The 48640-nt window shown below is 67.2% G+C and carries 31 protein-coding genes and 1 pseudogene; 11 read left to right on the top strand and 21 right to left on the bottom strand.

The features are described 5' to 3' along the window. The first annotated feature begins 903 nt into the window (after positions 1 to 903). Positions 904 to 2805, top strand: a complete 1902-nt coding sequence (locus LH400_RS21560; RefSeq protein WP_370638452.1) for a M23 family metallopeptidase — start codon at positions 904 to 906, stop codon at positions 2803 to 2805. A 211-nt stretch (positions 2806 to 3016) separates the two neighbouring features. Here the strand turns inward: LH400_RS21560 and LH400_RS26440 are convergent, their stop codons facing one another. From LH400_RS26440 to LH400_RS21545, 3 genes are all read right to left on the bottom strand, one after another. Next, positions 3017 to 3805: an extensin-like domain-containing protein gene (locus tag LH400_RS26440; protein WP_229155468.1), complete on the bottom strand. Its 789-nt coding sequence runs from the start codon at positions 3803 to 3805 to the stop codon at positions 3017 to 3019. Positions 3806 to 4305: 500 nt separating this feature from the next. Further along, complete coding sequence (locus tag LH400_RS21550; RefSeq protein ID WP_229155464.1) at positions 4306 to 5535, bottom strand: L,D-transpeptidase family protein; 1230 nt, start codon at positions 5533 to 5535, stop codon at positions 4306 to 4308. A gap of 378 nt (positions 5536 to 5913) precedes the next feature. After that, positions 5914 to 7461, bottom strand: a complete 1548-nt coding sequence (locus LH400_RS21545; RefSeq protein WP_229155462.1) for a L,D-transpeptidase family protein — start codon at positions 7459 to 7461, stop codon at positions 5914 to 5916. A 275-nt stretch (positions 7462 to 7736) separates the two neighbouring features. Here LH400_RS21545 and LH400_RS21540 point away from each other — a divergent pair, with 275 nt between their 5' ends. Both LH400_RS21540 and LH400_RS21535 read left to right on the top strand, forming a co-directional pair. After that, a complete protein-coding gene (locus LH400_RS21540; protein WP_229155458.1) occupies positions 7737 to 7982 on the top strand; it encodes a DUF3297 family protein in 246 nt (81 codons plus the stop codon). 215 nt (positions 7983 to 8197) lie between these two features. Next, positions 8198 to 9055, top strand: a complete 858-nt coding sequence (locus tag LH400_RS21535) for a DMT family transporter (RefSeq protein ID WP_229155457.1) — start codon at positions 8198 to 8200, stop codon at positions 9053 to 9055. Between the two features lie 13 nt (positions 9056 to 9068). On the opposite strand, the gene LH400_RS21530 is transcribed toward LH400_RS21535, so the two are convergent. The 3 genes from LH400_RS21530 to purD form a co-directional block, all read right to left on the bottom strand. Next, positions 9069 to 9227: a DUF3563 family protein gene (locus LH400_RS21530; RefSeq protein WP_229155456.1), complete on the bottom strand. Its 159-nt coding sequence runs from the start codon at positions 9225 to 9227 to the stop codon at positions 9069 to 9071. A gap of 258 nt (positions 9228 to 9485) precedes the next feature. Next, on the bottom strand, positions 9486 to 10478 hold the full coding sequence (locus tag LH400_RS21525) for a threo-3-hydroxy-L-aspartate ammonia-lyase (RefSeq protein ID WP_255618157.1): 993 nt from the start codon (positions 10476 to 10478) through the stop codon (positions 9486 to 9488). A 164-nt stretch (positions 10479 to 10642) separates the two neighbouring features. Further along, positions 10643 to 11914, bottom strand: coding sequence for a phosphoribosylamine--glycine ligase (gene purD, locus LH400_RS21520; RefSeq protein ID WP_229155483.1), 1272 nt, complete (start codon positions 11912 to 11914; stop codon positions 10643 to 10645). A 169-nt stretch (positions 11915 to 12083) separates the two neighbouring features. Between purD and ubiA the strand changes: the two genes are divergently transcribed. Further along, complete coding sequence (ubiA, locus tag LH400_RS21515; RefSeq protein WP_229155453.1) at positions 12084 to 13091, top strand: 4-hydroxybenzoate octaprenyltransferase; 1008 nt, start codon at positions 12084 to 12086, stop codon at positions 13089 to 13091. 604 nt (positions 13092 to 13695) lie between these two features. On the opposite strand, the gene LH400_RS21510 is transcribed toward ubiA, so the two are convergent. The 13 genes from LH400_RS21510 to LH400_RS21450 all read right to left on the bottom strand — a co-directional run bounded on the left by LH400_RS21510 (position 13696) and on the right by LH400_RS21450 (position 35398). Next, on the bottom strand, positions 13696 to 14271 hold the full coding sequence (locus LH400_RS21510; RefSeq protein WP_229155451.1) for a DUF6101 family protein: 576 nt from the start codon (positions 14269 to 14271) through the stop codon (positions 13696 to 13698). A 175-nt stretch (positions 14272 to 14446) separates the two neighbouring features. After that, complete coding sequence (locus LH400_RS21505) at positions 14447 to 15886, bottom strand: FAD-binding oxidoreductase (RefSeq protein ID WP_229155449.1); 1440 nt, start codon at positions 15884 to 15886, stop codon at positions 14447 to 14449. A gap of 65 nt (positions 15887 to 15951) precedes the next feature. After that, positions 15952 to 16920, bottom strand: a complete 969-nt coding sequence (locus LH400_RS21500; protein WP_229155447.1) for an L-threonylcarbamoyladenylate synthase — start codon at positions 16918 to 16920, stop codon at positions 15952 to 15954. A 214-nt stretch (positions 16921 to 17134) separates the two neighbouring features. After that, complete coding sequence (locus LH400_RS21495) at positions 17135 to 18664, bottom strand: glycoside hydrolase family 25 protein (RefSeq protein ID WP_229155445.1); 1530 nt, start codon at positions 18662 to 18664, stop codon at positions 17135 to 17137. Positions 18665 to 19314: 650 nt separating this feature from the next. After that, positions 19315 to 21888 carry a glycine--tRNA ligase subunit beta gene (glyS, locus tag LH400_RS21490; RefSeq protein WP_229155444.1) on the bottom strand — a complete coding sequence of 858 codons (2574 nt, stop codon included), beginning with the start codon at positions 21886 to 21888 and terminating at the stop codon, positions 19315 to 19317. Positions 21889 to 22542: 654 nt separating this feature from the next. Continuing rightward, complete coding sequence (gene clpB / locus LH400_RS21485; protein WP_229155442.1) at positions 22543 to 25164, bottom strand: ATP-dependent chaperone ClpB; 2622 nt, start codon at positions 25162 to 25164, stop codon at positions 22543 to 22545. A gap of 208 nt (positions 25165 to 25372) precedes the next feature. After that, positions 25373 to 26620, bottom strand: a complete 1248-nt coding sequence (locus tag LH400_RS21480; protein WP_229155440.1) for a cytochrome P450 — start codon at positions 26618 to 26620, stop codon at positions 25373 to 25375. Between the two features lie 12 nt (positions 26621 to 26632). After that, positions 26633 to 27907, bottom strand: a complete 1275-nt coding sequence (locus LH400_RS21475) for an alpha-hydroxy-acid oxidizing protein (protein WP_229155439.1) — start codon at positions 27905 to 27907, stop codon at positions 26633 to 26635. Between the two features lie 289 nt (positions 27908 to 28196). Continuing rightward, complete coding sequence (locus tag LH400_RS21470) at positions 28197 to 29294, bottom strand: DUF4167 domain-containing protein (RefSeq protein WP_229155481.1); 1098 nt, start codon at positions 29292 to 29294, stop codon at positions 28197 to 28199. Positions 29295 to 29547: 253 nt separating this feature from the next. Further along, positions 29548 to 30528, bottom strand: a complete 981-nt coding sequence (gene prmC / locus LH400_RS21465) for a peptide chain release factor N(5)-glutamine methyltransferase (RefSeq protein WP_229155437.1) — start codon at positions 30526 to 30528, stop codon at positions 29548 to 29550. Next, a complete protein-coding gene (gene prfA / locus LH400_RS21460) occupies positions 30521 to 31600 on the bottom strand; it encodes a peptide chain release factor 1 (RefSeq protein ID WP_229155436.1) in 1080 nt (359 codons plus the stop codon). Before prfA ends, prmC begins: the two co-directional genes overlap by 8 nt. A gap of 105 nt (positions 31601 to 31705) precedes the next feature. Then, the gene (gene ptsP, locus LH400_RS21455; RefSeq protein ID WP_229155479.1) at positions 31706 to 33967 is read right to left on the bottom strand and encodes a phosphoenolpyruvate--protein phosphotransferase; all 2262 of its coding nucleotides are present in this window, start codon (positions 33965 to 33967) and stop codon (positions 31706 to 31708) included. A gap of 177 nt (positions 33968 to 34144) precedes the next feature. Continuing rightward, on the bottom strand, positions 34145 to 35398 hold the full coding sequence (locus LH400_RS21450) for an aspartate kinase (RefSeq protein ID WP_229155434.1): 1254 nt from the start codon (positions 35396 to 35398) through the stop codon (positions 34145 to 34147). A 266-nt stretch (positions 35399 to 35664) separates the two neighbouring features. Between LH400_RS21450 and ubiG the strand changes: the two genes are divergently transcribed. Next, positions 35665 to 36411: a bifunctional 2-polyprenyl-6-hydroxyphenol methylase/3-demethylubiquinol 3-O-methyltransferase UbiG gene (ubiG, locus tag LH400_RS21445; RefSeq protein ID WP_229155432.1), complete on the top strand. Its 747-nt coding sequence runs from the start codon at positions 35665 to 35667 to the stop codon at positions 36409 to 36411. A 321-nt stretch (positions 36412 to 36732) separates the two neighbouring features. Here ubiG and LH400_RS21440 read toward each other — a convergent pair whose 3' ends face one another. Further along, the gene (locus LH400_RS21440) at positions 36733 to 38544 is read right to left on the bottom strand and encodes an aq_1923 C-terminal domain (protein ID WP_229155431.1); all 1812 of its coding nucleotides are present in this window, start codon (positions 38542 to 38544) and stop codon (positions 36733 to 36735) included. A gap of 197 nt (positions 38545 to 38741) precedes the next feature. On the opposite strand from LH400_RS21440, the gene ahcY reads away from it, so the two are divergent. The 6 genes from ahcY (at position 38742) to ilvD (ending at position 48315) form a co-directional block, all read left to right on the top strand. Then, positions 38742 to 40142, top strand: a complete 1401-nt coding sequence (gene ahcY, locus LH400_RS21435; RefSeq protein ID WP_229155429.1) for an adenosylhomocysteinase — start codon at positions 38742 to 38744, stop codon at positions 40140 to 40142. Positions 40143 to 40522: 380 nt separating this feature from the next. Continuing rightward, entirely contained in the window at positions 40523 to 42970 is a 2448-nt protein-coding gene (locus LH400_RS21430) for a PAS domain-containing sensor histidine kinase (RefSeq protein WP_229155428.1), read from the top strand. Continuing rightward, positions 42967 to 44562 carry a tRNA (adenosine(37)-N6)-threonylcarbamoyltransferase complex ATPase subunit type 1 TsaE gene (gene tsaE / locus LH400_RS21425; protein WP_229155427.1) on the top strand — a complete coding sequence of 532 codons (1596 nt, stop codon included), beginning with the start codon at positions 42967 to 42969 and terminating at the stop codon, positions 44560 to 44562. Before LH400_RS21430 ends, tsaE begins: the two co-directional genes overlap by 4 nt. Then, positions 44559 to 45302 carry a nucleotidyltransferase family protein gene (locus LH400_RS21420; RefSeq protein WP_229155420.1) on the top strand — a complete coding sequence of 248 codons (744 nt, stop codon included), beginning with the start codon at positions 44559 to 44561 and terminating at the stop codon, positions 45300 to 45302. The genes tsaE and LH400_RS21420 overlap by 4 nt, the downstream gene beginning before the upstream one ends. A gap of 99 nt (positions 45303 to 45401) precedes the next feature. Beyond that, positions 45402 to 46241, top strand: a complete 840-nt coding sequence (locus LH400_RS21415) for a DUF4339 domain-containing protein (protein WP_229155419.1) — start codon at positions 45402 to 45404, stop codon at positions 46239 to 46241. 238 nt (positions 46242 to 46479) lie between these two features. Then, positions 46480 to 48315, top strand: coding sequence for a dihydroxy-acid dehydratase (gene ilvD / locus LH400_RS21410; RefSeq protein WP_229155418.1), 1836 nt, complete (start codon positions 46480 to 46482; stop codon positions 48313 to 48315). Between the two features lie 237 nt (positions 48316 to 48552). Here the strand turns inward: ilvD and LH400_RS21405 are convergent. Beyond that, positions 48553 to 48640, bottom strand: a pseudogene (locus tag LH400_RS21405) (IS5/IS1182 family transposase); the annotation flags it as partial.

Here is a 48640-nt window from a genome sequence, read left to right as displayed (position 1 = left end):
TTTCTTCTCAATACCAACAATGTCAAAAAACACGCCGAAATCCTTCGGCGGTGGGGACTTTCAGAACGAATTCTTCCGTTCCCCTAGGAGGGCCGCTGCATGAGCAACACTCAAATGATACAAACGATAGCGGCGCAAAACCGAACCGGCCGAATTTTTCGTTCGAACCAGTTCCTCGGTGGGGCCGTCCGGCCCGCCCGGCGCCACCGCCGTCGTCGATGAGCGCCATATAGGAGATGGTCGGATCACCTGTCAACGGCCTTGTTCGCAAAAACTTCAAAAACTTCGATCGGCCCCGTCGCGACGCCCTGCGCAGCCTGCCCGCAACGCCAGCACAGCAGGGTTCGGGATGAGAGTGCCGATGGTCTTCTTGGAACGGCGCGACCAGTCGCCTCTCCTCTTACGCCTCACCCCGTCGAGGATCACGGGGCACACCCGTCCGTCACGAGGCACGTACGCCCCGGGGTGCGAGTGAGCCGCCCTTAAGGCGAACGGCTGAAGGCGCGGGACAATCTTATGCACGGCCGCGGACGCAGACGGCGGACAGTCTCGGGCAACGCGTACCGTCTCTTATGCAGTGTGCCACGCCATAGGGATGGGCGCCGGTCCCATCGAAAGGCTGAGCGCTGAGGCCGCCAGCCGGGCAGTTCCAGGCCACCTTACCGCCGGACCTGTGCGGCCTTGCCGGGCGTCGCGGCTTGAAGGATGCCGATCACGCCCGTATGGCACGTTGCAATCTTCTGTTAAGATCGGGGAGATGCGGTCGGGATTTCGCCACCTTGTCGGGGGACAGGGGGGAGACGATCGGGGAAGGGGATGCACCGTTTGCCGCAAGACAAGCCGGCCTTTGGAGACGAACCGCCACTGATAGCGGATCGCCGGCGCAGGCCGGATCGCCGCCAGGTGTCGGCCCGGTGGCTGGCGGGGACGCTTTTGACCGGCGTGACCTCGACTGCGCTGATGGGTATCGCGCTGTCGGCGGCGCTCGACGGGCATCAGGGCGCGGCGAGTCCCGCGGGCCTCGCCCTCGTCTTCGATCCCGACGACGATGCGGACACTCTCGCCAAGGGGCAAAGGGTGGTCGCCACGGCGATGCCGGTTGCCAGAAGCCGCCAGGTGCTAGAGCTCTCGACGGTCACGCGCGACGGCGACCGCGAGGTGATCCGCACCCTGCCCTTCGGCTATGTCAACATGCTGCTCGCCGCGCGCTATCCGGCCAATGCCGACTATCCGCGCTTCGATCCGCTGAAGATCTTCGCGAGGCCGAGTGCGGGCGAGACCGCGGACGAGAGCTCCAAGGACGACGACGGCGCGCAGGCCGCGTCCGCGGGCGCGGCGGAACCCGCCCAGATCTATGGTGCGCGGGTGGAATCGGAGGTGCGGCTGAAGGTCGGGCCCTTCGTCTTCGACAGCGCCTCCTACGAGCGGACCGAACCACTCGACGCGGCCCAGGCGGAAAGCCTGGTGCGCTCGGTCGAGCCGCGCCTGGGTAGTGGCGGCCCGGTCCAGGTGGCCTCGCTCTCCACCGTCGACCCCGGCCGCTTCAACCTGACCAGCGACGTCACCGAATACGAACCCGGCTCCGCCTTCCGGGTGATCGAGGAGAACGTCTCGCTCGCCGTATCGGACCCGACCGACGATCCGCTGCCGCGCTTCCACGAAGAGATTCTGCCCCTTCGCGAAAAGATGTCGGTCGCCGACATGCTCGCCCGCTCGGGCCATGAGGAAATCGGGCACGAGGACGCGGTCTCTGCCCTCGCCGAGCTTCTCGGAGACGACAAGCTCGCGGCGGGGGACGCGCTGCGTCTGGGAATCGAGACGAGGGACGGCAAGGACGAGATCGTCCGGCTTTCGGCCTATCGCGGCGACAAGCATCTCGGCACGGTGGCCGCCACGCAGGACGGCCCCTTCGAGCCGGCGGCGGCGCCCGAAATGGCCGATTCGGTCGCCGAAGCCTTCGGCGACAATCAGGACGAGGCACCGCTTCGCGCCGATATGCCCAGCGTCTACGATGGCATCTACCAGGCCGCCCTTTCCTATGGGCTCAACAGTCGGCTCTGCCAGCAGCTCGTGCGCATGCTGGCAAGCGATGTCGACCTCCAGGCTCGTCTCAGCCCGAGCGATCGGCTCGCCGTCTTCTACTCCATGGAGAAGGGGAAGGAGGAGGCGAGCGACGCTTCGGAGATCCTCTTTGCGGAAATCAGCTTCGGCGGGTCGGTCAAGCGCTTCTACCGCTACCGGCCGACGGGAACCGAGAGCGCCGACTATTTCGATGCCGACGGCAAGAGCGCCAAGCAGTTCCTGATGCGCAAGCCGGTGCCGAACGCCCGCTTCTCGTCCGGCTATTCGACCGGCCGCAAGCATCCCGTGCTCGGCTATGTCCGCCCGCACTGGGGCGTCGACTGGGCGGCCCCGCGCGGCACGCCGATTCTGGCGGCCGGCGACGGTGTCGTCGAAAAGGCCGGCTGGTCATCCGGCTATGGCCGCGAAACGGCGATCCGCCATTCCAATGGCTACGAAACCGTCTACGGCCATCAGAGCGCCATCGCCAAGGGGATCAAGCCGGGCACGCGTATCCGCCAGGGCCAAGTGATCGGCTATGTCGGCTCGACCGGCCTTTCGACCGGCAATCACCTGCACTTCGAGATCCTGGTGAACGGCACGCATGTCGACCCGATGCGGATCAAGCTGCCGTCGGGAATCGTGCTCGCCGGCGACGACCTTGCCAAGTTCAAGCGTGAGCGCGACCGGATCGACAAGCTTCTCGAGGAACGCGTCGAGAGCCCGCTGGTCGCCGACCGCTGACCCGCTTTTCCTTTCCCGGCGGGGCCCGGAGCATCGGGCGACAAATCGGCATCGCTCGATGCTCTCGATCTCCTTGGCAACGCGCCGGGTGGCCGAAAACCGGTTTCCACTTCTTCGCCCGGCGCTCTAAGCGGCCCGGCCGGCCGGAGCCGAGGGGCTGCCGTCATAGATGGCCGCCGGACATCGCGAATCACGAGTGGATCCGCCTGCCTCACTTGCAATAGGTCCCGCCACTGCGCCGCGCGGCGATGTCGAGATGGAAATGGCTGGCATGGTCGGCGTCCGTCCCCGGCCCGAGCACGGTCTTGAACGGGCCGCAGGCGCCGGAGCGGACGGCATGCTGGAACCGCGCCTTGGGCGTGTCCTCATCGCGCCCGACGACGGGGATGTCGGTGCCGTCGGACAGCTTGATCGAGCCGATGTCGACCGCGCTGCCGCGGGCATGCTCGGAGATCTTGTCCTGCGAAGACCGGGCCCGGCAGGTGTAGGTGCCTTCGAGGCGCATGGCCTTCGGCGGATTGTTGGGGAAGGCCGCGCGCGCTGCCGGCAGGATGCTGCCGGACGCCCACTCGTCGAGCGCGAGAGCGGTCCGGCAGAGGATCACCGTCTGCGGCTCGATCGCGATACCCGAACTCAGCCGCGAGATCGAAACAGGCCGCAGGACACCGCAAGCCCCCTCGGAAATGCTGGGCCCGACCGAGAATTCGGCGCCGCGGCTGGCAAGGACCGCCTCGCAGGCCTTAGCGTCGACGACCGCGGCGGCGGCGAGAACGTCCCCCTCCGGCGTCACGCGCTCCTCGGTCGCCCGCAGGGCCGCTGGCGTGTTGATGGTCGCACCAGCCGCAGCGCCTGATGCGGCGGTGCCGGGGCGCGGCGCGCCTTCTGCGGCATCACGGCGGTCGGGACGCGCCTCCGGCACCGGTCCGACCTGCGGCAGGTCTTCGTCGTCTTCGGCGGCGCGCGCCGCCGGTTCTTCGCCCGCATCATCGGTGCGAGCCACGGGCTCGCGCCCTGAGCGCGTTTCCTTCGGCTGCGATTCGCGCGGTTCTGATTCGCGCGGTTCTAAATCGTGCGCGTCCCCAGGGGCTTCGCGCGGCGCGGGCGTCGGTGGGACCGGCGTTGCCGCTTCCTGTTCGGGCCGCTCGGGTCCTTCCTCGGGGCTGCGAGCGCGATCATTCTCCGATTCCCCGGTTGTCGGCGATCGCGTCCGGTCAGCCCCGCGCTCATTTCCCTCCGTCTCACCGTCGACCGTTGCGTCCCCGCGCCTGTCCGGCCGGCTCGTCGGGACCGGCGGTTCGTCGGGGAGCAGACTTTGTGCATCGGGTGCCGCGCGGGCGAACCTGCGCCTGCGCGGGTGATGACGGTGGCGCGATTCCGCATGCGCCCGCTCCGGCCCCGACAGGAGCCGCGACAGGAAGCTTTCGGCATGCGCGCCGCCGCCCGCCGCAGGCAAGAGCAAGGCGGCGGCGAGGAGCGCGGCCGTCATGGATCGCACTCCGCTCACCCCTTGAACTCCACCGTGGTCTTCTGAGGCTCGACGAGCTTTGCGAGCGCCTCGGCGTCCCAATTGGTCAGCCGCACGCAGCCATGGCTGACGCTCTTGTCGATCAGCGCCGGATGGGCCGTCCCGTGGATTCCGTAGGTCGGCTTCGACAGGTCGATCCACATCGAACCGACCGGCCCGTTCGGTCCCGGAGGAAGCGTGAGTTCGCTCGTGTTCGAGCCCTGCGTGAAGTTCTTCTGCGGATCGTAGCTGTAGGTCGGGTCCGGCGCGACTCCAACGACCGTCACCGTCCCGGTCGGCGAAGGCGTATCCGCCGATCCGATCGTCGCCGGAGCGGATAGGACGATCGCGCCCGCTCCATCGAAGGCGGTGAGTTCGCCCTTCTGCTTGTCGACCACGACGCGCAGGACCTTGGCGGTTGCCGCCTTGCCGACCTCCGCGACCAGGATGACGTCGCCCGGCGTCTTGAAGTCGGTCTGCGAGTTGAGGGCCTTCAGCAGTTCCTCATCCATGTGGAACCGCTCGGCCAGCATCTCGACCGGACCATGGAAGCCGAGCCAGTCCATCTTGGCGAGTTCGGCATAGTCGTCCGGCAGCGAATCGATATAGCGCCCTTCGACGTCGTCCTTGGTGATTCGATAGGTCGTCATTGCACGGCCCTTATCGACCGTCAGCACGTTCCAGAGGTCGGCATCGGGCTCGCCGTCGACGGGAAGGCCGCGCATTTCCTCGTAGGACCGGATCGCCTTCTTGGTATTCTCGCCGAAATAGCCGTCGATGACGCCCGGCGAGGCATTCGCCCGGTCGAGCAGAACCTGAAGCCGGACCATGAAGGGGTCGGGCGCCTCCGGCTCGTCGGCCGATTCCAGACCCGCTTCGTCCGGCAGGTCGGTGGAATAGTCCGGCGTCGCCACCGCCTTGTCCGGTTCTCCGGTCACCTCGACCTTGGGCGCCGCCACGGAATTCTCCGCGCTCGTTGACGGCGATCCGTTCGACGTCGTTCCCGGCGCGGGAGCACCGCTTGCAGGGGCTTCTGTCGTATCAGGGATCGTCGGATCGGCCTCGGCCGTCGCGGCGACAGCTTCCGCATCGTGCCGGCGCGCCTGCCACTGCTGGAAGGTCGCGCTGTCGAGGGCTTCCTGCGTCAGCGGTGCGGGAGCCGCGGCGGATGGCGCCGCGGGCAGCACGGAAAGCGCACCGGCTGCCGCGAAGAAAAGAACTTTCATCAAATGCCCCATTTCCAAAGACCAGAAGCCTAGGAAACGGTCTGGGCGCCCGCTTGGCTCCCAGACCGCACGGTTTTCCCGTTTATGATGATGAAATCGTTAGTGGATCGGACCGAAGGGCGGGACCCGGTTCGGAAACCCGAGGCGATGATGAAGAGATGGAGGGATAAGCGATCCTTGTTCGCTGTCCGATGCTGCGGCGCCCATCTTCCGGGTCGGCTCCAACATCCGACGGTCACCCGTGACGCGAACCGAACCTCCTCATGCCAAGGCGGCCGCGGCGCATAACAGTCGCTCGATAATCTTTTGCGCCGCGGCGCCAGCCCCTTTTCGGGGCCGACGCCGACGACGGCAGAGCCCGGCAAGCGGGCCGAGCTGCTATTCCATGAACTCCACGGTGACCCCCGGCTTGACCATCTTGGCGAGTTCCGTGGCGTCCCAATTGGTGAGGCGCACGCAGCCATGGCTGTTGGTCTTGCCGATCTTGGAGGGCTCCGGCGTGCCGTGAATGCCGTAGGTCGGCTTCGACAACGCGATCCAGATCGAGCCGACCGGGCCGTTCGGACCGGCCGGAATGGTCAGGATCTTGTCGTTGGCGCCCTGCTTGAAGTTGATCTTCGGATTGTAGGTGTAGGTCGGGTCGAAGGCGATGCGGCTGACCTCGACCGTGCCGGTGGGCGACGGCGTGTCGGATGAGCCGATGGTCGCGGGATAGGCGGCGAGGAGCGTGCCGTCCGCGCCATAGGCGCGAACCTGCTCGCGCCCCTTGTCCGCGATGATCTTCGCGACCCCGCCCGATACGTTCGTGCCGACATTGGCGACCTTGATCCGGGTGCCCTGGCGATTGAAGTCCGCGCCGGGATTGATCTCCTTCAGATACTCCTCGTCCATGTGGAACTTCTCGGCGAGCTTTTCGGAGACCCGCTCGTAGCTGAGCGCCGGCAGTTGCGCCTTCTCGCCGTAGTCCGAGGGGATCGACGCCACATAGGGCCCGGCGACATCCTCGGCCGTGATCTCATATTCGACGATCGCCGGCCCGCCGGTCTCGTCGAGATTTTCCGCCAGCGCCTTGGAATCGCCCGTCGGCAGGTCGCGGCCGAACTTCTCGCGATAGGCGGCGACCGCCTTGTTCACATTGCCGCCCATGCGCCCGTCGATGACGCCCGGCGACATTCCCGCCCGGTCGAGCAGGATCTGCAGCGCCGCCACCTCGACCTTGACGTTCTTTCCCTTGGGCATCGCCACCTGGGGAGCAGGATCGGACTCCTGGATCGTCTGGCCTTCGGATTCGATGATCGACTCGCCCGGCTTGGGCAGGGCCGCATCGACGCCTTGCGGAGGCAGGTCGCCGCCGGCAGGGGTCCGGGTGGCAGGGATCTGGGTGGCAGGCGTTGCCTGCGGCAGTTCCGCCTCGCGCCGCGGATTGGCCGCCGGCGCGTCCGGCAGCGGCGAAGCCTCGATCGGGGCATTGTCCTGGCGACGGCCGCCGCCGAAATCGTCGAGATCATTGTAGTCGCTATAGGGATCGGCAGAGCGCGGCCGCCTGACATTCCGATAGCCGCGGTCGCCATAAGGATCCACCGCCCCGAGATCGGCCGGGCCTTCGAGCGTCACGCCCGGCGGCGGCGGAGCGTCGATGATCGCGCCGCGGCGTTCGTCGAAACGCTGCCGGCGCTCGCGGAACCGGTCGCGGCGCGAGCCCTCGATGCCGATGATTCGCCCGCTGGCGTCCAGGAAGACTCTCTGGCCGTACTGATCGACATAGACTTCGACGGCGCCGTCCGGACTGCCATAGGGCGCGTCGAACTGCGCGAGACGAACCGGCCCGGCCGGCGAACCGGCAGCGACCGTCTGTGCCTCTGCGGCGCAGAGCGGCAAGGCCATCGCCAGAAATCCCACGAACAGCCCTGCGATTGGTCTCTTCATCCTCGTCCTGCCTTCCTGCACTCGGCTCGATCGGCCCGCCAGACGACGCCGCCACGCGCGTGGCACGGCCGTCGTGATGAGCAATCGCCGATCCTCGACTAGATCATGCCACATGAACCGGACATGAAAATGGCCGGCACGGCGGTCTGGTTCGCAAGACAGTGAAAATGCGAGAGCAATTCGCGCTGGACTCGCCAGGGGTTATTCTTCCGGCTTGGCAGGGCGACCCGCCGGCTCTATGTCAGGCGCCACTTCCGCAGCGAGACGAAAGCACGATGTCCGACACCCTTCCCGACCGCCTTTCCTCCGATCCGACGAGCCCCCATTACGACGCCGACCTCCTGACGCGCGGCGTCGGCGTCCGCTTCAAGGGGGCGGAAAAGACCAATGTCGAGGAATATTGCGTCAGTGAAGGCTGGATCAGGGTCCAGGCCGGCAAGGCCAAGGATCGCAAGGGCAATCCGCTGACGATCAAGCTCTCCGGCCCGGTCGAGGTCTTCCTGAAAGAGGACGACGCATAGAGCCAGGCGGCAAAGGCGCGGCGCGCCGCTTCCTTCGCCCTATCTGCTCCGCGGCCTGCGGCAAGGCCAAACCGCCGCTCGATGCGCCGGATTGCCCGTGGTGGAGGGGAACGAGTCAACCCCTGTCCGCGGGCTTCCCGAGACCCAGGCGAAGGAACCGCTTCCTATGGCCGGAGCAATGGGTTACGGCCGGGCCGAAAGGCGGCCCAGCTGAAATGCGATCCCCAAGCTCTCTCCTTACCGGCATCCTGCTGACACTGTGTGCCGGCAGCATTTTCTCCGGCCAGGATGCCCTCGGCAAACATCTGACGAGCCTGGTTCCGGTGGTGGAGGTGATCTGGGGGCGCTACGTCTTTCAGACGCTGATCATGACCGCCTATCTCTCGGCGACCACGGGACGGCGATTCCTGAAGACCCGGCATCCCTTCCTGCAGGTGGCGCGCGGCTCGATGCTCCTGTCGGCGACGGCATGCATGTATTTCGCGCTGTCGCAGGTACCGCTCGCCGACGCGACCGCGGTGCTGTTCTTCGCGCCGATCCTCGTGACCGTCCTGTCGGTCGTCATTTTGAAGGAGCGCATCGGCATCCACCGGATCTCGGCGGTCGTCGCGGGCTTCCTCGGGATGCTGCTGGTCCTGCGCCCGGGCTTTGGAGACATCGACCCGGCGCTGTTCCTCGCCCTCGCCGCTTCGGCCTTCAACGCCTGCTATCTGATGCTGACGCGGCAGCTGTCCGGGCGGGAGGACGCCGCCTCGACCCAGTTCAACACGACGGCGACCGGCGCTGTCGTCCTGACGATCGTCGTCATCCCCTTCTGGCAGACGCCGGATCTTCCGACGCTGGGGCTCATGCTCGCGATCGGAACGGTCGGATCGCTCGGGCACTTCACGCTGGTGAATGCCTTCTCGCACGCCCCGGCCTCGCTCCTGTCGCCGTTTCTCTACGTGCAGGTGCTGACCGCAAGCCTTCTGAGCGTCGGCCTGTTCGGCGATCCGCTGAGCCCGACAATGCTGGTCGGCACCGCGATCCTGGTCGCGAGCGGGCTCTACATCTGGTGGCGGGAAAACCGCTGAGCGGTTGCGATCCTCAGAAAGGATAGCTGCGGGCGCGGAAGCGGCCGGAATCGACCTCGCGCTGGCGGCGCTCCAGATCGGCCATCGAAACGGAGCGTTCGAGATAGGCACGGACGCGTTCCTGCTCGCTGGTGGCGCCGACCGCGCTGCGGATGATGTCGGTGATCTTCATGGCTGTTCTCCTGTCTGCTTCACCAAACAAGCTAAGCACCATACTGCAGCGCAGCAATGCACTCTCATGCAAAGCTGCCATCGTCCCGATGCAAGGCAGCGGCCCTCGCCGGAAAGGGATCGTTTAAGAATTCGTGCGCGAGACCGCCCGCCGGGGCGTCCGTCGCCGCGGGAACGAAGGTGCGTCATCGAGATGTCTCCGGCCACGGGCCAGGAGTTGCCGAAGGAGCGGACGCGCCGGCGGCGGCGCTCCGCGGTCTCAACCGGCGAGGAGCGCGGCCGCCCTCGCCATATCCACATTGCCGCCGGAAACGATCACCCCCACCCGCTGTCCGCGGCAGTCGACCGCCTCCGACAGCGCGGCGGCGAGCGACAGGCAGCCGGTCGGCTCGACGACGATCTTCATGCGCTCGAAGAAGATGCGCATCGCGGCGAGGAGATCGGCGTCGCCGACGGTGACGATCCGCTCGACATGGCGGCGGATGATCGGAAAGGTCAGCGCGCCGAGATGCGTCGTCTGGGCACCGTCCGCAATGGTCCGGGGAACGGGGATAGTGACGATCCGCCCCGCTTCGAGCGACTGGCGGCCATCGTCGCCGGCCTCCGGCTCGACGCCGACGACGCGGCAGTCCGGCGACAGGGCCGCGGCCGAAAGCGACGAGCCCGCGAGCAAGCCGCCGCCGCCGAGGCAGACGAGCAGGAGATCGAGCGGGCCGGTCTCCTCGAAGAGCTCGGCCGCCGCGGTGCCCTGGCCGGCGATGACGGCTTCATGGTCGAAGGGCGGAATGAGCGTCAGGCCGCGCTTGCCGGCAAGCTCGGCTCCCAGCACCTCGCGATCCTGTGCATAGCGGTCATAGGTGACGACCTCGGCGCCGTAGCTGCGGGTCGCGGCAAGTTTCACGGCCGGCGAATCCTCGGGCATCAGGATCACGGCGGGCGTGTCCTGCAGACTGGCGGCGAGCGCTATCGCCTGGGCGTGGTTGCCGGAGGAATAGGCCGCAACGCCGCGCCGGCGCTGGTCGGGCGTCAGCGAGGCGATGGCATTGTAGGCGCCGCGGAACTTGAAGGCACCGGCCCGCTGCAGGTTCTCGCATTTGAAGAACAGCTGGCCGCCGACCAGGGAATCGACATAGCGCGACGTCATGACCGGCGTGCGATGGGCGACGCCCGCGAGGCGCTCGCGCGCCTTCGTCACATCGTCGAAGGTCGGCGTCGTGGCCGTCCCTGTCGTGCTCACGGCTGCATCCGGCATCTCGTTCCCCTCGCCCGACATGAAGCTGATCGCTGATGCGCCGAAACGGCGCCGCAGGCAAGCGCCGCCCTCGGACCCGGCGCGGCAAGATGGCCGCTGCCCGCAGGCCGCCGACGCGCGACGCGGGACCCACTTCTCTCAGGCTTGCCGGAAGGCTGGAGGTCTCAGGCCTCCTCGACCATGATCGCCCGGTGGCCGATGTCGGAGCGCCAGAAGCCGCCGTCCCAGTCCACAGCATCGACGGCGAGGTAGGCCCGGCGCGCCGCCTCGCGCACCGTCTTGCCGCGAGCCGTGACGTTGAGGACGCGGCCGCCGCTGGCGACGAGCCCGGCCTCGGACATCGCGGTGCCGGCCTGGAAGACCCGCACCGTCTCGCCGCCGCGCGGCAGATGGCGGATCGGCGTTCCCTTGCGATAGGAGCCCGGATAGCCTTCGGCCGCCATCACCACGGTCAGCGCCCGGTCCTCCGACCAGCGGAGATCGACGCCGGAGACGTCTCCATCCGCTGCGGCGACGAGCACCGGCAGGAGGTCGCTCGCGAGGCGCATCATCAGGACCTGGCACTCCGGATCGCCGAAGCGAACATTGTATTCGATCAGCTTCGGCCCCTGCTCGGTCAGCATCAGGCCGGCATAGAGCACCCCGCGAAAGGGCGAGCCGGCCTCCTTCATGCCGGCGAGGGTCGGCTCGACGATCTCGCGCATCACCCGCTTCACCATCTGCTCGCTGAGGCAGAGAGCCGGCGAATAGGCGCCCATGCCGCCGGTATTGGGTCCCCGGTCGCCGTCGAAGGCGCGCTTGTGGTCCTGCGCCGTGCCGAAAAGGAGCGCTCGCTCGCCATCGCAGATGCAGAAGAGGCTCGCCTCCTCGCCTTCCAGGAACTCTTCGACCACGATCTCCGAACCCGGGCCCGCAAAATCGCCTTCGAAGCAATTGTCGACGGCCTTCAGCGCCTCGTCCTTGGTGATCGCGACCGTGACGCCCTTGCCGGCGGCAAGACCGTCGGCCTTGATGACGACCGGCACGCCGGTCTCCTGGACATAGGTCCGAGCGTCCGCGGCGCTCACGAACCGTCGGTAGCGGGCAGTCGGAATGTCGTGGAGGCTGCACAGATCCTTGGTGAACCCCTTGGAGCCCTCAAGCCGGGCCGCCGCCGCAGAGGGCCCGAAGACGCGGATCCCGGCTGCTGAAAGATCGTCAACGAAGCCGGCGACGAGCGGCGCTTCCGGACCGACGACGACGAGGCCGATGTCCTTCGCCTTGCAGAAGGCGGCGACGGCCGCATGATCGGCCAGGTCGAGCGTCACGAGGTCCGCATGTTCGGAAATGCCGGGGTTGCCCGGGGCCGCATAGAACGCTCCGAGTTCGGAGGACTGGGCGAGCTTCCAGGCGAGCGCGTGCTCGCGTCCTCCAGACCCGATGAGAAGTACGTTGATCGTCATATGATGCCCGTCCGAAATCTGTCGCCGGTTGCCCAGAGGTTGCGCATTAGGAGGGCCGCCCGGGCCAGGTCAACAGCGGCGGCCAGAAGCCAACCAAAGGAAGTGACATAAAAAAGCACGAAAAATGCCTTGACTGAGGCGGCTATGCACTGACTCTGGCGGCATGTCGAATCTCAAAGGCGGTTACGCCGACCGAACCGATCGTGTGGCCGATGCGCCGGCCTACAACTGGGTGTACCGGTGGCTGCCGCGCGGCGTCTGGCCCTATGCGCAGCTGGCGCGCTGGGACCGGCCGATCGGCTGGCAGCTGCTGCTGTGGCCCTGCTGGTGGTCGGCGGCGCTGGCGCCGCAGGCCGTCGTGCCGAGCGCGGTGCATACCGGCCTGCCAAGCCTGTGGCATCTGTTCCTGTTCCTCGTCGGCGCCATCGCCATGCGCGGGGCTGGTTGCACCTACAACGATCTGGTCGACCAGAAGATCGACGAGGCGGTTGCGCGCACGCGCTCGCGGCCGCTTCCCTCCGGCCGGGTGTCGCGGCTCCAGGCCAAGCTCTTCCTGGTGATCCAGGCGCTGGTCGGCTTCCTGGTCCTCCTGCAGTTCAACGCCTTCGCGATCCTGCTCGGCATCGCCTCCCTCGCGACCGTCGCGATCTACCCGTTTCTCAAGCGCTTCACGGACTGGCCGCAGCTCGGCCTCGGCCTCGCCTTTTCCTGGGGCGCGCTGATGGGATGGGCCGCCCATTGGGGCGGTCTCGCCCTGCCGGCCTTCCTCCTCTACGCGGCCGCGATCCTGTGGACGATCGGCTACGACACGATCTATGCCCATCAGGACAAGGAGGACGACGCGCTGGTGGGCGTGCGCTCGACGGCGCGGCTGTTCGGCCGGCATACGCGCAAGGCGCTCACCGTCCTCTATCTCGGCGCGGTCGGCCTCTTCCTGGCGGCCTTCCTGACCACCGGCAGCGCCGCCGGCGCCGGTCCTTCCTGGCCGGCCTATGCCGCCCTCGCCATCGGCGCCGTCCAGATGCTCTGGCAGATCCTCAGCCTCGACATCGATGACGGGGACCAGTGTCTCGACCTGTTCAAGTCGAACTCGATGTTCGGCTGGATCCTGTTCTTCGGGCTGGTCTTCTCGACGCTCTGGTCGCTTTCCTTCCCGCCGCTGGCCATTTAAGGCGCCGACCCAACGGCCCTTCGCGATCCCTGACAGCACTCGGTCGGCCTCCGTCGCATTCATCACGGCCGGCCGGGGAACAGCTAGGCCTCCCAGTCCCGGCTTCTGCCGGGAATTGAAGGGCGACGACGAAAGCCGGGCCCCGCTCACGGGCTATGGCCCGGTCACCTGCCCGACCACATTCCTGGCAAACGAGCGCCTGCTTCATCCGCCTGTCCGGCAGCGGCGAATCCGTTCATGAACATTCCTGGACTCGAGCGCCGGGCGAAAAAGTGGAATCCGGTTATTCGGCCACTTGGCGCGTCACCAGGGAGATCGAGAGCATCGAGCGATGCCCATTTGTCGCCCGATGCTCTCGGTGCGCGCGGATCGGTGCCGGCGCGATCGCATGAGCGAAGTGCGCGGCACGGTCGCCATCAAGCCCGCCCGCCTGCGGCCGCCAAATGCAGAACGCCCGCGGCACAATCGGCGCGCGGGCGTTCGTTCGGGATCGAGCCGTGCAGCCGAGCGGCAACTTATGCTGCCGGATGCGGGCGGTGAACGGCTTCAGAACCGGTCAGAATCTCCCGGCGGCGACGGCGACGCCGTCCGCCGAACAGACGCCTCAGTGGCGGGCGATGATCTCCTCGCCGCTGACGATCATGCGGATGCCGAGGCCGGGCTTGCGGCGGGCGAGGAAGCGCGGGCGGCGCTGGCGGTTCGCCGAGCGGCGACGCGGGGCGGGCGCGGCCGCCTTGACGCTGCCGAAGCTCTCTTCCAGCGTGCAGATGCTGCCGTCGGCCTCGATCATCAGCATGGGCAGGTCGAAGAGCTCGGCCCAGCCGCGCCAATCGGCGGCGACATCGTAGAGGTCGCAGGCGACCAGCAGCGGGACCGTGCAGTTCGGATCCTCGTGATAGAGTTCGAGCGTGACGGTCACCTGTCCGGCGCCGTCTTCCATTGCCCGCGCGGCGACGCCGCGGAAGGCCCTGGCGGGCAGCGCGATCGAGATCGGCAGCCCGGATTGGGAAAGTCTGCGCCGGATCACCGCGCCACGGCGATCGACCCAGTAGGTGACGGCCTCGCCGTCCTCGATCATTTCCACTGTCTGGCGCCGGGCGCTATCGGCCGGATCGAGACGGACCGGCACGCTCGCCCAGTTCGGTCGAATGGTCTGTTGCGTATTCGGAGCAATGCTCATGACTGACGCCTTCTGCCTCTCCTGAGAGCCGGTTTCCCGGTCTCCTGTGTCCCTGTCGGCCGATGTGTCCCGGCCTTTGATGAGGTGACATTACGATCGTCGTCTTGCGAGCGGCCTAAGAAAGGCAGTTAAATGATCCTGACCGGATTGAGGGTTATCAAGTAGAAAACTTGAATCAAACCTGAACAAGCTTTCCCGGGTTTAAGATGTCGTAAGGATCGAACGCCCGTTTCAATCGCCGCATCAGCTCGATCTCGATCCCCTGTTTGGTTACCGCCAACTCGTCGCGCTTCAACTGGCCGATCCCGTGTTCGGCCGAGAACGTCCCGTCCATGTCTGCGACGATGGCGTGGACGATCCGGTTGATCTCCTTCCAGCGGCCGAGGAAGGCGGCCGTATCCGCGCCGACGGGCTGCGAGATGTTGTAGTGAATGTTGCCGTCGCCGAGATGTCCGAAGGCGACGATGCGCGCCTCCGGAATGGCTGCCAGCACCGCCCGGTCGGCCGCCTCCAGGAAGTCCGGAACCCTTGCGACGGGAACGGCGACGTCGTGCTTGATCGAGCCGCCTTCGGGCTTCTGCGCCCAGCTCATCTCCTCGCGCATCTTCCAGAAGGTCGCGGCCGCCTCGAGCGACTGCGCCAGGGCGGCATCCTGAACCGTCCCGGCTTCCAACGCCTCGCCGAGGATCGCCTCCAGCGTCTCGCGGGCATCCTCTCCGGATCGGTTGGAGGAGATCTCGATCAGGACGTACCAAGGATAGGCGCTGGCCAGCGGATCGCGAGCCCCCTGCGTATGCCGAAGCGTGAATTCCATGCCGATCCGCGGCATCAGCTCGAAGGCCGTCAGCGCACCGCCGGCGCGGCCTTCCGCCGTTTTCAGGAGAGCGAGCGCGTCGCGCGGCGAGCCGAGCCCGACATAGGCGACCTCGCGCCCGGCGGGCTTCGGAAACAGTTTCAGGACGGCTGCGGTGATCACACCGAGCGTTCCTTCAGATCCGACCAGGAGGTTGCGCAGGTCGTAGCCGCGATTGTCCTTCTTCAGCCGTCTGAGGCCGTGGAAAATCTCGCCGGAGGCAAGCACGGCCTCGACGCCGAGACAGAGTTCGCGCGCATTGCCATAGGCGAGGACCCCGGTGCCGCCGGCATTGGAGGCGAGGTTGCCGCCGATCTGGCAGGAGCCCTGCGAGCCGAGCGACAGCGGAAAGAACAGCCCGGCATCGTCCGCGACTTGCTGCGCGGTCTCAAGGACCACTCCGGCCTCGAGCGTCATGGTGCGCCCGACGGGATCGACCTCCCGCACCTTGTCGAGCCGGGACAGGGCCAGCACCACCTCGCCCGGCGAGCGCGCCGACTGGCCGCCGACAAGGCCGGTATTGCCCCCCTGCGGCACGATCGGCGTGCGGGTTTCGCTGGCGAGCCGCAGGATCGCCGACACTTCCTCGACACTGCCCGGGCGCAGCACGAGGCGGCCCTCCCCGCGAAAAAGACTGCGCGGTTCCTCCATGAAGGGGGCGAGAAGGTCGGTGTCGGTGATGGCATTGCGGGGCCCGACGATCGCCGCAAAGCGCTCTACCAGTTCGGGCGAGAGCTGGGGCGTATTGGATGTTTCAATCATAGCGAGCGACTATAGCTCCGAGACAACGGGAATCGAGCCCGTGTGTGAAAAACGATGACGCTGGGTCAGGTGCGGGGTGCGGCCGCGCGCCGAAGCCGGTCGTTGATCGCCTCGCCGAGGCCGGCGGCGGGAATCGGCGCGACGGCGATCGCGGCGATGTCCGGCGAATCGAATGCCGCGAGCGCAGCGAAGAGCCGGGCTGCCGCCTCGACGGGATCGCCGCTCGGCGAAAGATTGATCACGTCCGCCGCAAGCTCCTGCCCCGCGACCGGCTCAGGGCCGAAGCCGATGAGGTATTCCCCCGGCTCGACCCGGGTCGCATCCAGCCGAACGCGGCCGGCCGGGGCATAGTGCGAGGCGAGCTGGCCGGGCGCCGTCACGCCGGCCGTCGTGGCGCGGTCGCGCACCTTGAGCCCGCTCGCGTCGGCGAGCGCGGCGCGGGTGACGAGGCCGGGTCGCAGCAGAACCAGATGATCCGCCTGCGGCATGACGATGGTCGATTCCACCCCGACGCTCGAAGCGCCGCCGTCGAGGATCAACGGGATCTTCCCGCCAAGCCCTTTCAGGACCTGACCGGCGCTCGTGGCGCTGACCCGTCCGGACGGGTTGGCGCTGGGCGCGGCGAGCGGCCGGCCGAGCACCTGGGCGAGCCGGGCCGCGACCCCTTGCGGCGCACGCAGCGCGACGGTCGCAAGGCCAGCCGTCGCCAGCGGATGCACCGGCGAGCCCGGCGCGAGCGGCAGGACGATCGTCAGCGGCCCGGGCCAGAAGGCCGCCGCCAGATCCTCGGCGGCGCGCCCGACCACGGCCAAGCCGCGCGCCTGGGCGAGGTCGAAGACATGGCAGATCAGGGGATTGAAGCTCGGCCGCCCCTTGGCGGCGAAGATCTTCGCTACCGCCACGCCCTGCGTGGCGTCGGCGGCAAGGCCGTAGACGGTCTCGGTCGGCAGCGCGACCAGGTCCCCGGCATCGAGGAGGGCGAGAGCCCGCTCCTCGGCAGCCGGATCGGAAAGGGTGAGGATCTCGGTTTCCACGGGATGTGAAATCGCAGAACCGGCCCCGGTTGAAAAGAGCCGGTCATGCCACAGCCGCCACGTCGGCCGGCTGTGCTTCAGCGCTGAATGGCCAGAGCTTCAACGGAAGCGGCCGTTTCTCGCGCAGCTGGCAGGCCTTGTGCTTGGCACCGGGAGGACGGTTTTCGCACCTCCGGCGCCTGCCGGAGGCTTTGGGCGGTCGCCCCGTCAGATCTCAGCGGGTGGCCGCAAAGGCTCCGGCGATCCGGCGGGAGCTGAGATCGAGCGACGCGAGATGCGATCCGTCGTCCGTCGTGGAGGCGATCACGCGGTCGCCGCGGTCCGAGGTGTCGGTGCCGAGCTGGGACAGGACCCGTGCCGGCATCGTCAGCGCGTTGGCGGCTTCCTCCGCCTTGGCGGCGGTGATCATCGCGAGGAGCCGCGAGCGCTCCTGCGCCCTTGGGCCGGCCTGCTGCAACCGGGTCGCGGCATCCGCATGAGTGACGAACAATTGGTCGATTTCCCTGGCCGCATCCGCCACCGCCGCGCCGAGATCGCCGACGCTGGCTCCGATCGATCGGGCCGCGCTGGCGGAGAGGCTGGTCGGATCGGCGGTCTTGCCGCCGGCCTCTGCACCCGCCGTGCCGGACACTTCAGCCACGGCGCGCTTTGTGGTGCGGGACCCCGGAACCGCGGGCTTTTCGCCCCTGGCCACTGCCGACAGCATCTTCAGCGGGTCCATGTTCGCATGATGCTCGGCCGGGCCATAGGCCGCGAGCATGGGCGAACCGGCCGCCTCGGCGGGCGTCTTCGGCTGGTCCTTGGCCGAAGCGAGGTTGGCCGCGCTGGCGACTTCAGCCTTGGTCGCATCGTCGACGGATGCGACGAGCATCGCCGGATCGTCCGCTTCGGGCTGGTCGATCAGCTTGTCGAACGGCCAGGCCTTCTTGAGCCCCGCGACATCGAAGGTCGAGACGTTCACGTCGATGTTGGATTGGGCGCCCTTCACCCGGTAGGGGCAGGACTTCGCGTTGCAGTTATGCATCGAGGAGAACTGCCACAGCGCGTATTTCGGCCAGGTGTCGGTCGGAAACTTGTCGGTGATGTCTTCGCGGTAGCGGGCATACCAGATCGGCAGGCGCGACAGGAGCGGATAGTCGCCCTTGTGGTCGGAGATGAACTTCGCAGTCGAGCCATTGGTGTAGAGGACCGGATATCGGCCAGTGCGGATCTTCAGCTGGTCGGCGAAGATCTCCGCGTCCGCAAGGCTCATCCACTCGTCGGTGTTGTCCTCGATGTCGAGGGCGAGGAGGTCGTCCGGCTGCGGCTCGGCAAAATCGACGAAATGGTCGGCCTGTTCGCGCGGATTGCCGGGGCGGCCGAGATGATAGGCGCCCCACAGCAGCCCCTTCATCTTCGCCATCTGCCGGCGGGTGAGGTAGAGTTCCTTGGTGACGGTGTATTTCCACCACCGGTTCTTGCAGAGCTTGTAGTCGTCGCTATCGGAATCGCCGCTGCACTTCCACTCCGGCGGCAGTCCGTCCGAGGCCTTGTTGATGAAGCCGGCGATGCGCTCGTCGGAGGTCATCGTCGCCCAATCGATCGGATTGAACTCATAGGCGTCGACCACGAGGGCCCTGTCGCTGCCCTTCCAGGGCTCGTCCCAATCGGCCTTGGCGGGTCCGGCATGCGCCAGCGCAATGCCGAAGGCCAGGGCGCAGGCGAGGTTCAGCGCGGCCGCGGTAGCGGCGCTCAGCTTCGTCATTCGATGGTGTCCCCTCGAAGTCGCTCGCAGTCAGTCTCAGTAAGTGCCGGGCAAGTCCCCGAAGCCGAAGCTTCATTGCCCCAAGCGGCTCATGTGTCCTTGTCGCCTCACAATCGGGCAGGTTCCAGGCAGCATCGATCACGAAATATTACAGAACCGTCAGTCTCGCCGCCGTGTTAACCCGCTGGTTGGTATTTTAGGCAAATTGCGTGGATTCGCACAGCTTTTCCCCGTCAGAGGGTTAACGGAGGCTGCGGATGGCCCCTGCGGCTTTCGCCGCGATGCCCGCCGCTTTTCACCTAGCCGGCCATCGGTTCAGCTTCGGTTCAGCTCCGCGCAACATCCGTGCAATCTTCCGCCGCCAGATCGCCACATTCTCGGCGATGTGGCTCGGCCTTGGCTGGTGCTTGAGGCGGTGGGGCTCGGTCATCGTCGTCGTGACGATCCAGCGGCCGGCTCGGCCTCTGCGACCGGCCGATCTCCCCCCTTGTGGGGGAGATGCCTGGCAAGGCAGAGGGGGGTGCCTCGGCACCGTCCTCTCGAAGGTCAGCGCACGGCACGCCCCCTCTGGGCTGCCGCCCGTCCTTCGGCCCCACCACGAGGGGGAGTGATCGATGCGGGTCGTCCTGCCGTCTGGACCTCGACCCGCTCTAACCGGCGATCTTCGAGAAATCCGCCACCCGTACGGTCGCCGCGCGGATGCGGGCGAGGAGCGCCAGCCGGTTGGCGCGCACCGCCTCGTCCTCGGCATTGACCAGCACCTTGTCGAAGAAGGCGTCGACCGGCACGCGCAGGCCGGCGAGCGCCGCCATGGCGTGGCCATAGGCCTCGGTCTTCAGCGCGTCCTCGAGTTCGACCTCCGCCCGGTCGATCGCCCCGGCGAGCAGCTTTTCCTCGTGCTCCGTCAGGAGAGCGAGATCGACGCCATCAGCGACGCGCGTGCCCTTCTTCTCCTCGGCGGCCAGGATGTTCGCCGCCCGCCGCGTGCCGGCAAGGAGATTGGCGCCGTCCTCGGTGTCGAGAAAGGCGCCCAGCGCCTCGACGCGCCGGGTGATGTCGAGGAGGTCGTCGTTGCGGGAGGTCGGTCCAGCTTGGGTGATCTCCCCCCTTGCGGGGGAGATGGGCGGCAGCCCAGAGGGGGGCGCCTCGGCACCAACTTCTGATCTGCTAGCGCCCGTCTCGCCCCCCTCTGCCTTGCCAGGCATCTCCCCCGCAAGGGGGGAGATCGAAGCGTCGCCGCCCTGCCCGCTGGACAGCACTGCATCGACCAGATCGTGCCGCGCCCCCGCGTCGCGCAGCTGCACCTTCAGCCGGTCATGGAAGAAGGCGAGGAGGTCTCGGCTGGTCGAGATAACATGATACGTTAGAAGACCTGCGGACTGGCCCTTGTCCCACGCATCGTCAATTTGACCTCCTCTATCGACGATAACGTTACCCTCATCGTCTCGTCGTCGTGCCTTTGATGCGTCCGGCAGGGAGATACCTACAGCCTCGCCGGAGAGCCTAAGGATCATTAGCTTTGTATTCAGAATATTTAGCGTCCAAGATCTGAGAAGGGCTTGGATAGTGATCTCTGTCAAACGCCGAATTATAGGCCAAAGCTGAATTGTCAGACCGTGAGTTGTAAGGGTTCCTATTAAGCCCAGCGCGGCGCGCCGCAGCGCATAGGGGTCCTTCGACCCCGTCGGCTTTTCATCGATCGCCCAGAAGCCGACGAGCATGTCGAGCTTGTCGGCGAGCGCGACGCACACGGCCACCGGATCGCTCGGAACGGAATCGGTCGGTCCGAGCGGCTTGTAGTGCTCCTCGATCGCCGCCTGCACGGACGGATGTTCGCCCTGCAGCCCGGCATAATAGCGGCCCATCAGCCCCTGCAGCTCCGGGAATTCGCCCACCGCCTCGGTGGTGAGATCGGCCTTGGCAAGCACCGCCGCCCGCTTCACCAGCGCCTTCAGGTCGCGCGCCGAGACATGCGCCTGCCCGAGCGTCGCGCCCTCCGGATAGATCGCGTCCGCGATCTCCTGCGCCAGCGCCGCGATGCGGTGCACGCGCTCGCCTTGCGTGCCGAGCTTGGCGTGGAAGGTGACGCCGAGCGCGTCGAGCTTGGCCATACGCTGGTCGAGCGGCTTGGAAAGGTCGAGGCCGAACCGTTCGGCCGAGGGCTTCAGGGCCCCGAGATCCGGCAGGTCCGCCTGATCGGTCTGCCAGAAATAGAGGGCGTCGGAGAGCCGCGCGCGCACGACCTTGCCGTTGCCGCGCGCGATCTCGGCGCCGCCGTCCTTCGCGGCGATGTTGGAGACGAGGATGAACTGGTTCGAAAGCGTCCCCTCGCTTTGTCCCTGCGGCCGCGTGACGAAGCATTTCTGATTCGCCTTGATGGTGAGCTGGATCACCTCGGGCGGAATCTGCAGGAAGGCTTCGTCGAAGGAACCCATCAGCGCGACGGGCCATTCGACGAGGCCGGAGACCTCCTCGAGCAGCGCCTCGTCCGGTACGACCTCGAGGCCCCTGGCAAAGGCGAGGTTCTCCGCGTCGTGCCGGATCATGTCTTTGCGCCGCTCGGCGTCGAGCACGACGCAGGCCCGTTCGAGGCTCGCGGCATAGTCGCCGAAGCGGCGCACCCTGATCTCGCCCGGCGCATGGAACCGGTGGCCGACTGTGAGATTGCCCGATTTCAGCCCGTCGATCTCGAATTCGACGACGACGGGCTCCTCCGTCTCCGGGCCGAAGGTGCACAGGATCGACTGCAGCGGGCGCACCCAGCGCAGCGACCCCGGCTCCGCCGAGGCCGGGCCCCAGCGCATCGATTTCGGCCAGGGAAAGTCGCGGATGATGCCAGGCATCATGTCTGCGACGATCGCCTCCGCCGGCCGGCCCGGCTTGCGGATCTTCGCGACGTAGAAATCGCCCTTCTTCGGATCGGACTGGACCGTCGCCTCTTCGATCGAAGAAAGCCCAGCGCCGCGCAAGAAGCCCTGGATCGCCTTTTCCGGCGCGTCGGTGCGCGGGCCCTTGCGCTCCTCGACGACGTCCCTCGAGCTCTTATCGACGCCGCGAATGTCGAGCGCGAGGCGCCGCGGCGTCCAGTATTCGCGCGCGCCCTCATAGGTGAGGCCCGCCTCGACCAGCCCGGCCGTGACCCGCGCCTTCAGTTCGCCCGCAGCCTTGCGCTGCATGCGGGCGGGGATTTCCTCGGATCGAAGTTCGAGAAGCAGGTCGGGCATCAGTTCCCCTCCACTCGCATGCCGTCCTGGCCTTTGCGCGTCCTCGCGCCGCCGGCGCTGCGGGCGCGCGGGCGGGCGGGGATTTCCTCGGATCGAAGTTCGAGAAGCAGGTCGGGCATGGCTCGGCGGTTCCTCATCCTTCCGCGGCGCGGAAGGTCGGCGCGTCGGCGCCGGGATGGCTTGGCAGACGGACCGCCGCCCTCGCCCGCCGCATCGCGGCAGCCTCCCCGCCAGGGGGAGGCAGGGCGGAGTGTCAGCGGCCGCTCGGCATTCGCCGCCGCTCTTCGACCACGGCAGGGATCGTGTCAAGGATGGCTTGGAGACCGCCATGGCGAACTCCGGCTCAGGCGGCGCACCGGGCCTTAAAGCGTCCCCCTCCAGGCCCGTCGCATGGCAGTGGCGGAACATGCACGCTTCGTCATTCTCGGGCTTAGTCCCGAGAATTCCGAGATCGTCGGGCGTTATCGCCGAAATCGCGCAAGGCCGCAGTGGCAGGCGCCGCGACCGTGGCCCTGGATTCTCGGGGCGGGGCCGGAGAATGACGGCACAGGGGCTGCCCGAGAGCGCCTGATCCCGATCTGGGCCGCCCTACAAGAACGGCGCGGGCCCTTTCGGGACCCGCGCCGTTCGTTCTTACCCGTTCTGCCAGAGCGATCAGGCCGCGGCGCGGTCTCCCGCCGCATTGGCCTTGGAGCCCACCACGTGGAAGATCAGCCGATCGGAGCCGGCGGTGATCTTCACGTTGTTCTCGTCCTTCACCTCGCCCATCAGGATCTTCTCGGCGAGCGGGTCCTGGAGCTCGCGCTGGATGACCCGCTTCAGCGGGCGCGCGCCATAGGCGGGATCGTAGCCCTTCTGCGCCAGCCATTCGCGGCCGCTCTCGTCCAGTTCCAGATGGATCTTGCGGTCGGCGAGCAGCTTTTCGAGCCGCCCCATCTGGATGTCGACGATCGCGCCCATCTCGGAGCGATGAAGCCGGTGGAACAGGATCACCTCGTCGACGCGGTTGAGGAATTCCGGCCGGAACGAGGCCCGGACCACCTCCATCACCTGTTCGCGCGCCGCCTCGGCATTCTCGTCCTCGCGCAGCGCCACCAGATATTCGGCCCCGAGATTGGAGGTCATGATGATCATGGTGTTGCGGAAGTCGACCGTGCGCCCCTGCCCGTCCGTCAGCCGCCCGTCGTCAAGCACCTGCAGGAGGACGTTGAAGACGTCGGGGTGAGCCTTCTCGATCTCGTCGAACAGGATCACCTGATAGGGCCGGCGGCGGACCGCTTCCGTCAGCGCGCCGCCTTCCTCGTAGCCGACATAGCCCGGAGGCGCGCCGATCAGCCGGGCGACCGAGTGCTTCTCCATGTATTCGGACATGTCGAGCCGGACCATCGCCGCCTCGTCGTCGAAGAGGAAGTTGGCGAGCGCCTTGGTGAGCTCGGTCTTGCCGACGCCGGTGGGGCCGAGGAAGATGAACGAGCCGATCGGCCGGTTCGGGTCCTGGAGACCCGCCCGGGCACGCCGCACGGCCTTCGACACGGCCTGCACCGCCTCGCCCTGGCCGACGACGCGCTTGCCGATCGCGTCTTCCATGCGCAGGAGCTTGTCGCGCTCGCCCTCCAGCATGCGGTCGACCGGAATGCCGGTCCAGCGCGAGACGACCTGCGCGACGTGGTCGGCGGTGACGGTCTCCTCGACCATCTGGCCCGTCTTGGCGCCGTCGTTCGCCTCGGCGTTCTTCAGCTCGGCCTCGAGCTTGGGAATGATGCCGTAGGCGAGCTCGCCCGCCCGCTGGAACTCGCCCTTTCGCTGGGCGATGGCGAGCTCGTTGCGCGCCTCGTCGAGCTGGCGCTTCAGCTCCGCCGCCGCGCCGAGCTTCGACTTCTCGGCCTGCCAGACCTGGGTGATCCGGTCGGACTCCTCCTCCAGATTGACGAGTTCGTCCTCCAGCCGCTCCAGCCGATCCTTGGAGGCGTCGTCCGTCTCCTTCTTCAGCGCCTCGCGCTCGATCTTCAGCTGCATGATGCGGCGGTCGATCTCGTCCAGCGCCTCGGGCTTGGAATCGACCTGCATCCGCAGGCGCGAAGCGCCCTCGTCGACGAGGTCGATGGCCTTGTCCGGCAGGAAGCGGTCGGTGATGTAGCGGTTCGACAGCTGCGCCGCCGCGACGAGGGCGGAGTCCGAGATCCGCACCTGATGGTGCTGCTCGTACTTCTCCTTGAGGCCTCTGAGGATCGAGATCGTGTCCTCGACCGTCGGCTCGGAGACAAAGACCGGCTGGAAGCGCCGGGCCAGCGCGGCGTCCTTCTCCACATGCTTGCGGTACTCGTCGAGCGTCGTCGCGCCGACGCAATGGAGTTCGCCACGCGCCAGAGCCGGCTTCAGGAGGTTGGAGGCGTCCATCGCGCCCTCACCCTTCCCGGCCCCGACAAGGGTGTGCATCTCGTCGATGAACAGAATGATCGAGCCGGCCGCGGCCGTCACCTCGGACAGCACCGACTTCAGCCGCTCCTCGAATTCGCCGCGATATTTCGCGCCGGCGATCAGCGAGCCCATGTCGAGCGCCATCAGCTTCTTGTCGCGCAAGGATTCCGGCACGTCGCCATTGACGATCCTGAGCGCCAGGCCCTCGGCGATCGCGGTCTTGCCGACGCCGGGCTCGCCGATCAGCACCGGATTGTTCTTGGTGCGCCGGGACAGGACCTGGATCGTGCGGCGAATCTCGTCGTCGCGGCCGATGACCGGGTCGAGCTTGCCCTCGCGCGCCGCGGCGGTGAGGTCGCGGGCGTATTTCTTCAGCGCGTCGTAGCCGCTCTCGGCCGAGGCGGTGTCGGCGGTGCGGCCCTGGCGCAGCTCGTTGATCGCCTCGTTGAGCCCGTTGGCGGTCACGCCCGCCTGCTTGAGCATGTCGGACGTCTTCGCCGTTTTCTCGATGGCGAGTGCAAGCAGCAGCCGCTCGACCGTGACATAGCTGTCGCCGGCCTTCTTGGCGATTTCCTCGGCGGTCGCGAAAACCTTGGCGAGCGGCTGGGCGAGATACATCTGCCCGGAGCCGCCGGAGACCTTGGGCATGGCCTTCAGCGCCGCCTCGACGGCGAGCCGCACTTCCTGCGGCCGGCCGCCCGCCTTTTCGATCAGACCGGCGGCGAGGCCCTCCTCGTCGTCGACCAGCACCTTCAGAAGATGCTCGGGCGCGAACTGCTGATGGTCGCTGGAGGCCGCAAGCGTCTGCGCCGCCTGAACGAAGCCGCGAGCCCGCTCGGTGTATTTCTCGATATTCATCGTGTCATCTCTCCTTCGTCGCATCGCCCGCATTGCGGCGCGACGCGCGCGTCACTGGAGTTCGGCCCCCATGATCGGCGAGCCGTCCAGGCCGAATATGGGAGGAAGACCGAAGCCGAAAAAGAGGGACGCGCGGCAATCGTTGCAAAAATGTTACGGTCACGGGAGCTCCAGTCGAAAAGCCGATCGGACCCTCCCGATCCCATGTCTAGTCGCGCACCGCCTTGATCTCGATCACGAAGCCGCTTGCCGGCAGCGCCGGCATCTCGGAAAGATCGACGCCGAGATCCTGCGCCGGCACGTCATAGTCGACCTTGTGGACGATCACCGCGAGCATCGCCTTCATCACGGCGATGGTCAGCCATTCGCCCGGGCACCGATGATTGGCGACGTGTTCGCCGCCGCCCTGCGGGATCATGGTGAAGGCGTTGCCCGGCCAGTCCAGGAAGCGCTCGGGCCGGAAGGCTTCGGCTCCAGGGAAGGACCGCTCGTCATGCGTGGTGCCGTAGAGGTCGAGCATGAAGCGCTCGCCGGTCTCGAACCCGTGGCCCCGCCAGGAGAAGGGCTCGCGCGCGATCCCCGCTACCCCGGGGAAGAACGGCGTGGTGCGGCGCACCTCCTGAACGAAGGCTTCGAGGAAGGCATCATCGCCTTCGAGCCTCGCGCGCGCCTCCGGATGGTCGTGCAAGGCCAGCATGGTGAAGGTCATGAAGCGGGCGACGGCGACGGTCGGGCGCAGGATGTTCAGCATCTCCACCGCGCAGATGTCGAGGTCGAGCGGCTCGCCGTCGAGGTCGCGGTGCCAGGCGATGACATGGGTCGCGCTGTCCTGCGGCGGCTTGCGGAAGCCGGCCCGCACCTCCTCCACGACCTTGCGCATCAGCGCCTCCGAATGGTGGCGCCTGGCACGGGCGATCCAGTTCGAGGGCCCGATCGAGCCGGCATTTGCGATCATGGCCCCCATCTCGTCGATGAGGGTGGAAAGTTCATCCGGCTCTAGCTCGACGCCGGCCCAGCGGCAGACGGCACGGCCGAGGACGATCCGGAATTCGTCGTGGAGCCTGACCGCGCCCTGGCCGCGGAGGGTCTTCAGACGTTCCGTCAGCTCTTCCGCCGAAAGCCGGGCGATGTCGGCGAGGCGCTCCGGCGTCATCATCGCCATGAACATGGTCTTGCGGTGCCGGTGCGCCTCGGTGTCGAGCGTGGCGACGCTGCCCTCGTCCTGGAGGAGGTGGAGGACGAAGTCCGGCAGGGCGCCGTTGCGGGTGAACCGGTCGGGTTCATAGAACATCTTCGCCGCCTCGGCCCCGCGCAGGCAGTAGAATTCTTCGCCGAAGAGGCGGGTCGCGAAGATATCGGTGTCGAGTTCCCGGCATCGGTTCGAGACGAAGGAATAGCCCTCACTCTTGAAGGCGATTGAACTGTCGATGGCGGGGTCGCGCGGGATGTCTGCCATGGGATGTCTCCTTCAGAAGTCTATTGGGGGATGCGGCGCCAGGACCGAGCGGTCGAGACCCCGCACCGCGCGCCGGCCGGAGAGGCCGAGCGTCAGGTCGAAATCCGCGGCGAGATTGTCGATCACCGCGCGCACGCCGGCCTCGCCGGCAAGCGTGAGGCCGAAGACATAGCGCCGGCCGAGCAGGACGGCCGCCGCACCGAGGGCAAGCGCCTTCACGATGTCCGCGCCGGTGCGGATGCCGCTGTCGAAAAGGACCGGAACCTTGCCCGCGACCCCCTCGGCGACGAGCGGCAGCCGGTCGAGCGCGGCGGTCGCGCCGTCGACCTGGCGGCCGCCATGGTTGGAGACGACGATACCATCGACACCGCAGTCCAGCGCGCGTCGGGCGTCGTCGGGATGCAGGATGCCCTTCACGAGTAGCGGCAGGCGCGTCTTTTCGCGCAGGGCCGCGAGCTTCTCGAAGGACAGATCCGTCCGCGCATAGATCGCCAGGAAGCGGCGGATGGCGTTGGCGAGCTGGCGCGGCGGGATCGGCCGGCCCGACCGGCCGCGGCTGACCCTCAGCAGTTCGACGAGTGCCGCCGCCGCACCGAGCCGCGGCCGCAGCAACGGGCCGATCTCCTCTTCCGCGACCGACAGCGTTTCGAAAACGGGATCGGAAAGATAGTTGGCGATCCCGCGCCCGCGCAGGAACGGCAGGGAGCCACGATCGAGGTCGCGGCTTCGCCAGCCGAGTTCGGTCGTATCGAGCGTGACGACGATCGCGTCGTAGTCAGTGCGTTCGGCCCGGGCAATGAAGCTGTCCACCAGTTCGTCGCGCGACGACCAATAGAGCTGAAACCAGCGCGGGCCGGAGCCCGAGGCCTTTGCCACCTCCTCCATGGGATAGGAGCCCTGGTTGGATGTGACGAAGGGGATGCCGGTGGCCGAGGCGGCACTTGCGGCGGCGAGATCGGCCTCGCGATGCGCCAGTTCGAGGACGCCGACCGGGCCGAGCAGGAAGGGAAGCGGTAGACAGCGCCCGAGAAGCTGGACGGACAGGTCGCGGCAGGAGACGTCCCGCAGCATGCGCTGGACGATCGGATACCGGTCGAAGGCGGCGCGGTTTGCGGCCATGGTTCGCTCGGCGCCGGCGCCGCCGAGGATATAGGCGCCGGCCTTTGCCCTCAACTTCCGGCGGGCCGCCTGCTCCAGCCTTGCCGAGCCGACCGGCACGGCGGCCGTGCGTCCGACGAGGCCAGCGGAATAGATTTCGGTTTGGCGGCGGCGGCCGAGGGACGGCATCTCGATGCGGCTCTAAACGGTGGGGGGCAATTCAAGACCATTATGATCGAATCACGCCGGCCGTTCCGCTCGAAGGTCCGGCGAGTGCAAAGGCACCTAACGAGAGATCGGAGATTTCGGCGGATGCCGGCGCTTCCTTCAGGGCCCGCGGCAGGTGCCGGACTCACCGGCGGGCCGCCCGGCGCGGCCGCCGCGCGGCTGCCGATGATCCGAACGAAAAAGGGCGCCGCGATGACGCAGCGCCCTATCTCATGATCCGGTTATGGTCGCGGCCGAAGCAGCGGAACGGTCAGCCGTTGGAAGCCATCAGGAAGGCCGGCAGTTCGTTGCCCTCGCCATCCTTGGCGCTGCCGTTTCCGCCCTCGCCATCGTCATCGGACTTCTTCTTGCGCGGCCGCCCCCGGCGCTTCGGCGCGGCATCGTCCGCCGGCTCTTCGCTTGCCTTGGAGCTGCGCTTGCGCGGGCCCGCGGGCTTCTCCGCGGCCGCATCGTCCGCATTGCCGGCGCCAGCGCCGGCCTCTGCGGCGTCCGCGCCCTGCATCTCGTCGCTGCGCTCGCGGCGCGGGCGGCCGCGGCGCTTCGGCCGTTCAGCCTGCGTCTCCTCGGAATTTTCCGCCACGGCGGCCGTCGCCTGCGTGGCCTCGACAGAAGCGTTCTCCGCCTGCCGGTCCTCGCGGGCCTGCCGCTCCTGACGACGCGGCCGCTCGCTCTGGCCCGACCCTTGCGGCTGCTGGTCCTCGGCGCCGCCCTGGTCGCTACCGGAGGCGCGATCCTGGACGATCACGGGCTGCGGGCCGGTTCCGTTCGGCTGGAACCGGTCGCGGCGATCGCGGTTGCGATCGCGATTGCGCTCGCGGTTCTCGCCGCCGTCGCGCGATCCGTTGAAATCGCGGCCGCCGCCGCCGTCGCGCTGTCCGTTGCCGGCACTCTGGGCGTTGCCGGCATTGCGATAGCCGCCGTCGCGACCGTTGCCGTCGCGCCCATTGTTGTTCTCGCGCCCGTTGTTGTTCTCGCGATTGTTGTTGTCGCGGAAATTCGGCTGCTGGCGACGATCGCCGCGATCCTGTCCGCGATCCTGATAATCGCCGCGATAGTTCGACGTCTCCATCTGGTCGTCGTCGTCGTCATCGCTGTCGTTGTCGCGGGTGTTCTGGTCGTCGCGCGGCTGAAACTGGGCCTGCGCCGCGGCGATGATTCGATTGTAGTGCTCGGCGTGCTGGAGATAGTTCTCGGCCATGACGCGATCACCGGAGGCGGAGGCGTCGCGCGCCAGTTGCGCGTATTTTTCCGCCACGTGCTGAGCCGAGCCGCGGATTTTCACATCCGGACCGTTCGACTCGTAATTCCGCGAAAGCGGGTTCGGACCCTTGCGCCCGCGACCACGCATACGGTTTTTCTGCTGCTGTCCTGGCCTCATGCTCTTCCTGTCTTTTGGATGGGCCAGCCGCACCGGCCTGGCCATAGCCAGAGACGCTTCGCGCGCCTCGAAGAGCGACTCCATCTGCGGAGACGCCGATAGAAATGTTAGTTTTGGTTTCGCCTGGCGATGAGCCCCGCCGGCCCGACGGACAGCCTTTCAGCCATCTCGAGCATCCCTCGGCCGCGCCGTTCGGGATGTCCCCCTCGATTTTTCTGCTTATTCATGACCCTAGTGGGGAAATCTTGCCGTCACAAGCACTTTCTCCGAATAGCGACGTTTCCGAACGGTTGTGTGACGAAGATGCGCCCTGAACCGATTTTTCGTCGCGTTGCGCCGCGAAACCGAGCACGCGCACCAGCCCGGAAAGGTCGCGATGCCCCGCAATGGGCCTCAAGCCGCGATCGGAAAACACGGCCGAGACGTCGTCTTCCTGACCCGCGCCGATCTCGACCAGAATCGCGCCGTCATGCGCCAGTACGGATCGCGCAGAGGCTGCAATGGAGCGATAGGCTGAAAGGCCGTCATGGCCTCCGTCGAGGGCCAGAAGCGGGTCATGTTCGCGCACTTCGCGCGCCAGTGACCCGATATCCTCACTGCGAATATATGGGGGATTCGACACGATGAGATCAAGGGGCCCGCCGATCGCGGCGAGAAAATCTCCCACAGTGGCGAGCATTCTGTCCGCGACGCCGGCCGCCTCGGCGTTACGGAGAGCGGTGGCGAGCGCTCCTTGCGAGATGTCGACGGCAAGCGCCCGCGCGGCCGGAAAGAGGGCCAGAAGCGAGATCGCGATCGCGCCGGTCCCGGTGCCGAGATCGGCGAAGTGCAAGGTCTTCTGCCGCGCGAGGCGGTCCGCCATGAAGGTCCGGGCCGCTTCCACAAGCGTCTCCGTATCCGGCCGCGGCTCCAGCGTTTCCGGCGAAAGCAGGAATTCGTGCTCGTAGAAGGCGCGGCGGCCGATGATGCGATGCACCGGCTCGCCCGACAGGCGGCGATCCAGGAACTGCGCCAACCGCGCGCAGCCCGGTTCGGAGACCGGATCGCGCGAGAAGCCATGGACGCCGGCGGGCGCGATCCCCTCCGCTTCGGCCAGAAGCAGCCGCGCATCGAGGTCCGGCGTCGCCAAACCCGCGGCTCGCAGGGTCTGCGCGCTTTCGGCGAAGATCCGACCGAGGGTCCGGACGCCGGACGCCTCACTCATCGGCGCCGACGGCCGCGAGCTGGTGCGCCTGATGGTCGGAGATCAGCGCATCGACGAGTTCGTCCATTTCGCCCTCGATCACCCGGTCGAGCTTGTAGAGCGTCAGGTTGATGCGGTGGTCGGTGACCCGCCCCTGCGGGAAATTATAGGTCCGGATGCGCTCAGAACGGTCGCCGGAGCCGACCTGGCTCTTTCTGGCCGCCGAGCGCTCGTCGTCGGCGCGCTGGCGTTCGAGGTCGTAGAGCCGGGCCTTCAGGACCTGCATCGCCCGCGCCCGGTTCTGGTGCTGCGACTTTTCCGAGGAGGTGACGACGATGCCGGTCGGCAGATGGGTGATGCGCACGGCCGAATCGGTGGTGTTGACGTGCTGGCCGCCGGCGCCCGAGGAGCGCATCGTGTCGATGCGGATGTCTTCGGCCCTGACGTCGATATCCACTTCCTCGGCCTCCGGCAGGACAGCGACCGTCGCCGCGGAGGTGTGGATACGGCCGCCCGATTCGGTTTCTGGCACGCGCTGGACGCGGTGGACGCCGGATTCGAACTTCAGCTTGGAGAAGACGCCAGCCCCCTTGATCGAGGCGATCACTTCCTTGAAGCCGCCGACCTCGCCCTCGCTGGCCGACAGGAGTTCCACCTTCCAGCCGTTGAGTTCGGCGTAGCGCTGGTACATGCGGAAGAGGTCGCCCGCGAAGAGCCCGGCCTCGGACCCGCCGGTGCCGGCCCGGATTTCGAGGATCGCGCCCTTCTCGTCGGCGGCGTCCTTCGGCAAGAGCAGGATGCGGATTCGGCCGGTCAGCTCTTCCAGCCGCTCCTTCAGCTCGTCGATCTCGTCTTCGGCGAGCGCGCGCATCTCGCGATCGGCTGAAGGGTCGGCCAGGAGCTGGCGCGAGCCGGCAAGTTCTTCCTCGGCGCGCCGGAACTCGCGGATCGCAGCCACGACTTCTTCCAGCGAAGAATATTCGGCCGCAAGGCGAGAATAGACGTCGTGCTCCGGCCCCGACGCCATCTCGGCCTCGAGCTTGTCGTGGCGCGACAGGATTTCGTTGAGCGTTGCTGTCGGCAGGGTCGCCATGCTGTCCTTGAATCGGGGTCTCGATGAATCGGGGCCGGTGCGGCGGTGCCGCGACACGGGTCGGATCGAATCGGGCCGCCCTGGCGCGGCTCCGACGATGCCCCGCTAATATGGTATCGCGTGAGCCTTGGCGAAATCCATGAGCTGCTGTCGCAGCGTGCGCCCGGGACGCGCCTCCAGAAGATGCTCGTCCATCACCTCGGTCAGTCTGCCGGCGTCGAGCGCGACGATCATCGCCTTCACCGGCCCGATCGAGGGCGGCGCCATGGAGATGGAGCGGAAGCCGAGGCCGATCAACGCCATCGCCGAGAGCGGACGGCCCGCCATCTCGCCGCACAGGGTCACCGGCACGGCGTGGCGGTTGCCCGCGTCGAGGATCATCTTCAGCGCCCGGAAGAACGGTGCCGACAGATCGTCGAAGCGGCCGGCGACGCGCGTATTGCCGCGATCCACCGCGCTGAAGAACTGGAACAGATCGTTCGAGCCGACCGACACGAAGTCGAGCGACGCCATCAGCGCATCGAGCTGGAACAGGAGCGCGGGCACCTCGATCATCGCCCCGATCTTCAGGTCCCGCGGCAGCGTATAGCCGAAGCGGCCGAGATGGGTCAGCTCGCGATCGATCAGCTCGCGGGCGCGGCGCACCTCCGACACGTCGGTCACCATCGGGAACATGACGCGCAGCTCGCGCCCGGACGCGGCCTTCAAAAGCGCGCGAAGCTGCGTGCGCATCAGGCCCGGCCGGTCGAGTGCGAGCCTGAGCGCCCGGTAGCCGAGCGCGGGATTCTCCTCCGACGCCTGGCTGAGATAGGGCAACACCTTGTCGCCGCCGACATCGAGCGTGCGGAAGGTCACCGGCCGGCCGGCCGCCGCGTCGAGGACCGCCGAATAGAGCCGTTCCTGGTCGCTCGCCCGCGGCATGGTCGAGGCGACCATGAACTGCAGCTCGGTGCGGAACAGGCCGATGCCCTCGGCGGCCGATTCGTCGAGCTGCGGCAGATCGACGAGCAGCCCGGCATTCATCTGCAGGTGGATGTCGACGCCGTCCTTGGTGCGCGAGGGCACGTCGCGCAGCGAGCGGTAGCGCTGCTGGCGCTCGGCGCGGAAGCGCACCTTGTCGGCGAACAGCGCCTCGATCTCCTGCGGCGGGCGCAGATGGACGCTGCCATCCTCGCCGTCGACGATGATCGCGTCGCGGTTCTCCGACATCGAGACCGCGCCCTTGACCTGGCCGACGACCGGCACGCCGAGCGCCCTCGCCACGATCACGACATGGCTGGTCGCCGCGCCCTCTTCGAGGACGAGGCCGCGGATCTGGCCGCGGCGATAGTCGAGAAGTTCGGCCGCGCCCATCTGGCGGGCGACGACGACGGCGTCGGTGAGCTCCGACAGATCGTCCTCGCCGCGTCCGATCAGCTGCCGCAGGAGCCGGTTGGCGAGATCGTCGAAATCGTGCAGCCGCTCGCGGATATAGGGATCGGTGAGGTGCATCATGCGCGCGCGCATGTCGGACTGCACCTTCTCAACCGCCGCCTCGGCGGTCAGCCCGTTGCGCACCGCCTCCTCCAGCCGGCGCACCCAGCCGCGGTCGTGGGCGAACATGCGATAGGCTTCGAGCACCGCCCGGTGCTCGCCCTCGCCGGCGATGTCGCGCCGCGCCAGCATGTCCTCGATCGAGACCCTGAGGAAGCCGAGCGCTTCGCCGAGCCGGTCGACCTCCACCTCGGCGTTCTCGTTGAAGAGGTTGGTGACGACGACACGGGGCTCGTGGAGGACGACCCGGCCAATGCCGATCCCCTCCGACAGCGCCACGCCCTCGAAGCTGACCGGCCGCGTCAGGTCCAGTGCCACGCCCGGCCGCGTCAGCCCTTCGAGGCCGCCCGCGGCGATCATTTCGGCAACGACCATCGCCACCGTCTCGAGCGCCTCGGACTCCTCGTCGCGATAGACCCGCGCCGACTTGTTCTGCACGACGAGCACGCCGAGCGTGCGTCCCGCCCTCAGGACCGGCACGCCGAGGAAGGAGTTGAAGATCTCCTCGCCGGTCTCCGGCAGGTAGGTGAAGGCCGGATGCTTCTGCGCGTCGGACAGATTGAGCGGACGCGCGGTCGCGGCGATCGTGCCGACGAGGCCTTCGCCGAGGCGCAGCTGCGCAAGATGGACGGAGCCGGGATTGAGGCCTTCGGTGGCGTAGAGTTCCAGCACCGCGTCGGCCCTGAGAACGTAGAGCGAGCAGACCTCGGCCACCATGTTCTGGGCGATCAGCCTGACGATCTGATCGAGGCGCGTCTGCGGATCGAGGCGCTCGGCCATGAGCTCCCGGATGCGGCGCATGAGGACGCGCGGACCTGACATGTCGTTTCTGATCAACGCGGTCTTCCGTTTCCGGCGATAAGCCTCGTCCGCCCGAGGGCCGACCCCCGGCCCGCCCGTATCAGATCACAATTCCGCGACTCTCCCAAACAAGGGAAGGCGCGACAAGGTCTCAAGCACGTTGCCCGCTGGCCTGATAGCGATCACAACCGTCGGCTTCAAGCCTTCCGTTCACGCCTTGTCGAGGCCGTAGACCGAGTGCAGCGTGCGCACGGCGAGTTCGGTAAAGTCTCCGTCGATCAGGATGGAGATCTTGATCTCGGACGTGGTGATCGCCTTGATGTTGATGCCGCGGCTCGCCAGCGCCTTGAAGGCCGTGGCCGCAACGCCGGTATGGCTGCGCATGCCGACGCCGATCACCGAGACCTTGGTCAGACCCTGTTCGCTCTGGATGGCGTCGTAGCGCATCTCGGCCTTGGCCTTGTCGAGCACCGCGGTCGCCTTCGACAGATCGCCGACCGGGACCGTGAAGGTCATGTCGGTCGCCTCGCCCGATTCCGAGATGTTCTGGACGATCATGTCGACATTGACGCCCGCGTCGGCGAGCGGCCCGAAGATCGCCGCGGCCACGCCCGGCTGGTCCTGAACCCGCCTCAGCGAGATCTGCGCCTCGTCCTTGGCGTAGGCGATCCCTGTGACGACCTGCTGTTCCACGATCTCGTCCTCGTCGCAAATGAGCGTGCCCGGCGGGTTGTCGAAATCCCCCATGCCGGGCGCATCCGGGTCCTCGAAGGATGAGCGCACGAAGGTGCGCACCTTGTGTACCATCGCGAGCTCGACCGAGCGCACCTGCAGGACCTTGGCGCCGAGCGAGGCCATTTCCAGCATCTCCTCGAAGGAGATCTTCGCCATGCGCCGGGCTTTCGGCTCGATGCGCGGATCGGTCGTGTAGACGCCGTCGACATCGGTATAGATGTCGCAGCGATCGGCGCCGATCGCGGCGGCGACGGCGACGGCGGAGGTGTCCGACCCGCCGCGGCCGAGCGTTGCGATGCGGTTGTCCGGGGCGAGTCCCTGGAAGCCCGCGATGACGGCTACCTGGTCCTCGCCGAACCGCCGCACGATCTCCGAGGCGTCGATCTCCTGGATGCGGGCCGCGCCATGGGCGCCGTCGGTGCGGATCGGGATCTGCCAGCCCTGCCAGGAGCGGGCATTGACGCCCATCTCCTGCAGCGTGATCGCCAGGAGCCCGGCCGTTACCTGCTCGCCCGAGGCCACGACGGCGTCGTATTCGCGGGCATCATGAAGCGGCGAGGCCTGCCGGCACCAGCCGACGAGTTCGTTGGTCTTGCCCGACATGGCCGAGACGACGACCGCGCAGTGATGGCCGGCGTCGACCTCGCGTTTGACATGCCGCGCGACGTTGCGGATGCGGTCGATGTCGGCGACGGAGGTTCCGCCGAATTTCAGGACGAGACGGGCCATGGAAACGGTTCGGCGTCTGATGCCGGGCTCGAGCTCCGGCGCTGCGGGAAAACGATCTCGCTCCGCGGACATGAAGTCCGGCGGGCGGGCGTTCCCTAGCCGATGCGTCCGCAAACCGCAATCGGGACTGCTCAAGCACGTCGGGGAACCGGGTCCCGGGCCGAAATACCTGCGACATCGCGGCCCGACGGCACGGATGCGCTTGACTTTAGCGCCCGCGAAGAAACATCCCGGCCGACGGATTACGGCAAAGAGGGAACGCCGCCATGGAATTCGAGCGGGGCAGCACGATCGACAGCGGCGAGGTCGAACGCTTCTCGCGCCTGGCTCAGGAGTGGTGGAACCCCTCCGGCAAGTTCAAGCCGCTGCACAAGTTCAACCCGGTCCGGCTCGATTATATCCGCAGCGAAGTGGCGAAGAACTTCCAGCGCGACCCCGACGGGTCGCGGCCGCTCGCCGGGCTGTCGCTGCTCGATATCGGCTGCGGCGGCGGGCTGATCGCCGAGCCGATGGCGCGGCTGGGCGCGAGCGTCGTCGGCGCGGACGCGTCGGAGACCAATATCGAGGTCGCCAAGCTCCACGCCGAAGAGAGCGGACTTGCCATCGACTACAGGGCGACGACCGCCGAGGCGATCGCAGAGGGCGGCGAGCGCTTTGACGTGGTGCTCGCGCTGGAGATCGTCGAACACGTCGCCGATGTCGACTTGTTCCTGACCTCCTGCGCCGACATGGTGAAGCCGGGCGGCCTGCTCTTCGTCGCCACGATCAACCGGACGCTGAAGGCCCTGACCTTCGCGATCGTCGGCGCCGAATACGTGCTCGGCTGGCTGCCGAAGGGCACGCACCAATTTTCCAAGCTGGTGCGGCCGGAGGAGATTGCCCGGCCGCTGGAGCGGGCCGGCCTGTCGATGATCGACGAGACCGGCGTCGTCTATCACCCGCTGGCGGACGCCTGGCGCCCCTCGCGCGACACCGACGTCAACTACATGGTGCTCGCGCGCCGGCCCGGATAGGCGCTGCCGATCCCCGACCGCACAGGGCGGCCTCGGTGAACGTGGGGCGGAACCGGGATCGCCAGCCGCCCTCCGCCCTCCACAGCCATCCGACCCGCCGGCAGGGCGCCAACGACACCACGCCGCGCGCGACGGGATTGGTTGACAAATCAACTTCCCTATAGGCATGAGGGGCCGCTGCCAGTCGAGACTCGCAGTTCGGCACGTGCGGGCCCATACCCTCTGGCTCCTGCGGCCGCGTGAACCGGGATAGAGCCGCATCTATCTCGGTTCACTCTTTTTGCCCCGTTCATCTGTTCGGTCGAGGACGCTCCCGGAGCGCTACTGCGTCTTCGTCGGGCCGTCCGGCGAAGACGGCGCTTCGGCGGAGCCGGTTTCGGCGGCGGGTTCCGGTGGCGCGGACGCCGCATCGTCCGGAGCCGGAGCCGGAGCCGGCCCGCCGGCCCCGTCCATGGGAGCCGACGGCGTGGGCGGAGCCGCAGGCGTGGGCGGAGCCGCGGGCGCCGTCGCTTCCGCCGGCTCGGCGATGATCAGCCGCCACAGATCGTTGGTCGCCTCGCGGGCCTTGTCGAGCGGCAGGACCAGCCGGCCGGAATTCACCGCCTCGGTCAGCTCGTCGCGGAATCTGGCCGCGATCGCATCGCCGCCGGCCGCCGCGATTGAGGCCCAGCCATAGGCGCGCATGACGTTGCGCGGCATCGTGACCCCTTCGTAATAGGCGAAGGCAAGCCTGCGCACCGTCGGCCAGTCCTGCATCTGGAAGGCGCGGATCTCCGCCTGGCGCTGCTTTGTCCCGACCGGCGTCTGCCGCCATCTGGCGGCGGCATCGTCCTCGGCCGCGGCGATCTCGGCCGGGCTGAGGCGCGAGCGGACGGCGGCAAGGCTCTGCTCGGCCGGCCGCAGCCCGTCCGCCTTGGCGAGGGCCAGCGCCACATAGGTGCCGACGAGACCGTCCTGCGGGATCTTGGCGCCGGGGTCGAGCGCGAGCGCCCGCGCGAGCAGCGCGATCGCCGCCCGGTTGTCGGCGCGCGCCGGCGGAAGCAGCAGCGTGACCGCCCGCTCGATGTCCTGCGGCACGCCGCGACCCTCGATCAGCGTCTGCGCCACCGAGAGGATGTCGGAGAGCTGCGCGTCGGGACCGAGCGTCAGCTTGGCCGGATCGCGCAGCGCCAGCTTCGGCGCCGCGCCGGCGGCGACCGAGGGGTTCAGCGCCAGGATCGTGGCGGCGTCGATCGGCTGCTTTGCCGACAGGCGCGACAGGTCGAAGGGCTGGGCGGGCAGCAGCGTCACGGCGAGCCGGTCAGGCCGGGCGAGGAATGCCTGGACCGCCGCGGACCATTGCCGGGCAGCCGCCTTGAGTTCCGCCGTCTCGCCGCCCGAAAAGCCGTTGAACATCGAGGCAATGGCAATCCCCGCGGTCATCGAGGCGGCCGCACGCGCCTGCGGAGCGGTCATGCCCTGACCCGCTCCCACCACCTCGTAGAGCGCGGCGGCAAGCCCCGCATCGGTAAAGCTCGCGCTCGCGGAGCGGAGCCGGCCGGCGAGTTCCGGCGAGCCATTGCCGTCGCGGCCTTCCAACTCATCGAGCGGGACCAGGATGTGAAACCCGGCGACATCGGCCTGAAGGTCGAGCCGGCCGGCGCCGTCCATCCTGACATCGGCCTGAAGGTCGTAGTTCGCCTGCGCCGCGTCCATCGTGACCGTGACCGCCACGTCGCCGGTGACGATTTCGCGTCCCAGACGCTGCAGAACGGTGCGGACCGTCGGGTCGAGCGGCAGCGCCCGGGTGTCGATCACTACGTCCTCGAAGACCGCCTCCGCCGAGCCGATCCGTGCCTGGCCGACCCGCATGTGGAAGTCGTCGCGGTCCACTTGCAAGCCGTTGACGATCAGCGTGCGCATGATCGGATCATAGCGCCGCGACTGATAGGTGATTTCGGCAAGGCTCCGGGCGCCGGTGATGATCGCGTCGAAGAGATAGGGGCTGTAGGGCAGGAGCAGATCCGACAGGCTCCGGCTGCCTTCGGCCGCCGGCACCGTGATCGGCGACGGCCGCTCCTGGCCGGCCGAAGGGCCGACTGCGGCGAGCACCAGGGACAGTCCGACCATCCCTGCCGCGAAACTCGATCTCATGCTCACGACCTCCCGAACGCGCCCCGCCCGCAAGGCTAGCGCGAAACGCCGTTCACTCCAATCCTGACGATCCGATCAAGACATAAGCAACTCTTTATGTGGCCTTGTAGGCAGGGCCTCGTCCTGCTAAAGCCAGGACCTGACCGTCGGGCCGGAGGCCGGGCACACCATCTCCCACCAGAAGGGACAGCAGAGACATGACGACCACCCAAGACTATGTCGTGAAGGACATTTCGCTCGCCGACTACGGTCGCAAGGAGCTCGACATTGCCGAGACCGAAATGCCGGGCCTCATGGCCTGCCGCGAGGAGTTCGGCACCGACAAGCCGCTGAAGGGCGCCCGCATCACCGGCTCGCTGCACATGACGATCCAGACAGGCGTCCTCATCGAGACGCTCGTTGCGCTCGGCGCCGAGGTCCGCTGGGCCTCCTGCAACATCTTCTCCACCCAGGACCATGCGGCCGCCGCGATCGCCGCCGCCGGCATCCCGGTCTTCGCGATCAAGGGCGAGAGCCTCAAGGACTACTGGACCTACACCGACAAGATCTTCCAGTGGTCGGACGGCCAGCCGTCGAACATGATCCTCGACGACGGCGGCGACGCCACGATGTACATCCTCACCGGCGCCAGGGCCGAGGCCGGCGAGGACGTCCTGTCCAATCCGGGCAATGAGGAAGAGGAAATCCTCTTCGCGCAGATCAAGAAGCGCATGGAGGAGACCCCGGGCTTCTTCGCCAAGCAGCGCGACGCCATCAAGGGCGTCACCGAGGAGACGACGACCGGCGTCAACCGTCTCTACCAGCTGCAGAAGAAGGGCCTCCTTCCCTTCCCGGCGATCAACGTCAACGACAGCGTCACCAAGTCGAAGTTCGACAACAAGTATGGCTGCAAGGAATCGCTGGTCGACGGCATCCGCCGTGCCACCGACGTGATGATGGCCGGCAAGGTCGCGGTCGTCTGCGGCTATGGCGACGTCGGCAAGGGTTCGGCCGCCTCGCTCCAGGGCGCCGGCGCCCGCGTCAAGGTCACCGAGGTCGACCCGATCTGCGCCCTGCAGGCCGCGATGGACGGCTTCGAGGTGGTGCAGTTCGAGGACGTCGTCTCCTCCGCGGACATCTTCATCACGACGACCGGCAACAAGGACGTCATCCGCATCGAGCACATGCGCGCGATGAAGGACATGGCGATCGTCGGCAATATCGGCCATTTCGACAACGAGATTCAGGTCGGCGCGCTGCGCAACCTGAAATGGACCAACATCAAGCCGCAGGTCGACATGATCGAATTCCCGAAGGGGAATCGCATGCTGCTCCTGTCGGAGGGACGCCTGCTCAATCTCGGCAACGCCACCGGCCATCCGAGCTTCGTCATGTCGGCGTCCTTCACCAACCAGACGCTGGCCCAGATCGAGCTCTTCACGAAGGGCGATCAGTACCAGAACCAGGTCTATGTGCTGCCGAAGCATTTGGACGAGAAAGTTGCCCGGCTGCATCTCGGCAAGCTCGGCGCAAGATTGTCCGAGTTGTCGGAAGAGCAGGCAACCTATATCGGCGTGACCCCTCAGGGCCCATACAAGCCAGAGCATTACCGCTACTGACGCCGCAGGCGCGTTAACCACGATTCATAAAGGCCGCCGATCCGCAAGGGGTCGGCGGCCTTTCTTTATTGCCGACCTCGTCATCTTGTGCATTGCGCCCGACTCGCCCTGCGCTAAGATGGCCGAATCGTGGCACTAGAGGGGTTTTCGGACCGCCACGATGCAGATGCGTTGAGTTCAGTCTCACGAAGCGGCGGCAAGGACGAGGGCACACGCGAATGTCGGAGGCGGCAGGATCCGGGCGCGCAAGCGCTTACCGGACGAGAATGGATTCTGGTACAGCCTGTGAGTGCGGGACAGGAAGAGGCGTCGGCGGCACCGGCAGCTTCTTGCTTGCGGCCGGCTTGGCTCTGGTCGCGCGACCGACGGCGGCTCTCGCCATGGGTCCGATCGGTACGCAGGACTTTCCCGGCGTCATGAGCGACGTCGACATGTTGTACCTGTCGCTGCTCGCGCTGCTGGTCGGTACCGCGCTCATCGCCACCACCTTCCTGATCCGCCAGCGTGCCGCACTCGCCGCGGAAAACGAGACGCTACGCGCGAATCTCTACCAGTGCCGGGCGGAGACCGAGAGCCGGATGGCGCTTCTGGCCGCGGGCGACGAGCGGCTGCTCGTCTATGCCGGGCGCGGCGAACCCGAAGTCCTCGGTTCGCTTCCCGCCGAAAGCGCCGCACCGGTGGGCGATGATACCTTCCTTTCGTTCCGCGACTGGATCGCGCCCGAGGCCGCCATCCGCCTCGAGGATGCCATCACCCGGCTGCGCCAGAGCGCCGAGACCTTCTGCCTGGAGATCGACCGGCCGAACGGCTGGACGATCGAGGCGGTGGGCAAGACGGTCGGCGGCTATGCCGTCGTGCGCTTTGCGGCGCTCGAGGGCCTGCGCGATCGGATGCACGAATCGCAGCGGGCCGAGGCGCTGGCGCGCGCCACCATCGCGACCATGCAGAACCTCTTCGACCAGGCGCCGATCCCGATCTGGCTGCGCGACGAAGAGGGCCGCCTCACCTGGATCAACGACGCCTATGTGCGCTCGGTCGATGCCAAGACCGTGGACCAGGCCCTCGACCAGCAGATCGAGTTCCTGGGCGAGCACGACCGGATGCGGATCGCCACGGATGTGCGCGGAACCGGGCTGTTCTCGTCCAAGGTCTCGACTGTCGTCGAGGCCGACCGGCGCAATTTCAACGTCGTCGAAGCGGCCGGCCCGCTCGGCTCGGCGGGCCTTGCCATCGACGTCTCGGAGACCGAGCAGGTCCGCATGGAGCTGCGCCAGACGATCGACAGCCAGTCCGAGACGCTCGACCAGCTGGCGACCGCGGTCGCCCGCTTCGACGAAAGGACGCGGCTCGCCTATCACAATGCCGCCTTCCAGAAGCTCTTCGACCTCACCGACCTCTATCTCGAGAGCGAGCCGGATCACCTGTCGCTGCTCGACCACCTGCGCACCACCGGCATCCTGCCCACCGAGACGCTGTTTCGCTCGGAGATGCGCGAAAAGGACCTCGCCGCCTACCGGGCGACGGAGCCGACCGAGTCGATGTGGCATCTCACCGACGGGCGCACGTTGCGCGTCATCGCCGCGCCGCAGCCACGCGGCGGCGCGACCTGGGTGTTCGAGGACATTACCGAAAAGCTCGAGCTGGAAAGCCAGGTGAAGGCGACGGTGCTCCTGCAGCGCGAGACCATCGACTATCTGACCGAGGCCGTCGCGGTGTTCGGTAGCGACGGCAGGCTGCGCCTGTCGAACCCGGCCTTCGCCGAGATGTGGGGCTTCGATCCGACCTATCTCCAGGGCAAGCCGCGCATTCAGACGCTGCCGGACATGGCCAGCTCCGATGTCGTCGAGCCGGCCGACATGCCGCGCGGCCAGAGCAGCGGCTGGAAGCTCTTCAGCGAGGCGGTCACCGCCTTCGACGAGGCCGGACGCCAGACCGAGACCGGCGAGATCTCGCTTTCCAGCGAACACACCTTCGCCTACGGCATCGTGCCGCTGCCGAACGGGCAGACCATGTTGACCTTCTCCGACGTCACCGACGTCCGCGCGGCCGAGCGGATGCTGCGCGAACGCAATGACGCGCTGGAGCAGGCGAACCAGGTCAAGAACGACTTCGTCCAGCATGTGAACTACGAGCTGCGTTCGCCGCTGACCAACATCATCGGCTTCTCGGCACTCCTGCGCTCCCCGGAGACCGGGCCGCTGACCACGCGCCAGAGCGAATATCTCGACTACATCGCCTCCTCCACCTCGACCCTGCTGACGATCGTCAACGACATTCTGGATCTTGCCACCGTCGATGCCGGCATCATGGAGCTCGACCTGTCGGAAGTGGACATCGCAAAGAGCGTCGAACAGGCGGTGGACGGGGTGCGCGACCGGCTCGATACCGCCGACATCCGCCTCACCATCGATCTGTCCGAGGCGGGCGAGAGCTTTCTCGCCGACGGCCACCGGATCACCCAGATCCTGTTCAATCTTCTCTCCAACGCCGCGAATTTCGCGCCGAGCGGCTCGACTGTCGATCTCAAGGCGCGGCGCAAGGGCGGCATGATCAGTTTCGAGGTCACCGATCGCGGACCGGGCATCGCCAAGGAGCAGATCGACCGGATCTTCGATCGCTTCGAGGCCAATCCGAATGGCGGGCGCCAGTCCGGCGCCGGGCTCGGCCTGTCGATCGTCAAGAGCTTCGTGGAACTGCATCACGGCGTCGTCGACGTCGCCTCGACGCCCGGCCGCGGCACCACCGTCGTCTGCAGTTTCCCGCTCGGACGTATGCCGCCGGACGAAAGCGGCGAGACCGAAACCGGCTTCGAGGACGCCGCCGAATGAAGGCGCCGGAAACCGACAGCGCCGCCGGCGGCCTTGGCGCCCGGACCGAAGGGGGAGAGACCGTCCACCGGATCGAACTCGCCGACGCCGCGGCGACATGCCGGCTCGGCTCAGATCTCGCCCTTCTCCTGCGGCCGGGAGACCTCGTCGCGCTCGCCGGCGATCTGGGAGCCGGCAAGTCGACGCTTGCAAGGGCGGCGATCCGGACGATTGCGGACGATCCGGATCTCGAAGTCCCCTCTCCGACCTACACGCTCGTCCAGTCCTACGACACGGTCCCGCCGGTCGCCCATTTCGACCTCTACAGGATCGCCGACCCGGCCGAACTTGACGAACTGGGACTCGACGAGGCGAGACGCTCCGGCATCGTCATGGTCGAATGGCCGGAGCGCGACGGCGCCATCCTCGCGGAAGCGGCGGTCGTGGTGGAACTTGCGATGGCGCCGGAGGGCGGCCGCATCGCGACGATCACGGCACGCGGCGCCGCGGCCGGGCGCATCGCCCGCACGCTGGCGATCCGCGCCTTCCTCACTGAGGCGGGTCTCGGCACCGCCGAGCGCCACCGCTTCACCGGCGACGCCTCGACGCGACGCTACGAAACCCTCGAAGACGGCGGCGAGACGGTCGTCCTGATGGACGCTCCGCGCCAGCCGGACGGGCCGCCGATCAAAGACGGTCTGCCCTACAGCCGCATCGCCCATCTCGCCGAGGACGTCGTGCCCTTCGTGGCGCTCGCCGAGGCTCTGAGGAGCCGTGGCTTTGCGGCCCCGGCGATCCGTAGAGCCGATCTGGGCGGCGGGCTCCTGCTGCTCGACCATCTCGGCTCGGGCTCGGTGCTGGGCGCGGACGGCCGGCCGATCGCCGAACGCTACGAGGCGGCGGTCCTGTGCCTTGCCGAGCTGCACCGCTGCGAGTGGCCGTCGGAGCTGCCGGTTGAAGGCGGCATCGTCCACGCCGTCCCGCCCTACGACCGGCGCGCCATGCAGGCGGAGGTCGACCTCTTGATCGACTGGTACCTGCCCTTCGCCAGGAAGCGTCAGGCGACGCCCGACGAGCGGGCGCTGTACGGGGAAATCTGGCAGGCGCTCTTCGACGAACTCGAAGCGGCAGAGACCAGCCTGACGCTGCGCGACTTCCACTCCCCCAACATCATCTGGCGGCCGGAGGCCGAGGGCACGCCCCGGCTCGGCCTGATCGACTTCCAGGACGCGATGATCGGGCCGGCCGCCTATGACGTCGCCTCGCTCGCACAGGACGCGCGGGTGGACATTCCCGCCGAGCTCGAAGCCGCGCTCGTCAGCGCCTACATCGCCGCGCGCCGCTCGGCCCGTCCGGACTTCGACGCATTCGGATTCGAGCGCGACTACGCAATCATGGCAGCCCAGCGCGCCTCCAAGATTCTCGGCATTTTCGTCCGGTTGTGCGAGCGGGACGACAAGCCGCAATATCTGCGTCATATTCCGCGTCTTAAAGCCTATCTTCGACGCACGCTCGACCACCCGTCGCTGGCGGCGCTCCGTTCGCTCTATGCGGACTGGAGCGTTCTCGACGACCCGGCGGCCTTCCCAGCCTCAGGCAGACAGACGACATGACCCTTCGCACCGTCCCCCACAAGAAGCCGAAAAAGGCCATGGTGCTCGCGGCCGGCCTCGGCAAGCGCATGCGCCCGATCACCTCGACCATGCCGAAGCCGCTGGTCGAGATCCGCGGCAAGGCGCTGATCGACTACGGGCTCGACGCCCTTGCCCGCAACGGCGTCGAGACGGTAGTCGTCAACGTCCACTACCTGCCGGACCTGATGCGCGCTCATCTGAAGAAGCGCACCGACATGGAGATCGTGATCTCCGACGAGCGCGAGGAACTGCTCGATTCGGGCGGTGGCATCGTCAAGGCGCTGCCGCTGCTCGGCGACGAACCCTTCTATGTCGTCAATTCCGACACCTTCTGGATCGACGGCTATCGCGACAATCTCGATCTTCTGTCCGAACTCTGGGACGGCGCCAAAATGGACGTCTCGCTCCTGATCTCCGACATGCGCCAGTCGACGGGCTATGACGGGCGCGGCGACTTCGTCATGGATGCGGAAGGACGACTGACCCGCGTCGGCGAGCGCGACTTCTCGCCCTTCATCTATGCCGGTGCGGCGATCCTGAAGCCCGAAGTCTTCGCCGGCATGGCGGTGGAGAAGTTCTCCTTGAACCGGGTCTTCGACACGACCATCGAGGCCGGCCGGCTCTTCGGCGTGCGCCTCGACGGCGTCTGGATCACCGTGGGAACGCCGGCCGCGATCCGCGAGGCCGAGGCGGCGTTCCTGGCGAGTGCGGCGGCGTAGCGGCCCGCGCGCTCCATTCTTCCAGCGCGCGGGTTGACCCTGCATCAAACGTAGACTTACGTAAGAGAAGATGGGGCCGATCTAGACCTGGCAGGTCGCATGACAGATTGGTACTACGAAAGTAACGGCGCCTCCGTCGGCCCGCGAACGCGCGAACAGATCGAGGCGCTTCACGCCGACGGCGTCATCAAGCGCACGACGCGGGTCTGGAACGCGGCCTTCGGGAACGACTGGAAGCGGTTCGACACCATTGACGATCTGAGCGAGACGCCGCCCGCTGCCGCGCCTTCGGCCGGCCCGGTCACCGACGTCTATGTCTGGCTCGTCGCCGCCGTTCCAGTCGTCGGCGCGACGATCGAGACCCTGCTGGAGTTCGGCGCCGGCCTGAGCGGGATCGGCACGAACAGCATCTATCTCTACGCCGCGGTCAATCTGGCTCTTGGGGTGGCCGACAACCGGGCGATCAAGGCGGCGCGGCCCGATGCGAAACCGCCGAACGTCCTCGTGATGTTCCTGCTGGCACCGGCCTATCTGTTCATGAGGAGCCGGCGCCTGGGAAAGGGCCAGGAGCCATTCTGGGCATGGCTCGCATCCTTCGCCCTCAGCCTCGCGATCACCCTGGGCCTGTCGCCGGGCAAGACCTATTACGGCTTCGGGCTGCCGAGTTGCGACTCGGAAACGTCCGTCGCGCAGGTGCAGAGCCTGTTCCTCGCCCTTCCATCCAATACGACCGGTATCAAGGCGCAGGCGCTGGAAGCGATCGAGACCGTCAGAACGTCGCCGGAACGGAATTCGTGCAAAGCGAGGATCGTCGCATCCGACGGGCTGACCTATGCCGCCCGCTATGTGATCAGCGATCGCGACGGCATGATCTACTATGAACTCTCGGTCGACGGAACCGCTCCGGAGACAGGCGCCCCGGCGACGCAGACCGGATAGCCGCAAGTTCGGCCGAAAAGGCACCTGACCGGAAACAGGGGCTTTTGCGCGCCGGCCGGCCCCCTGTCTTGCCCGCCGATTTCCTGCCGGGTGCGCACTGCGACTGCCTCCGTCGTCGTCCGAACCACGAACCGCCCCTGCAATTCGGCGGCGGCGGGTGGAAGGAATTGCATTTGGATCGACCGGCGAAACGGGTGTAAGGGCAGGCCGAAGCCATAGAATATCCGAGGAACCGCCCATGCCCGCCTATCGCTCCCGCACCACCACCCATGGCCGCAACATGGCCGGCGCGCGCGGGCTGTGGCGCGCGACGGGCATGAAGGACGGCGATTTCGGCAAGCCGATCATCGCCGTCGTCAACTCCTTCACCCAGTTCGTGCCCGGCCATGTCCATCTGAAGGACCTCGGCCAGTTGGTCGCCCGCGAGATCGAACAGGCCGGCGGCGTCGCCAAGGAGTTCAACACCATCGCGGTCGACGACGGCATCGCCATGGGTCATGACGGCATGCTCTATTCGCTGCCGTCGCGCGAACTCATCGCCGACTCGGTCGAATACATGGTCAACGCGCATTGCGCCGACGCCATGGTCTGCATCTCCAATTGCGACAAGATCACGCCGGGCATGCTGATGGCGGCGCTCCGCCTCAACATCCCCGTCGTCTTCGTCTCCGGCGGACCGATGGAGGCCGGCAAGGTGATCCTGTCCACCGGCGAGAAGAAGGCGCTGGATCTGGTCGATGCCATGGTCGCGGCGGCAGACGACCGCGTTTCGGACGAGGACGTCCAGGTGATCGAACGCTCGGCCTGCCCGACCTGCGGCTCCTGCTCCGGCATGTTCACGGCGAACTCGATGAACTGCCTGACGGAGGCGCTCGGCCTGTCGCTGCCGGGCAATGGCTCGACCCTCGCAACCCATGCCGACCGCCGCCGCCTCTTCGTCGAGGCCGGCCATCTGATTGTCGACCTCGCCCGCCGCTATTACGAGCAGGACGACGCGTCCGTGCTGCCGCGCTCGATCGCGAGCTTCGCCGCCTTCGAGAACGCCATGACGCTCGACATCGCCATGGGCGGCTCGACCAATACCGTCCTGCATCTCCTCGCCGCCGCGCATGAGGGCGAGATCGACTTCACCATGGCCGACATCGACCGCCTGTCGCGGCGCGTGCCGGTGCTGTGCAAGGTCGCGCCGGCCGTCGCCAACGTCCACATGGAGGACGTCCACCGCGCTGGCGGCATCATGGCGATCCTCGGCGAACTCGACCGCGCCGGGCTGCTCGATACCAGTGTCGGCTCGGTTCATGCCGAGTCACTCGGCGACGCGCTCGATCGCTGGGACGTCGCGCGCACGTCGAGCACCACCGTTCACGACTTCTACCGGGCGGCGCCGGGCGGCGTGCCCTCGCAGACCGCCTTCAGCCAGGACCGCCGCTGGGACGACCTCGACCTCGACCGCGAGGCCGGCGCAATCCGCAATGCGGACCATGCCTTCTCGAAGGATGGCGGCCTCGCCGTTCTCTACGGCAACCTCGCGGAAGACGGCTGCATCGTGAAGACCGCCGGCGTCGACGCCTCGATCCTCACCTTCTCCGGCCCCGCTCGCATCTTCGAGAGCCAGGACGCATCGGTGAAGGCGATCCTCTCCAACCAGGTGAAACCCGGCGACATCGTGCTGATCCGCTACGAGGGCCCGCGCGGCGGCCCCGGCATGCAGGAAATGCTCTATCCGACGAGCTATCTGAAGTCGAAGGGCCTCGGCAAGGACTGCGCGCTGGTGACGGACGGGCGCTTCTCCGGCGGCTCCTCGGGCCTCTCCATCGGCCATGTCTCGCCGGAAGCGGCCGAAGGCGGCACGATCGGCCTCGTCAAGGAAGGCGACACGATCGAGATCGACATTCCCAACCGGCGCATCCATCTCGCCGTCGACGACGCCGAGATCGCCCGGCGCCGCGAGGCGCAGGAAGCCAGGGGCTGGAAGCCGGCCGAGCCCCGCACCCGCAAGGCGACCCAGGCGCTGAAGGCGTATGCCGCGCTGACCACCAGTGCCGCCAAGGGCGCCGTGCGGATGGTGGATTAAAGATACCGGTTGCGTCCGGAGGGTAACCTAGTTGACCAAATACCTGCGCGTGAAGAGCTGACATTCTCCATGCGATGCGCCCGAACAGATTTAGGAAATCACGCCGAATAGAGTTCTAGTGTTTAGTAGTCGCAGCCTGATGTATGTGGAAAAGCGATCCGGGAGCCGCCGTGAAACGCGTTAGATTCACAATACAGAAAGTTGCCTCACTGATTAAGAGTCCGTTTGAGAATGGTATCAATGGCTGATGCGTCGGAGCAGGAGGCTTCCCATGGCGACATGGATCATGGCTTCCGAGACGTCGATGCGCTGTTCGTAATCACGC

This window comes from Jiella soli, from assembly GCF_020615385.1.
Classification (GTDB): Bacteria; Pseudomonadota; Alphaproteobacteria; order Rhizobiales; family Rhizobiaceae; genus VKMB-3413.
The sequence above is the reverse complement of the archived record's forward strand: the minus strand, read 5'-3'. Positions and strand labels throughout refer to the sequence as shown.

Coding starts and splice junctions, on each gene's coding strand:
- LH400_RS21550 (WP_229155464.1), bottom strand. CDS start 5,535: ATGAAAGTTCTTTTCTTCGCGGCAGCCGGTGCGCTTTCCGTGCTGCCC.
- LH400_RS21545 (WP_229155462.1), bottom strand. CDS start 7,461: ATGAAGAGACCAATCGCAGGGCTGTTCGTGGGATTTCTGGCGATGGCC.
- LH400_RS21540 (WP_229155458.1), top strand. CDS start 7,737: ATGTCCGACACCCTTCCCGACCGCCTTTCCTCCGATCCGACGAGCCCC.
- LH400_RS21535 (WP_229155457.1), top strand. CDS start 8,198: ATGCGATCCCCAAGCTCTCTCCTTACCGGCATCCTGCTGACACTGTGT.
- LH400_RS21530 (WP_229155456.1), bottom strand. CDS start 9,227: ATGAAGATCACCGACATCATCCGCAGCGCGGTCGGCGCCACCAGCGAG.
- LH400_RS21525 (WP_255618157.1), bottom strand. CDS start 10,478: ATGCCGGATGCAGCCGTGAGCACGACAGGGACGGCCACGACGCCGACC.
- ubiA (WP_229155453.1), top strand. CDS start 12,084: ATGTCGAATCTCAAAGGCGGTTACGCCGACCGAACCGATCGTGTGGCC.
- LH400_RS21510 (WP_229155451.1), bottom strand. CDS start 14,271: ATGAGCATTGCTCCGAATACGCAACAGACCATTCGACCGAACTGGGCG.
- LH400_RS21505 (WP_229155449.1), bottom strand. CDS start 15,886: ATGATTGAAACATCCAATACGCCCCAGCTCTCGCCCGAACTGGTAGAG.
- LH400_RS21495 (WP_229155445.1), bottom strand. CDS start 18,664: ATGACGAAGCTGAGCGCCGCTACCGCGGCCGCGCTGAACCTCGCCTGC.
- glyS (WP_229155444.1), bottom strand. CDS start 21,888: ATGCCCGACCTGCTTCTCGAACTTCGATCCGAGGAAATCCCCGCCCGC.
- clpB (WP_229155442.1), bottom strand. CDS start 25,164: ATGAATATCGAGAAATACACCGAGCGGGCTCGCGGCTTCGTTCAGGCG.
- LH400_RS21480 (WP_229155440.1), bottom strand. CDS start 26,620: ATGGCAGACATCCCGCGCGACCCCGCCATCGACAGTTCAATCGCCTTC.
- LH400_RS21475 (WP_229155439.1), bottom strand. CDS start 27,907: ATGCCGTCCCTCGGCCGCCGCCGCCAAACCGAAATCTATTCCGCTGGC.
- LH400_RS21470 (WP_229155481.1), bottom strand. CDS start 29,294: ATGCGTGGTCGCGGGCGCAAGGGTCCGAACCCGCTTTCGCGGAATTAC.
- prmC (WP_229155437.1), bottom strand. CDS start 30,528: ATGAGTGAGGCGTCCGGCGTCCGGACCCTCGGTCGGATCTTCGCCGAA.
- prfA (WP_229155436.1), bottom strand. CDS start 31,600: ATGGCGACCCTGCCGACAGCAACGCTCAACGAAATCCTGTCGCGCCAC.
- LH400_RS21450 (WP_229155434.1), bottom strand. CDS start 35,398: ATGGCCCGTCTCGTCCTGAAATTCGGCGGAACCTCCGTCGCCGACATC.
- ubiG (WP_229155432.1), top strand. CDS start 35,665: ATGGAATTCGAGCGGGGCAGCACGATCGACAGCGGCGAGGTCGAACGC.
- LH400_RS21440 (WP_229155431.1), bottom strand. CDS start 38,544: ATGAGATCGAGTTTCGCGGCAGGGATGGTCGGACTGTCCCTGGTGCTC.
- ahcY (WP_229155429.1), top strand. CDS start 38,742: ATGACGACCACCCAAGACTATGTCGTGAAGGACATTTCGCTCGCCGAC.
- LH400_RS21430 (WP_229155428.1), top strand. CDS start 40,523: ATGGGTCCGATCGGTACGCAGGACTTTCCCGGCGTCATGAGCGACGTC.
- tsaE (WP_229155427.1), top strand. CDS start 42,967: ATGAAGGCGCCGGAAACCGACAGCGCCGCCGGCGGCCTTGGCGCCCGG.
- LH400_RS21420 (WP_229155420.1), top strand. CDS start 44,559: ATGACCCTTCGCACCGTCCCCCACAAGAAGCCGAAAAAGGCCATGGTG.
- LH400_RS21415 (WP_229155419.1), top strand. CDS start 45,402: ATGACAGATTGGTACTACGAAAGTAACGGCGCCTCCGTCGGCCCGCGA.
- ilvD (WP_229155418.1), top strand. CDS start 46,480: ATGCCCGCCTATCGCTCCCGCACCACCACCCATGGCCGCAACATGGCC.